At 45.4% G+C, this 51,811-nt stretch carries 53 protein-coding genes, 1 tRNA gene and 1 pseudogene (1 of these 55 cut by a window edge); 33 read left to right on the top strand and 22 right to left on the bottom strand.

Translation table 11 applies throughout. From position 1 onward, the window contains the following. Positions 1-82 (bottom strand): annotated as a pseudogene (locus QUB13_RS30460) (D-galactonate transporter); the annotation flags it as partial. A gap of 279 nt (positions 83-361) precedes the next feature. On the opposite strand from QUB13_RS30460, the gene QUB13_RS13710 reads away from it, so the two are divergent. The 13 genes from QUB13_RS13710 to QUB13_RS13650 all read left to right on the top strand — a co-directional run bounded on the left by QUB13_RS13710 (position 362) and on the right by QUB13_RS13650 (position 9,442). After that, a complete protein-coding gene (locus tag QUB13_RS13710; protein ID WP_333381593.1) occupies positions 362-1,426 on the top strand; it encodes a tetratricopeptide repeat protein in 1,065 nt (354 codons plus the stop codon). A gap of 183 nt (positions 1,427-1,609) precedes the next feature. After that, complete coding sequence (locus QUB13_RS13705; RefSeq protein WP_333381590.1) at positions 1,610-1,870, top strand: hypothetical protein; 261 nt, start codon at positions 1,610-1,612, stop codon at positions 1,868-1,870. Between the two features lie 556 nt (positions 1,871-2,426). Further along, positions 2,427-3,257, top strand: a complete 831-nt coding sequence (locus QUB13_RS13700) for a prepilin peptidase (protein ID WP_333381587.1) — start codon at positions 2,427-2,429, stop codon at positions 3,255-3,257. 61 nt (positions 3,258-3,318) lie between these two features. Next, a complete protein-coding gene (locus QUB13_RS13695) occupies positions 3,319-3,561 on the top strand; it encodes a hypothetical protein (RefSeq protein ID WP_194011668.1) in 243 nt (80 codons plus the stop codon). Between the two features lie 37 nt (positions 3,562-3,598). Beyond that, positions 3,599-4,552, top strand: coding sequence for an acetyl-CoA carboxylase, carboxyltransferase subunit beta (accD, locus tag QUB13_RS13690; RefSeq protein WP_333093455.1), 954 nt, complete (start codon positions 3,599-3,601; stop codon positions 4,550-4,552). Positions 4,553-5,035: 483 nt separating this feature from the next. Next, on the top strand, positions 5,036-5,227 hold the full coding sequence (locus tag QUB13_RS13685; protein ID WP_194011670.1) for a translation initiation factor IF-2: 192 nt from the start codon (positions 5,036-5,038) through the stop codon (positions 5,225-5,227). Positions 5,228-5,376: 149 nt separating this feature from the next. Next, a complete protein-coding gene (gene psbV / locus QUB13_RS13680; RefSeq protein WP_333381583.1) occupies positions 5,377-5,865 on the top strand; it encodes a photosystem II cytochrome c-550 in 489 nt (162 codons plus the stop codon). A 146-nt stretch (positions 5,866-6,011) separates the two neighbouring features. After that, the gene (gene psbV2, locus QUB13_RS13675; protein ID WP_333381581.1) at positions 6,012-6,512 is read left to right on the top strand and encodes a photosystem II cytochrome PsbV2; all 501 of its coding nucleotides are present in this window, start codon (positions 6,012-6,014) and stop codon (positions 6,510-6,512) included. A gap of 127 nt (positions 6,513-6,639) precedes the next feature. Beyond that, a complete protein-coding gene (petJ, locus tag QUB13_RS13670; RefSeq protein WP_333381578.1) occupies positions 6,640-6,978 on the top strand; it encodes a cytochrome c6 PetJ in 339 nt (112 codons plus the stop codon). A 263-nt stretch (positions 6,979-7,241) separates the two neighbouring features. After that, complete coding sequence (locus tag QUB13_RS13665; RefSeq protein WP_333381575.1) at positions 7,242-8,357, top strand: CHAD domain-containing protein; 1,116 nt, start codon at positions 7,242-7,244, stop codon at positions 8,355-8,357. A 283-nt stretch (positions 8,358-8,640) separates the two neighbouring features. Then, positions 8,641-8,814: a DUF433 domain-containing protein gene (locus tag QUB13_RS13660; protein WP_333381572.1), complete on the top strand. Its 174-nt coding sequence runs from the start codon at positions 8,641-8,643 to the stop codon at positions 8,812-8,814. 12 nt (positions 8,815-8,826) lie between these two features. Continuing rightward, on the top strand, positions 8,827-9,120 hold the full coding sequence (locus tag QUB13_RS13655; RefSeq protein ID WP_333381569.1) for a hypothetical protein: 294 nt from the start codon (positions 8,827-8,829) through the stop codon (positions 9,118-9,120). 163 nt (positions 9,121-9,283) lie between these two features. After that, positions 9,284-9,442, top strand: coding sequence for a type II toxin-antitoxin system HicB family antitoxin (locus tag QUB13_RS13650; RefSeq protein ID WP_333381566.1), 159 nt, complete (start codon positions 9,284-9,286; stop codon positions 9,440-9,442). A gap of 219 nt (positions 9,443-9,661) precedes the next feature. Here the strand turns inward: QUB13_RS13650 and QUB13_RS13645 are convergent, their stop codons facing one another. Continuing rightward, positions 9,662-10,600, bottom strand: coding sequence for a pentapeptide repeat-containing protein (locus QUB13_RS13645; protein ID WP_333381563.1), 939 nt, complete (start codon positions 10,598-10,600; stop codon positions 9,662-9,664). A gap of 191 nt (positions 10,601-10,791) precedes the next feature. Continuing rightward, positions 10,792-11,244, bottom strand: a complete 453-nt coding sequence (locus QUB13_RS13640) for a DUF4352 domain-containing protein (protein WP_333381559.1) — start codon at positions 11,242-11,244, stop codon at positions 10,792-10,794. A gap of 220 nt (positions 11,245-11,464) precedes the next feature. On the opposite strand from QUB13_RS13640, the gene QUB13_RS13635 reads away from it, so the two are divergent. After that, positions 11,465-12,904 (top strand): NB-ARC domain-containing protein, encoded by a 1,440-nt coding sequence (locus QUB13_RS13635; protein WP_333381556.1) that lies wholly within the window; start codon positions 11,465-11,467, stop codon positions 12,902-12,904. A gap of 93 nt (positions 12,905-12,997) precedes the next feature. Further along, a complete protein-coding gene (locus tag QUB13_RS13630) occupies positions 12,998-13,870 on the top strand; it encodes a Uma2 family endonuclease (protein ID WP_333381554.1) in 873 nt (290 codons plus the stop codon). A gap of 31 nt (positions 13,871-13,901) precedes the next feature. On the opposite strand, the gene QUB13_RS13625 is transcribed toward QUB13_RS13630, so the two are convergent. Then, entirely contained in the window at positions 13,902-14,399 is a 498-nt protein-coding gene (locus QUB13_RS13625; RefSeq protein ID WP_333381550.1) for a 2TM domain-containing protein, read from the bottom strand. A gap of 236 nt (positions 14,400-14,635) precedes the next feature. Further along, positions 14,636-16,231 carry an outer membrane protein assembly factor BamB family protein gene (locus QUB13_RS13620; protein ID WP_333381547.1) on the bottom strand — a complete coding sequence of 532 codons (1,596 nt, stop codon included), beginning with the start codon at positions 16,229-16,231 and terminating at the stop codon, positions 14,636-14,638. Positions 16,232-16,357: 126 nt separating this feature from the next. Between QUB13_RS13620 and QUB13_RS13615 the strand changes: the two genes are divergently transcribed. Beyond that, the gene (locus QUB13_RS13615) at positions 16,358-18,445 is read left to right on the top strand and encodes a thioredoxin domain-containing protein (protein ID WP_333381545.1); all 2,088 of its coding nucleotides are present in this window, start codon (positions 16,358-16,360) and stop codon (positions 18,443-18,445) included. A gap of 192 nt (positions 18,446-18,637) precedes the next feature. Here the strand turns inward: QUB13_RS13615 and QUB13_RS13610 are convergent, their stop codons facing one another. Next, positions 18,638-18,850, bottom strand: coding sequence for a helix-turn-helix domain-containing protein (locus QUB13_RS13610; RefSeq protein WP_236502947.1), 213 nt, complete (start codon positions 18,848-18,850; stop codon positions 18,638-18,640). A gap of 41 nt (positions 18,851-18,891) precedes the next feature. Between QUB13_RS13610 and QUB13_RS13605 the strand changes: the two genes are divergently transcribed. From QUB13_RS13605 to QUB13_RS13570, 8 genes are all read left to right on the top strand, one after another. Continuing rightward, positions 18,892-19,218 carry a hypothetical protein gene (locus tag QUB13_RS13605; RefSeq protein ID WP_333381542.1) on the top strand — a complete coding sequence of 109 codons (327 nt, stop codon included), beginning with the start codon at positions 18,892-18,894 and terminating at the stop codon, positions 19,216-19,218. 112 nt (positions 19,219-19,330) lie between these two features. Then, positions 19,331-19,651, top strand: coding sequence for a hypothetical protein (locus tag QUB13_RS13600; protein WP_332997097.1), 321 nt, complete (start codon positions 19,331-19,333; stop codon positions 19,649-19,651). Between the two features lie 29 nt (positions 19,652-19,680). Then, positions 19,681-20,022 (top strand): HNH endonuclease, encoded by a 342-nt coding sequence (locus tag QUB13_RS13595; RefSeq protein WP_333381539.1) that lies wholly within the window; start codon positions 19,681-19,683, stop codon positions 20,020-20,022. Between the two features lie 140 nt (positions 20,023-20,162). Next, positions 20,163-20,351 (top strand): DUF4926 domain-containing protein, encoded by a 189-nt coding sequence (locus tag QUB13_RS13590; RefSeq protein ID WP_333381535.1) that lies wholly within the window; start codon positions 20,163-20,165, stop codon positions 20,349-20,351. A 238-nt stretch (positions 20,352-20,589) separates the two neighbouring features. Then, on the top strand, positions 20,590-22,497 hold the full coding sequence (dxs, locus tag QUB13_RS13585; RefSeq protein ID WP_333381532.1) for a 1-deoxy-D-xylulose-5-phosphate synthase: 1,908 nt from the start codon (positions 20,590-20,592) through the stop codon (positions 22,495-22,497). Positions 22,498-22,561: 64 nt separating this feature from the next. Further along, complete coding sequence (locus tag QUB13_RS13580; RefSeq protein ID WP_333381529.1) at positions 22,562-22,879, top strand: hypothetical protein; 318 nt, start codon at positions 22,562-22,564, stop codon at positions 22,877-22,879. Positions 22,880-22,998: 119 nt separating this feature from the next. Beyond that, a complete protein-coding gene (locus QUB13_RS13575) occupies positions 22,999-23,244 on the top strand; it encodes a hypothetical protein (RefSeq protein ID WP_333381525.1) in 246 nt (81 codons plus the stop codon). A 7-nt stretch (positions 23,245-23,251) separates the two neighbouring features. Further along, a complete protein-coding gene (locus tag QUB13_RS13570) occupies positions 23,252-24,478 on the top strand; it encodes an NAD(P)/FAD-dependent oxidoreductase (protein WP_333381522.1) in 1,227 nt (408 codons plus the stop codon). 77 nt (positions 24,479-24,555) lie between these two features. Here the strand turns inward: QUB13_RS13570 and QUB13_RS13565 are convergent, their stop codons facing one another. The 7 genes from QUB13_RS13565 to QUB13_RS13535 all read right to left on the bottom strand — a co-directional run bounded on the left by QUB13_RS13565 (position 24,556) and on the right by QUB13_RS13535 (position 34,126). Next, complete coding sequence (locus QUB13_RS13565) at positions 24,556-26,976, bottom strand: sulfotransferase (RefSeq protein ID WP_333381519.1); 2,421 nt, start codon at positions 26,974-26,976, stop codon at positions 24,556-24,558. Positions 26,977-27,111: 135 nt separating this feature from the next. Continuing rightward, entirely contained in the window at positions 27,112-29,184 is a 2,073-nt protein-coding gene (locus tag QUB13_RS13560; RefSeq protein WP_333381517.1) for a Wzt carbohydrate-binding domain-containing protein, read from the bottom strand. Then, positions 29,185-29,976 (bottom strand): ABC transporter permease, encoded by a 792-nt coding sequence (locus QUB13_RS13555; protein WP_333381514.1) that lies wholly within the window; start codon positions 29,974-29,976, stop codon positions 29,185-29,187. Continuing rightward, complete coding sequence (locus QUB13_RS13550) at positions 29,973-30,125, bottom strand: hypothetical protein (RefSeq protein WP_333192084.1); 153 nt, start codon at positions 30,123-30,125, stop codon at positions 29,973-29,975. The genes QUB13_RS13555 and QUB13_RS13550 overlap by 4 nt, the downstream gene beginning before the upstream one ends. 103 nt (positions 30,126-30,228) lie before the next feature. Next, on the bottom strand, positions 30,229-31,578 hold the full coding sequence (locus tag QUB13_RS13545; protein ID WP_333381511.1) for a glycosyltransferase family 2 protein: 1,350 nt from the start codon (positions 31,576-31,578) through the stop codon (positions 30,229-30,231). Between the two features lie 96 nt (positions 31,579-31,674). After that, positions 31,675-32,868 (bottom strand): glycosyltransferase, encoded by a 1,194-nt coding sequence (locus QUB13_RS13540; protein WP_333381508.1) that lies wholly within the window; start codon positions 32,866-32,868, stop codon positions 31,675-31,677. Between the two features lie 421 nt (positions 32,869-33,289). After that, positions 33,290-34,126 (bottom strand): pentapeptide repeat-containing protein, encoded by an 837-nt coding sequence (locus QUB13_RS13535; RefSeq protein WP_333381505.1) that lies wholly within the window; start codon positions 34,124-34,126, stop codon positions 33,290-33,292. A 256-nt stretch (positions 34,127-34,382) separates the two neighbouring features. Here QUB13_RS13535 and QUB13_RS13530 point away from each other — a divergent pair, with 256 nt between their 5' ends. Further along, the gene (locus QUB13_RS13530; RefSeq protein ID WP_333381502.1) at positions 34,383-34,973 is read left to right on the top strand and encodes a phycobiliprotein lyase; all 591 of its coding nucleotides are present in this window, start codon (positions 34,383-34,385) and stop codon (positions 34,971-34,973) included. Positions 34,974-35,153: 180 nt separating this feature from the next. Here the strand turns inward: QUB13_RS13530 and QUB13_RS13525 are convergent, their stop codons facing one another. Next, entirely contained in the window at positions 35,154-35,459 is a 306-nt protein-coding gene (locus QUB13_RS13525) for a CpeR family transcriptional regulator (protein ID WP_333381500.1), read from the bottom strand. A gap of 24 nt (positions 35,460-35,483) precedes the next feature. Then, complete coding sequence (locus QUB13_RS13520) at positions 35,484-36,083, bottom strand: chromophore lyase CpcT/CpeT (RefSeq protein WP_333381497.1); 600 nt, start codon at positions 36,081-36,083, stop codon at positions 35,484-35,486. On the opposite strand from QUB13_RS13520, the gene QUB13_RS13515 reads away from it, so the two are divergent. Then, entirely contained in the window at positions 36,064-36,312 is a 249-nt protein-coding gene (locus tag QUB13_RS13515) for a hypothetical protein (RefSeq protein ID WP_333381494.1), read from the top strand. The two genes, QUB13_RS13520 and QUB13_RS13515, sit on opposite strands and share 20 nt — an antisense overlap. Before the next feature lie 250 nt (positions 36,313-36,562). Here the strand turns inward: QUB13_RS13515 and QUB13_RS13510 are convergent, their stop codons facing one another. From QUB13_RS13510 to QUB13_RS13495, 4 genes are all read right to left on the bottom strand, one after another. Further along, complete coding sequence (locus tag QUB13_RS13510; protein ID WP_333381492.1) at positions 36,563-37,096, bottom strand: phycobiliprotein lyase; 534 nt, start codon at positions 37,094-37,096, stop codon at positions 36,563-36,565. A 169-nt stretch (positions 37,097-37,265) separates the two neighbouring features. Further along, the gene (locus QUB13_RS13505) at positions 37,266-38,024 is read right to left on the bottom strand and encodes a phycobilisome rod-core linker polypeptide (protein WP_333381489.1); all 759 of its coding nucleotides are present in this window, start codon (positions 38,022-38,024) and stop codon (positions 37,266-37,268) included. A 304-nt stretch (positions 38,025-38,328) separates the two neighbouring features. Next, complete coding sequence (locus tag QUB13_RS13500; RefSeq protein WP_333381487.1) at positions 38,329-39,123, bottom strand: phycobilisome rod-core linker polypeptide; 795 nt, start codon at positions 39,121-39,123, stop codon at positions 38,329-38,331. 194 nt (positions 39,124-39,317) lie between these two features. Next, the gene (locus QUB13_RS13495; protein WP_333381484.1) at positions 39,318-40,187 is read right to left on the bottom strand and encodes a phycobilisome linker polypeptide; all 870 of its coding nucleotides are present in this window, start codon (positions 40,185-40,187) and stop codon (positions 39,318-39,320) included. 690 nt (positions 40,188-40,877) lie between these two features. On the opposite strand from QUB13_RS13495, the gene QUB13_RS13490 reads away from it, so the two are divergent. Then, positions 40,878-42,512: an MBL fold metallo-hydrolase gene (locus QUB13_RS13490; protein ID WP_333381482.1), complete on the top strand. Its 1,635-nt coding sequence runs from the start codon at positions 40,878-40,880 to the stop codon at positions 42,510-42,512. Between the two features lie 641 nt (positions 42,513-43,153). Here the strand turns inward: QUB13_RS13490 and QUB13_RS13485 are convergent. After that, positions 43,154-43,465 (bottom strand): DUF6679 family protein, encoded by a 312-nt coding sequence (locus tag QUB13_RS13485; RefSeq protein WP_106148100.1) that lies wholly within the window; start codon positions 43,463-43,465, stop codon positions 43,154-43,156. Between the two features lie 406 nt (positions 43,466-43,871). Continuing rightward, entirely contained in the window at positions 43,872-44,396 is a 525-nt protein-coding gene (locus tag QUB13_RS13480; protein WP_333381479.1) for a hypothetical protein, read from the bottom strand. 386 nt (positions 44,397-44,782) lie between these two features. Between QUB13_RS13480 and QUB13_RS13475 the strand changes: the two genes are divergently transcribed. From QUB13_RS13475 to QUB13_RS13450, 6 genes are all read left to right on the top strand, one after another. Next, on the top strand, positions 44,783-45,034 hold the full coding sequence (locus tag QUB13_RS13475) for a hypothetical protein (RefSeq protein WP_333381476.1): 252 nt from the start codon (positions 44,783-44,785) through the stop codon (positions 45,032-45,034). 684 nt (positions 45,035-45,718) lie between these two features. Beyond that, the gene (locus QUB13_RS13470) at positions 45,719-47,833 is read left to right on the top strand and encodes a CapA family protein (protein WP_333381473.1); all 2,115 of its coding nucleotides are present in this window, start codon (positions 45,719-45,721) and stop codon (positions 47,831-47,833) included. 66 nt (positions 47,834-47,899) lie between these two features. Then, positions 47,900-48,799 (top strand): aldose epimerase family protein, encoded by a 900-nt coding sequence (locus QUB13_RS13465; protein WP_333381470.1) that lies wholly within the window; start codon positions 47,900-47,902, stop codon positions 48,797-48,799. A 67-nt stretch (positions 48,800-48,866) separates the two neighbouring features. Then, a tRNA-Lys gene (locus tag QUB13_RS13460) sits at positions 48,867-48,938 on the top strand. Positions 48,939-49,124: 186 nt separating this feature from the next. Beyond that, the gene (fba, locus tag QUB13_RS13455; protein WP_333091137.1) at positions 49,125-50,204 is read left to right on the top strand and encodes a class II fructose-bisphosphate aldolase; all 1,080 of its coding nucleotides are present in this window, start codon (positions 49,125-49,127) and stop codon (positions 50,202-50,204) included. Positions 50,205-50,408: 204 nt separating this feature from the next. Beyond that, positions 50,409-51,056, top strand: coding sequence for a type I restriction endonuclease (locus QUB13_RS13450; protein ID WP_333381467.1), 648 nt, complete (start codon positions 50,409-50,411; stop codon positions 51,054-51,056). Between the two features lie 77 nt (positions 51,057-51,133). Here the strand turns inward: QUB13_RS13450 and QUB13_RS13445 are convergent, their stop codons facing one another. Further along, a protein-coding gene (locus tag QUB13_RS13445) for an NB-ARC domain-containing protein (RefSeq protein ID WP_333381464.1) crosses the window boundary here: on the bottom strand, positions 51,134-51,811 show its 3' end. 711 nt of this gene lie beyond the right edge of the window; the window shows 678 of its 1,389 coding nt (coding positions 712-1,389); its start codon lies off the right edge, out of view; the stop codon is at positions 51,134-51,136.

The raw sequence follows: 51,811 nt of genomic DNA, 5'->3' as shown, positions 1-51,811 counted from the left end.
AACCAATAACCAATAACCAATAACCAATAACCAATAACCAATAACCAATAACCAATAACCAATAACCAATAACTAATTGCAAAGCGGATCGAAAACTTGGCTGTCATCCGGGTTCTCACCAATATGCCGCTGATTGTGGCACTCTGGCAAGACAACAGCTAACCTATGGGATTTGAAATTTGGGGTTTTTGATTAAAAAATTGGGAATGACTTATTGTGTATGGGTTTGCAGCTTGCAAGCGAGTTGCATTATTTCGGGAAATTGGTATAGCCAGTGGCGCGACTGAGAAAAAAATTAGGACGAACACGCCAAAAAGCTCTATCTTAATAGTTATAACTTGGCTCTAGGAGGACTCGATCGGTGTACCGCCGCTCTTACAACTTCAGCTATGTCGCAGCTATAAGTATTGTTGTATCTCCCGCACTCAGCCTGCTGGCAATCTCAGACGCTGTGGCCTTTGCCCCTATTATAAATGCAAGGCTGGTTCAAAAAAGCGATCGCGCCCAGGCAACTGAACCCAACACGCAAGCAGACACACTCTTTGAAACAGGAGTAAAACAGCACCGCGAGGGTTTGTTTATCGAAGCAATCCAGACTTTTGAACAAGTTTTGGCAATTCGCAAGCAACAAAATGACAAACCCGAAATCGGCAGAATCCTCAACCGCCTGGGAGAAGTTTATGGCGAAATGGGTTCAAAGTCCAAAGCTTTGGAAGTTCTGCGACAAGCTTTAGTCATTCACCGAGAAATAGGCGATGCGCGCCGCCTCGCTCAAACCCTCAATCTCATCGGTTTCATCAACCGGATTTCCGACAAATTTCCCGAAGCGCTGAAACAGCACGAAGAAGCGTTGGAACTTGCCAAAACTGTCAACGACGAAGTTGAAATCGGAGAAGCACTCCATAACATTGCGGCCGTGTACGCAGAACAGGCAGAATATGCTAAGGCGATCGAATTTTACCAGCAAGCGCGGGTCATTCGCACCCAACAGAGCGATCGACGAGATTTAGGCCGTACCCTCAACAATATGGGCGGCGTTTACTACAACATCGGCGATTTTGACAGAGCGATGGAATTTTACCACCAAGCTTTAGCAATTCGCCGGGAAATCGGAGATAGGGCTGGCGTGGGCCGCCTCCTCAACAACATGGCACTTACCTGTCGCAAACAGGGTAAAGATACTCAAGCGCTGATCTATTTTCAGCAAGCGATACCGATGTTGGAAGCAATCGGTGACAAGACAAGTATCGGAAGGTTGCTCAACAATATGGGCGAGATTTATGAAAGTCTCGGTCAATCTGCTAAAGCTCTCGAATCCTACGAGCAAGCTTTGAAAATTGCCCGCGAAAAGAACGATAAATTTGGAGAAAGTGGGGCGATGGAGGGAATTAAGCGATTATCTTCCGGTCGGCTCGTACCGCAATAATGACCAAACAAGGTTTCAGGAACGCTAGAATTTTGATTAATATCTGGCTCTAAAGATAGAAACAATTTCTCGATGGTTTCGTCGGTTTGCTCGATCGCCCACAATCAATCTCAGCTATGGATATCCGCCCCGAAAAACCCGAGAATGCGGCAGCTAGACTAATACCATTATCATAAATTTCCAGTGACCAGATACCAGCCTAACTCCCAACCTAGGATAGAAATTTCCCAAAGTCACGGCTTGCTAGCTCCTGATTTGATCCGAGTAGCTCGATCGGCCTATGGTATGTATCTGAAAGTGCATTCCGAGCAGATGGAGCGTCCTGCGGGTGTAGTTGTTAGTCTAGGCAGCAATCGAGGTCAGCTAATTTTTGCTTCGCAGCCCGTTTTGTTGCCCGGTGAACGTTTTGTTACTTTTGACGAAATTGAATCTCAAATGTATTAGTTATTTTTTATTAGTTAGTTGTTATTAGTTGTTGGTTGTTGGTTGTTGTTAGTTGTTGGTTATTAGTTGTTGGTTATTAGTTGTTGGTTATTAGTTGTTGGTTGTTAGTTGTTGGTTATTAGTTGTTAGTTGTTAGTCATCGGTCATTAGTCATCAGTCATGCCAACTCGGATTTTGCTATTATTATAGCGGTTCTCACAAAAGTGAGGTATGCCCGGTTTGGCCGGTTTGGCCTATCCCGGATAGTACCTCCTATGAGAGCACAGAAAGGCTATACCTTTATCTTCTGACTCTTCTCTTCGCGCTCTTCGCGTCTTCGCGGTTCAATCATCAAGGGGGTAAACAATACGGATTTGGGATACTTGGGAAATTGGTCATCAGTAATTAGTAAGTAGTAAGCAGTCATCAGTTATTTGTTATTGTTAGTTGCTACTAATGCCAGATACCATAAAAAACAACCAACAACAAATAACAACTAACAACTAACAACTAACAAATAACAAATAACAACTAACAAATAACAAATAACAACTAACAAATAACAAATAACAACTTAATGGAAATAATCTTTAATGTCCTTGTCACCGCGATCGTCTTTGTTGTCGGCTCGGCGATCGGCAGCTTCTTGAATGTGGTAGTTTATCGGTTGCCTGCGGGTTTGTCGGTGATACACCCTCCCTCTCGCTGTCCCAAATGTTTAAATCAACTCAGAACTTACGAAAATATACCCGTGTTCGGTTGGGTGTGGCTGCGGGGACGCTGCAATCACTGTCGCAGTCGGATTTCTGCCCGCTATCCGCTGGTAGAAGCAGCTACGGGTTTGCTGTTTTTGCTCATTTTTTGGCGGTTTGGGATAACAGTAAAAACTCTGGGGTTTTGGGCTTTTTTTAGCTGGCTATTGGCTTTATCTTTGATTGACTGCGATACAATGACTTTGCCCAATTCTTTAACTCGATCGGGCTTGGTGCTCGGATTGGTTTTTCAAGTGGCGAAAGGTTGGTGGCCGACTTTTAGTCCGATCGACTCGGTACACTATCTGGTACTCGACGGTATTCTGGGAGCAGTTGTCGGGTTGTGGCTGTTTGATGCGATCGGACTTGCAGGTTCGATCAGCTTCGGGCAGACTGCTATGGGGATGGGAGATACCAAATTGGCAGCTTTGATGGGAGCTTGGCTGGGCTGGAAATACTTGCTGTTAGCGGGATTTATCGCCTGTTTCGCTGGAGCTTTTGTCGGCGGCGGGGCGATCGCCCTCCGATTGCTCGATCGGCGTCAACCCATGCCTTTCGGCCCGTTTCTGGCCCTCGGTGCAGCAATTACTGCCCTGTGGGGCGAAGCGATCTTATCTACTTACTTGCAGTTATTTTTCCCGAATTTTACTTTCTGATATGTCGGTACTCCGGCGCGATCGAACATAACATTGTCTCAATAATTGGTAAAATTGTTCCGTGTCTTGGATTACACTTACAACTACTAGCTTTCGCTGGGAAGCGGAATTAATGCAGCAGATCCTAGCTGCTCATCAAATCCCAGCTCGCATCGTTGACTTGGGCGTAGCATCTTATTTAGGAGCTGGAAGTGCTACAGCTTTGCAAGTTCTTCCAGAAGACCAGCGGACTGCATCGCTCCTCATCAGTCCCATTGAAGAGGAACCCGAATCTAACAGTCAACAGTCAACAGTCAACAATTAACAGTCAACAGTCAACAGTTAACAATTACCAAGTTTTAATGTCTCTATTTGATTGGTTTGCAAATCGAAGAAAATCTGTACCGAACTCTCAAGAACGGCCGGAACGGGAAATTGCCGACGGGCTTTGGAATAAGTGCGAGGCTTGCGACGCGCTAAGTTATACCAAAGACCTGCGAGCAAATCAAATGGTTTGCTTGGAATGCGGGCATCATATCAGAGTTTACAGCGACGATCGCATTGAACAGTTGATTGACCCCAATACCTGGATGCCCCTTGACGAAGGTCTCCACGCCACCGATCCCCTAAAATTTCGAGATCGCAAAAAATATAGCGATCGGCTGCGAGAATTTCAAGAAAAAACAGGCCACCTAGACGCGGTACAAACAGGCATTGGTCAACTCGAAAATTTGCCCGTCGCCCTCGGAGTCATGGAATTTCAGTTCATCGGCGGCAGCATGGGCTCAGTGGTCGGAGAAAAACTGACCCGCCTCATCGAACACGCCACGCGGGAACGTTTACCTGCGATCGTGGTCTGCTCCTCTGGCGGCGCAAGAATGCAGGAAGGAATGCTCAGCCTGATGCAAATGGCCAAGATTTCCGGGGCTCTGGAGCGCCACCGGGAAGCGAGACTGCTTTACATCCCAATTTTGACCCACCCGACCACAGGCGGTGTCACAGCCAGTTTTGCCATGTTGGGAGACATTATAATTGCAGAGCCAAAAGCTACTGTAGCCTTTACGGGCGGTCGGGTAATCGAGCAAACTCTGCGGGAAAAGCTGCCGGAAAATTATCAAACTTCCGAATATTCCTTCGCCCACGGTTTTGTAGACTTGATCGTACCCCGGACTCAATTAAAAAAAACTCTCGCTCAACTGATCGCTCTCCACCAGCCCCAGCCTTTCTTGGCAAAATCGGAATTTCCAGCCCTCGATGTCGGCGAGGGCCACCACGCTTTACCCGCACCTACTCACGCTCTCAAGCTTTCTCCCTAAGCTCAGCTGCAGCGCCAAATGACTTTTGTCGTCAAGAGATCGAAATTTTAGACTTTGGTTCAAGCCCCAGATTGCATCTGTGGAGTAAATCTCAAATCTCAAATCTCAAATCGACTGATTGTCTGTTGGTGAGCCCGCCCAAGACCAAAATCTCAGAGGAATTGCCAAAAAACCCTGGTTTCTTGGCAAAACATCAAGTTTGGTGGCGAGAAATTCAGCCAAATACCGGGTTTTGAGCCCCGCGCGCTCAAGTCCTATTGATAATAAACACCCGGCAATGGGATGATATTAGTTGGAAGTTGATGGGCTATGAAGTTTGAGTGAGCAAAAATGCTTAGTGGTAGTTAGTGGTTAGTGAGCTGGCGATCGAACAAAATCTCAGAACAAACTAACAGATTGGGAGCTAACACCACTTTGTTAAATTGTCCAGCTTTCTGTCAATAGCCGTCAACTCAATTTTGACCAGTCAGCGACCTAAAAATTATGGGTTTTGCAGACCTATCCATCGCAGAAATAGCAGAGGACTTCGACGTCCCTGTTGAAGACGTGCTGCGCTTGTGCGACGAGTTGGAAATTGCCTACAAGCATCCTCAAACCCGTTTGGCTTTGGAAGATGTTAAGGCAATTATGTCCGCTCTCGAAAAAAGGCGCGACTCAAAAGGGATTCCAGATTAGATAGCAAAATTCCTCTACCTCGACGTTGGGGTACGGCTGCACAAATTTTTGCCAATTGTCGCAGCAGGAAGGAATTTTCAAGATCAATCTGTTTGCCGCCTACGCTCTTTTAGCGTTCAATAATTTGTCGGATTTTTTTAAGGAGAACCATGCTTAAAAGATATTTCATTGCTCTGACCGCTGTATTCTTGACATTTCAGTTATTTGTCAGCAGCGCGATGGCTATCGAACTGAGTCCGGAACTTCGCACTGTGACTTTAAATGACAAGGGCGCTCCGGTGGTGCTGAACCTCAAACAAGTTCAGCAAGGCAAACGCCTGTTTAACTCAGCCTGCGCTCAATGTCACGCTGGGGGACAGACAAAAACTGACCAGAACATAAATTTGAGTCCCAAAACTCTGGCTTTGGCCAACCCACCCCGCAACAATATTGAGTCGCTGGTGGACTTTATGAAAAATCCCACCACTTATGATGGCTTTGAGGAGATTTCCGAGCTGCATCCGAGCATGAAGAGTGCGGATATTTTTGCTGAGATGAGAAATCTCTCAGAAGAGGATTTGTACGCGATTGCCGGTCACATTCTGTTGCAGCCCAAAATAATTGGCGAGCAGTGGGCTGGCGGTAAAGGCGCTCGTTAATTGATGTTAAATTTTAGATTTTGGATTTTGGATTGGGAGAGGGCTGAGATTTGGCAAGCATTGCTGACCGATCGTTTTTCGCTCTAAAATCCGAAATCTAAAATTTACTTGTTACTTATTGATATCGCAAAAGGTTGTAGTGCGTCATGCAGCGTCCTGGTGTTTTTGTCTGCTTTTTGTTGGGAATTTTAATTATTTTGCCGTTGGTGCTGCTGGCACCTCAACCAGCCTTGGCTGCTTCTGATGCTTACGTGACTCGTTATTTGAAAGTCACCGAACCTGTGGCATTGGAATTGGACGCACAGGGAAACACTCGGTTATTTTCGGCTGAGGATTTGTCCTCCGGTAAGCGGTTGTTTGAGCAAAGCTGCCTCAACTGTCATGTTGGGGGAACAACTTTGCCGGATCCGACTGTATCTTTGTCTTTGACTGCTCTGGAGGGGGCAACGCCTCCGCGCACCAGCATCAATAGTTTGGTGGCGTATCTGAGAGAACCCATGACTTATGACGGTAGTGAGGAAACTTTTTGGTGCCGCCAAGTGCCGGAAAGCTGGATGCAGCAGGATGAGATTGAAAATTTGGCTGCTTTTGTGCTCCGGGCTGCTCAGAAGGCTCCGGGCTGGGGCGTGGATAATCTGGAGAGTTGAACGGCTTTTTGTCAAAAAGTGTAAATTACTAGAAAAATCCCGATCGCGACTGCGTGTTTGTGCCTGAATAAACAGGTAAAATAACTAAAGAATCACCTTCAAAGGTGTCCATTAGAGGAGAACTGTGTTGAAAAGACTCTTATCGATCGCCCTGTTAGCGATCGCAATTTTTACCGTCGGCTTCGGCCGCCCTGCTTTGGCCGGCGATGCTGCTAACGGAGCTAAACTCTTTAGCGCCAACTGTTCTGCTTGTCACATCGGTGGCGGCAACGTGGTTATGGCAATGAAAACCTTGAAAAAGGATGCTCTGGAAAAGTACGGCATGAATTCCATCGAAGCTATCACCACTCAGGTAATTAAGGGCAAAAATGCTATGCCTGCTTTTGGCGGCCGCTTGAAGCCCGAACAAATCGATGATCTCGTAACCTACGTGCTCGAACAATCTGAAAAGAACTGGAAAGGCTAAACTGCCTCTTTGAATTCGGACAAGCTGGACTTGATTTAATTTAAAACTTGTCCTCCCGATCGCACCCTCTCTCACTTTTTGCCGAATAAATGTTGGTTGGCAGCGCTCTTAACTTGTTTGGGAAAGCGCGCCAGAAATCGGATATTTATTTGCCCAAGAGCGAGGGAGGGTAATTTTATTTTAGATTTTAGATTTGAGAATTGAAGACTTGCTAAATGCTGACTTTGTATAAATTGTCAAGCACTTTACATTAAGATTTATGTATGGAATCAGGTCATAAATTGGGTTGTGTGCTAGGATATAAACCCTTTACTAGCAAAGCATTGAAATCTAAATTAAAATCGATCGGGGATGTGGACTCTACACTTGTCATGAACGTAAAAACATCAGCAAAAGTTAAAACTCTCGGAGACGCAGCCTCTGGTGCGATCGAGAAATATTTTCGTAAAACAATAGCGCACGAGGCTGAAGTTATCAAAGACAAAGATGCAGAAGAACTTCACCAAATGCGGGTAGGATTGCGGCGTTTGCGATCGGCTGTAACGGGTTTTGCTCCGGTTTTAGATTGGCCAAAAGAAGCTTCAGAACGCAAAATTGGTAAAGTGGGGCGGATTCTGGGAACGCTCAGGGATTTGGATGTGATGCTCGAAAGTCTCCAAAACCGCTATTACCCGAATTTGCCGACTGAAGAACAGGAAGTTTTAGATGAGGCTTTGTCGAGTTTGCTAAAACAGCGGCGCCGGGCTTTGAAAAAGGTGAGGGCTGTTTTGGAACAAAAAAATTACCAGTCGCTGAAAAAGTCGATCGAAAATTGGTTGGAAAAACCGCAGTTTCGGGCGATCGAACATTTGCCAATTGCTGAGGTTTTGCCAGATTTACTCTTACCTCAAGTCAGCGAATTTTTTCTGCATCCGGCTTGGCTGCTGGGCACAAAATATGAGGATGGCCAAGTTAAAGTTTGTGATGGTTTGAATGAGTCGGCTGTGGAAGAGAAGTTAACAGCGGAGGGAACTATTCTGCACGATTTGCGGAAGCAAGCCAAGCGGGTTCGCTATTTGATGAATCTGTTTGGCGATTTTTACGGCCCGAGTTATGAAGGTTATGTAGAAGATGTCAAAGCTGTTCAGGAATGTTTGGGCGACATTCAAGATTGTGAAGTTTTAGGTGAGTTTTTGACAGATTTTGTGGATCGCGATTTGCAAAAAGAGTTGCCGCAACTGGCGGATTTATTGGCGAAAAAGCGCTACGAAGCTTGGCAAAAGTGGCAGGTTGTGCAGAATAAGTATTTGAGTTCGGAAGTTCGGCAAGGTTGGCGATCGACCTTAATTAATCCTGTGATTAAAGATGCTGCTAATGGGGATTCGTCGGAGCAAAATTAGGTTTTTTGGGTACAGATGTAGACGGCGGTTGAAACCGCGCCTACAAAAACGAAGATAAGACGGCGGTTGAAACCGCGTCTACACAAACAATGTCCGCCTCTGCGGACTAAGAGAGAATAACGTAATATTTCATTGCCCGTTCTTCAACCCGCGCACCATCCGGGTTTTGTCTGTATAGACGCGAATTCAATTCGCCCGGTCTTCTAAAGAAAGGTCGATCGCGCTTGCTCAGAAAGTGCTATCCTAGATCGGAGCACAATCAGAAATTGGCGAGGAAAAAATCTTGTCAACCATCACCGATATTGGCACTCTCATTAGCCATCATCCTGACATACATGGTAGCGGTGCAATCATTGCTGGAACAAGTGTTACAGTCCGTCGCATTGCTATTTGGTACAAGCAAGGTTTGACCGCAGAAGAAATTGCCTCTCGCATCGGGCATTTAACTCTAACTTAAGTCTATGCAGCTTTGACTTATTACCATGCTAACCGAGATGAAATTGATGCTGAGATTGTGGCGGAAGTAGCGGAAGGATCTCGAATAGAAGCATTGTACCAGTCTCAAACACAAATACAATCTAAATATCAAGTTTTAGAAATGCCTTCAGTTGCTCAATATCCCAGCCGTCGGGAGTTTATGAAATTGCCCATTGAAGAGAGACGGCGCATTTTAGCAGAACAGGCTGAGGTGATGTTAATTCATTACCAGGATGATAGAGAATGGCAAGAATTACAAAGAAGTTTCGACTACTACTATGGATGACATTGCAATAGCGATCGCATCGGTAATTGAGTATCGGTAGTTAATCAAAGGGCGATTCCCTACCCAATAGCTTCGCCGCGCGTGCTTGACTGAAAAAAGGGATCTCGCCCGATGTGCTAAAATCAGGATGAGAGTAAGAACTAAGTAGGTATTGCAAAAAAATATGCCTCGTATCTTTACAGCAATCGTTTATTGGGAAGAAGATGTTTATGTGGCAGAATGTCCTGAAGTGGGAACTGCTAGCCAGGGTGAAACAATTGAAGAAGCGATCGCCAATCTGAAAGAAGCAACAGAAGTCTATTTAGAGGAATTATATTTTTAGAATTGTCAATTTTTAGGCGATCGCACTTTAGGAAAGGAAGGGCGATCGCACTTTTCGATAAATGTTTACAGGAAATCACCTTTTAATCAAAGAACTCAAAAATGACTTCAAAAACTAGCCAGATTATTTCAAGCCAACTCAAATCGTTTCTCATCTTCCCTCAATGTTTTATAAACAATGTAGAAAATGCGACAATCCCTAACTTTTCTCCTCAGATTTTTAAGGATGCACTGTGCCATCTGGCATAGTTGCGCCCGTCAGATTTACATTTTTAAAATCTTTCATGTTGCCTAAGTTAGAGCTTGTGAGATTTGCCTTCTTAAAACTAGCACCATCAACCATTTCATTTGTCAAACCTCGCCAGATAACCAGTGATAAGTCAGCATCATCTAAAATTGCTTTTGTCAACTTTAATCCACTTCCTAGCTGAGCATCCTTCAAGTTAACACCAGTTAAATCAGCTTCCGAAAAATCGGAACTCTCAATATTTGAACCACTTAAATCTGCACCTTTTAAATTAGCGCGGATTAGGCTAGGCCCCTGATAAAATCTAGCTTTGCTTAAGTTAGCCTTACTCAAATTAACGCCATCAAAATTAGTAGGGCCTATTTGAGCCGTACTTAGGTTAGCACCGCTGAGGTTAGCTCCTGTTAAAATTGTATTTCCATCGAGCGTGGCACCCGCTAAATTAGCACCCGTCAGGTTAGCATTTTTCAGGTCAGCACCGCTAAGGGAAACTCCTTTAAGATCGGCACCTTGAAGGTCACAAGCTGGACATACACCTGTTTGCTTTAAACGCTCAACAGCTTGACTTACAGATAAAGAAGATGGCGTAGCTGTTGGAGATGGAAATGCCGTCGCATTCGGAGATGGCGTAGCTGTTGGAGATGGAGATGCCGTCGCATTCGGAGATGGAGTTTCTGGTACTAAAACCGAAGCCGTTGGCGATGGCGTTGGTGTTTCCGCAGCCAAAGGTGTTGAAGAGGGAGTTTCTGATAGTGCAACTGAAGGAGTTGGAGAGGCTGAAGTCGTAACTTCTGATTTGTTCATCACTGCTAAACCTGCAATAACTAGAATTACTACAATAGCCCCCAACCCCAACACGATTGCTAACGGAAAATTACCCTTTTTCGGGTTGCCGTCATTTTGATTGTTCATAATAAAAAATACTCGCTGAGTAAATATTTTTAACCTGAAAAGCAAAGTTTGAAAACTTACGCACTCAGGCAATAAAGGAACAGTTAATTGAGGGTTTGATGCTTCTTGCTGAAATCTGAGAAAGGTTCAAACCCTGATAAAAATATTTGGATGCGTCAGCCCTAAGTTGAACCAATCAAGAAAGCTCACTATCAGTCAAGCTTGACTCTTAGGCGTGGCGAATTTCCCAAAAGTCTGATAGCTTGGTATTCAAAAGTGTAATTGCTGCTATCTTCTTCATTCGGGATTTGAAAAGTAATCCATCCCCGAACGCGCTCTCCTTTTGGCAGATCATTCATAGAATTTAGTGCAGGTTGTACCCCAAAGAAAGTTGGAGTATAAACATAGCCACTGTCACTTTTTAGTTTGGCATAAAGTAGATTCGCACTTACACCCTGATCGGACTCGCTAGCAAGCGTTACATCAACAGCTACGTATGGTTCTCCACTGTCATTCTGACCAGTTTTCACCTCGTTAACTGTTAAGTTGTATCCCTGCTGGATCACGGGTTTGCCAATAGTACCAACTGAGGCAGCTTGGGCTGGAAACTGTCCTAAGCTGAAACTTAGCATAAAGCACAAAAGTAAAATAAACAGCTTTTGCATTTTTTCTCCGGTTAATTTTTGTGTTTTATTTATTGCTTGGATGCCCGTTATTGAATATTTTTACGTTAATTTATCTATAGTGTCAAGTAAAAAATGTCATAGTTTGTCAGGAGTTAATAAAATCATCTAGCCGTTAAAAGTCACATTTTGCCCTTTTTAGTCATAAAATGTCATAAGAAGTCTGATACAATAGATAAAATCTCCTACACTTGCCTAATTAATGGATGTTCAAGAACTTTTAAGGTTTGCCAATGGCTTGGTATTCACTAAGACGGGCAAACACCTAGACGATATGCAAGAGGCAGTAGTGCGTGGAACTTGGCAAGGTAAAAGATACTCCGAAATTTCCAAAGAGGTTCATTGTACTGAACGCCATGTCAGAAATGTTGCCTCAAAGTTATGGCAAATTCTTTCAAAAATCTTAGAGGAAGATATTAATAAATCCAATTTTAGCTCTGCGATGGAAAGGTATCAAATTTCTAAAATTTCAAATTTTGGTGATTTTAATTTTGTACAAAACAAAGGTAACATCAACGTTTGCACAGAAACCTTATACCATCCCAAAAATTCAAAAAACTCACCCCCAACACAAACCTCAAATGAAGACGACACGCAACAGAAACCGCGACTTGACTTAAGAGATGCACCAGATATCAGCTCATTTTACGATCGCACATCCGAACTCACCACCCTACAACAGTGGATAGTACACGATCGCACCCGCCTAGTCGCAATATTAGGAATCAGCGGAATTGGCAAAACCAATCTCGCACTTCACCTCCTCCCACAAATCCAGCATCAATTTGAATATGTAATTTGGCGAAGTCTCGGCACATCCCCAACCCTCAATAATACCCTAAAAAGCCTACTTAAATTTTTATCTAATCAATCCCCACCCTTAGCAAGGGGGGGCGAAGGGGGGGTTTTGCCAACAAGCACCGATGAACTGCTATCGCTGCTAATCGACAAATTGCGATCGCACCGCTGCCTCATCATCCTAGACGACGTACAAACAATTCTCAGCAGCGGACAAATAGCAGGCAATTATCGACCAGAATATGAAAATTACAGCACCCTATTCAAATGTATTGGTCAAACTTGCCACAACAGTTGCTTAATCGTCAATAGTTGGGAAGCGCCTAGAGAAATTGTCGCATTAAACAGAGAAAACGCCCGCGTTCGCACCTTACGACTCAACGGTTTAGGTGCAGCAGCAGGCGAAATACTCCGAGAAAAAGGTTTACTCGAACCGGAGAAATGCGAAACCCTGATTAACAATTACCGAGGCAATCCCTTGTGGTTGAAAATAGTTGCACCCATGATTCAAGAATTATTTGGCGGGCGAGTTGCCGAATTCTTGAAATATGATACGCTATTCTTGGGAGACGAATTGAAAGCAAGATTGCAGCAACAGTGCGATCGCCTATCAGACTTAGAAAAACAGGTAATGTGCTGCATCGCGAATGAAATCGAGCCTGTTTCTATTTCTCAAATTATAGAGAAGGTGCAATTATCGCCAGACGATTTATGCAATGCGCTGCTATCTTTGGGAAATCGAGCATTGATTGAAAAACAAGAACAGGATAATCAGGCGCTGTTCAGTTTATCGCCAGTGCTGAGACAATTTGTGAAAACTGAATATTGTCGCGAGGGAAGATGAGATGCAATTTGTAACACTAAAATAGTGACGATTTAGCACTCAAACTGCTAGAATTTTTGATAAATAATCTAAATTTAATTAACTGTTACGACTATGACTGTTTCTAAAACAAAAGCCTCGACCATAGCAAATCGACTGCCAGACCACACTCAACTGCCAGAATCCGAGGGAGATACAAACTATACACCAATAATCGATCGCCCTCCCGACCACACTCAACTGCCAGACGAAGACGGTACATTTGTGAAAAACTTTCAGGAGCATCCTCAAAGCATTCTGTTGACTGATGCCATCACCCCGCGATTGCAGCAGCGCCATCGGGACAATCAATATTGCATAGGTCAAGATTGCGGCATTTATTGGCGTTTGACAGACCCGACAGACAAAGGAGCTGAAGCACCCGATTGGTTTTATGTTCCCAACGTGTCGCCCTTAGTTGACGGTCAAATTCGGCGTTCTTACGTGATGTGGTACGAAGTTATCGCACCTTTAATTGTCATCGAATTTGTTTCGGGGAATGGCTCCGAAGAACGAGATGCAACTCCTAAGACTGGCAAGTATTGGGTTTACGAACAAGCAATTCGCGTGCCGTTCTACGCTATTTATGAAGTGAGTCGAGCCAGCGTAGAAGTGTATCAGTTGCTAACAGGTAACTATCAGTTATTGCCAGCCAACGATCGCGGACACTATCCGATTGAGCCTTTGGGTGTAGAATTAGGAATTTGGCAAGGACAGTATCAAAATGCGGAATTGCCTTGGTTGCGTTTTTGGGACGAAAAAGGCAATTTGTTGCTGACGGGTGGAGAACGAGCCGAACAAGAGGGACAGCGTGCCGATCGCGAACAACAGCGTGCCGAACAAGAGCAACAGGAGAAAGAATTGGCTCAACAACAAGCTGAGCAAGAACGACAGCGGGGCGATCGACTGGCGGCTCAGTTAAGAGCTTTGGGTATCGATCCTGAGTAGATAAAACGGCGGTTGAAACCGCCCAATCTTCTTATGACTGCAACCACTTCATAAACTTATTCGTTGCAGTACCAATAGACTCTCCCACCTGTTTCTTCAAACGCCACCGCTGAAACGCTTGTTCGTAATCTTCCCCTTCAGTTTGATAAACATTCCAAGCATTCAGCGACAATCCTAAGCCCCACGTTAGTAAAATGAAAAGCGACCAAGAAAGCTCGTGCGATCCTGCTAGATTAAACAAAACTAGAAAACTATTGATAATGCCGTACTTTGTCACATTTTTCTGCAATTTGCGACGACGGTAAGTGTTAAAAACCAGTTTTTCTTGAACTTCTCCTCTGGTGGCTAACCATTGCTGTTCCGCAGCCACGATATCCTGTTCGGAAATGCCCAATTCCGCTGCAATCTCGAACAACTGGACTCGGGAAAGTTCGCCTTCGTCTTGTCGGCGGGCGATCGCAAGCTGTAAAATACCTTGAGCATCCTCCGAACCGTAAATTTGATTAATTTGACTGTCATTAGTCGCCATATAACAAGTTTCCTATAATTCCTGATATCCTTTCTATGATAGAGATAACCGCAGTTAAACGGCAGGTGGGGACATTGGCGGATTTCAACACCCGGACATTTGAGTTGACGCATTGGGCTAAGGGCATTGGACTAAGGGCATTGCTAATTGGTAGTAATGCCAACAACCAACAACCAACAACCAATAACCAATAACCAATAACCAACAACCAACAACCAATAACCAATAACTATTGACTAACCTAAAGTATACATCCACCCGTCTCTCGCGCAAATCCTGACAATTCCGTCCCAAACTACAGGTGTCGCCTCAAAGGATAAACCAGGTTTAAATCTCCCCGATTCTTTTACTTTCAAACGGTAAAACTCGCCTTTAGCATTTTTCAAAGCATTTTTATCTCCAGACTTCGCTCGTTCCCACTTCAATTCAAACAAATAAACACCGTTGTATCCAGCACTAATTAGTTTATTGCCATCGGTAAAAATCGGAGTTGAAATTGAAGAGCCAATCTCTTTTTTAAAGACTATTATCGGAGTATCATAAGACTGATTTCGCCAAGGCACAGCATTCTTTTTACCTGTAATCATATCTTGGGAACCGATGTACAAATTGCCGTCGATCGCATTTGTGGCAAACAGCGCTGGAAACCCCCCAGGATTGTACTCGTCGTTCAACGCCACCGAACCAATTATCCCACCTTCCCAACTAGAAAGTCGGCGGTTTCCGGTAGGCAAAAACCATTCGACACTGGCATTCGGTTCCTTGTTAGGATTGAGTTTGAGGACTCCGCCGTTGCCCTGAATGTATTGTTTTTCAATCGCACAAAACAGTTTACCAGATTTAGAAATTACAGCACTTCCATCCAAATCTGAACCAGTATAAAAATCCCACACAATCTTTTTTGTTTCAATGCTAATACCGTAAATATGACCGGAACCAGCGGCTATAAATATTCTATTTTTTAGCCTAGATGGTGATGATTCTGCTACCAAGTTGCCGCCGTGCTTGCCGATATCTGCCGCTGCATAAAGTTGTACTTCTGACAATATCTTTGGCTGTTTAATTCCTTGTTTGAGCTTGGCATTGCTTGTGGAACTATCGAGAAAATAGCCGATCGCATTTTCGCCCGCATTGAACAACACGCCATCACCCAAATACAAAGGACTGCTATCATTATCCTGACTGTAGCTTGGCGTTTTCCTGATGTCCAGCTTCCACAGTTCCTTGCCGGTTCTAAAAGATATCGCCCGAAAACTCGGCACAACATTTTTGCCACCTCCGCCGCTGCGACTGCCTTGCAAAATTACTATTCTATTCTCGGCGTTGGCTGTTGTGTCGATATAAATTGTTGAACTTCCTTTAATTATATCATCAAATTTATAGCGCCAAACTTCTTTATTGGTCGCCATGTCTATTTTGTGCAGATAGTGGTCGAACGAACCTATAATTAAATAAGTTTTGTCTCGGTCTCTGGTAATTGTTGGCTGTCCAGTCCAACCCGCGCCGCTCCAAATTTGCGATCGCCTTCCCAGAAAAGTCCGTCCGCTTCCTAGCTCAAATTTGTCGATTAACTTCAAGCTTTTCGGAATGCCTCTACCGTAGAAACGGCGCTGGTCGTTACCTAAAAAAGTCGGCACAAATAATTCTACTTCGGGAATTACTTTTTTGCTCGAAATTTGGTTAATATTAGTTTTTAATGCAGGTTTTGTTGATGCTTCGGCTGGCTGCGATGGTTCGGATTGACGCTGTTTTGAAATGACAGGAGGAACTGCGGCACTTAACAAAAATTGTCCGAGGCGGATATTGAAGAGTCTTCGGGATAATAAATTCATTTTATATTGAGATAAGCAGTGATAATATTAAAACATGATTGTCGCCACAACTTAATTAAAACAGATCGCGCTAAACTGCTAAATAACTGACAAGCTTACTCAGTACGAGTTAAAGTATATTTGATTATGGTGAACCGTCTTGCTCAATCCCAAAGCCTTTACCTGCGGAAACACAGCGAAAATCCGATCGACTGGTGGCCCTGGTGCGACGAAGCCTTAGAAACGGCCCGGAGCGAAAATAAACCGATTTTCCTGTCAATTGGCTATTCTAGCTGCCACTGGTGCACGGTGATGGAAGGGGAAGCATTTTCCGATCGCGCGATCGCCCAATACATGAACTCGCAGTTTATACCGATCAAAGTCGATCGCGAAGAACGCCCGGACATCGACAGCATATATATGCAAACCTTGCAAATGATGACCGGTCAAGGTGGTTGGCCGCTCAACGTTTTTCTCACTCCCGACGAGCGAATTCCCTTCTACGGAGGCACTTATTTCCCCGTAGAAGCCCGCTACGGGAGACCAGCATTTTTAGAAGTTTTGCAAGCAATTCGTCGCTTTTACGACACAGAAAAAGGCAAAGTAGAAGCCTTCAAAGCAGAGATTTTAGACAACCTCCAACAGTCGGCGCTGCTGTCAGCAGGAAGCGCAGAACTAAATCGCGAAATATTCCAAAAAGGCTGGGAACTCAACACCGGAATTATTGCCGGCAGCAACCCAGGGCCCAGTTTTCCAATGATGCCTTATGCTGAGCTAGCACTGCGGGGAACGCGCTTTAATTTTGATTCAAAATACGACAGCAAACAAGTCTGCACTCAGCGCGGATTAGACTTAGCATTGGGCGGCATTTACGACCACGTAGCCGGCGGATTTCACCGCTACACGGTTGATGCAACTTGGACTGTGCCGCACTTTGAAAAAATGCTCTACGACAACGGTCAAATTGTTGAGTATTTAGCAAATTTGTGGAGCGCGGGAATCCAAGAACCGGCTTTTGAAAGTGCTATCGCCCGGACAGTAGAATGGTTGAAGCGAGAAATGACCGCAACCACAGGCTATTTTTACGCCGCACAGGATGCCGATAGTTTTAACACTTCAGAGGAAGTTGAACCGGAAGAAGGAGCATTTTATGTTTGGACTTACGCCGAACTAGAACAACTGTTAACTGCTGAGGAATTAGCGGAAATTCAAGCACAGTTTACTGTGACTCGTGGCGGCAATTTTGAAGGCAAAAATGTATTGCAGCGCTACCAGCCGGGAAAACTCAGCGCCACGGTAGAAATAGCTTTAGCTAAACTTTTTGCTGTTCGCTACGGCGGCAATCCCGATACTGTGAAAACCTTTCCCCCAGCCCGCAACAATCAAGAAGCTAAGAATGAAAGTTGGCCTGGTAGAATTCCGGCAGTTACTGACACGAAAATGATTGCTGCTTGGAATAGTTTAATGATTTCGGGTTTGGCGCGGGCGGCGGCTGTTTTTGGGAATTTGGAATATCTGGAATTGGCGGTGAATGCTGCTAATTTTATTTTAGACAATCAGTGGCAAAATGGGCGGTTTCAGCGGCTGAATTATGACGGACAATCGGCGGTGGCTGCACAGTCGGAAGATTATGCTTTGTTTGTGAAAGCTTTGTTGGATTTGCATCAAGCGAGTTTGAATTTAGGCAATGGGGAAGCGGCAAAACAGTTGCCTAATTCTCAGTTTTGGTTGGAGAAAGCTGTGCAGGTGCAAGAAGAGTTTGATGAGTTTTTGTGGAGCGTGGAATTGGGAGGGTATTACAATGCTGCTAAGGATGTGAGCGGAGATTTGTTGGTGCGAGAACGCAGCTATATAGACAATGCAACTCCGGCGGCGAATGGAATTGCGATCGCCTCTTTGGTTCGCTTGGCCTTGCTGGGCCCGAATTTAGAATATCTCGATCGCGCCGAACAAGCTTTGCAAGCTTTTAGCAGTATTGTCCGAGATGCCCCCCAAGCTTGTCCGAGTCTGCTTTCGGCGATCGACTGGTATCAGCATTCTACCCTGATTCGCACTTCGCCCGACCTAATTCCTGGGTTGATTTCGCAGTATTATCCGACTGCTGTTTGTCAGATTGAGGCGGATTTGCCTGAAGGTGCGATCGGGTTAGTTTGCGAGTGTTTGACTTGCAAAGAACCGGCAAAAACTCAAGAGATGCTGTTGGCAGAAATTCGGAAAAGTCAAACGCGGGTTTAGAGGGACTCGGCGGTTGAAACTGCGTCTACACAAACGAAGTCCGCCTCCGCGGACTAAAGAAATAGGATTTATTTAACCGCAGAGGGCGCAGAGAACGCAGAGGAAGAGTGGAGGGAGATGAATGGTTCGGATGCTGACGAATTTGATATAGGGTCTCGAATCTTTAGTCTCACGTAGCCCATTTGTGCGCCCTCAATCTTCCAAAATCTCGACCAAATCTTCCATTGTTACGTCGAAGGCGCGGGCAATTTTGTAGACAGCAGACAAATCGACTGTGTTCAAAGTATCGCGCTGAACGTAGCTTCTGACAGTGTTGTAATTGACTCCGGATCGATCGGCAACTTGCTTTAGCGTCCAACCCTTTTGTTCAGCTAGTTCTCGAATCCGCAGTCTAACGTATCCCATGTTTTAACTTGACATTGATGCGTATGCAACATATAATATCTATGTACATTAAAAATGATCGCCCACCTAGCCTCGAAAACTTGAGGGCGATCGCTTTTATAGCCAACCCCGCAAACGCGGGGAAACATTACCCTATGATACCAACATCAAGGCCAAAATTAAACATTCATCCCTGGTGCATCGTGCGGCAACTGCCGAATATGCAGCGATTGGTTGTGGCGCGCTTCCACCGCCGGGGCGATGCTGACGGCTATATCCAGATTTTACGGCGGCTGTTACCCGCGACTGAACACGCGATCGTCTTTGATACGACTGGGGCCGAGAAATTGCCAGAAGTGCGATCGGCCCCGTTAGAACGACTGCTGTAATATTTGATGGGGGCGATCGTATTTGATGATAAGTGCGATCGTCCCTTCTGCAAATTCACTTAGCAACTTATAAGCTACAATATTCCAAGAGTATCTACGAGCTTTAATTCCTATGAATACTCAATTAATGGTGAAACCTTCCTCCTTAATGCTCCAAGGCCTTAAAATGGTAGAGTTTGGGAATATTTACTTATTCAGATTTACCGACGATCTTCAATCTCGCATGGAAGAACTGCTAGAGAGAAAAAAAGTAGATTTACTAACTGCCGATGAAATTCCAGAATTAGCTGGCATCATCGAACTATCTCGAATTTTTACATTGATTAATGCCCAACTTTCCACCCAAGCTAAATGGTGTCCGATCGCACTCGACAACTTATACGACAACGAGCTAAATATCTCTGCGAATACTGCCACTCTCCAGAATACCTAAGCCCAGATCGCTTTACCATAGATCATCTCATGCCCAAATCTCTCGGCGGATCTGAGGACAGTGAAAATTTAGCATTAGCTTGTCGTCGCTGCAACGAACGCCACTACAATTTTACCAAAGGAATTGACCAGGAAACTCAGCAAGAATTTTTCTTGTTTAATCCTCGTCAGCAGCAGTGGTCAGAGCATTTTATCTGGACAGCAGATGGTCTAAATATTGTCAGTAAAACTCCAGTAGGTCGAGCAACTTCCAATCGCCTCGATCTTAACGATCAACGTTATGATGAAGAGGATTCGATTCGGCGATCGCGCAGTTTTTGGGTAGAAGGCGGTTGGCATCCACCGGCTGAAGATCCTCGTCAATTAGAATGAGCAAAATCCCTCAATTAAACTTGACTTCTGCTATGTTATATTTCATAAAAGAGGTATCCAAAAATAAATTTTAGAATTAAACTGCTTGATGTTATTGCATTACTAGAAGACTTACCACAACAGGGCTTATATCGGGTCAAGTGGGAACAGTAATTGATGAATATGATGCAGAATTTGTTGAGGTTGAGTTTAGCAATTTGCAAGGTTGTACCTACGCGCTAGAAGCCCTTAACAAATCGCAATTAATTATTTTGCATCACAGTCCGCTTGCAGAAACCCAATGGCTAAAAAGTCAGCCATCAGTACAAAAACCCGTTTTAAATCGCTAAGGATTTCACTGCAGCTAACAATTAGCCGTCAGCAGCTAAAAACATAAGCTTTTTTGATATTGACTGAACCGAATTTATTAACTATAATTACCAGGCCAAAAATAACAAAAATCTTACGCCTAACAATTTTCTCAAATAACAGGTAAACTATTCTAACGTTTGCCCGTACCGAACGCTGCAGGCAAAACCTATATCTGTTAAGCATTCGTCCTAATTCTTAGGAGCAGGATTTTAAAATATGCATCTCAGCGAACTGACTCATCCAAACCAATTACACGGCCTGTCGATTCATCAACTCGAACAAATTGCCCGACAAATTCGAGAAAAGCATTTAGAAACAGTAGCTGCAAGTGGCGGACACCTAGGCCCTGGATTGGGTGTAGTCGAACTCACCTTAGCACTGTACCAAACCCTAGACCTCGATCGCGACAAAGTTACCTGGGATGTCGGCCACCAAGCTTATCCGCACAAATTGATCACCGGCCGCTACAACCAATTCCACACCCTGCGCCAAAAAGACGGCGTTGCAGGCTATCTCAAGCGCTGCGAGAGCAAATTTGACCACTTCGGCGCCGGTCACGCCTCCACGAGCATTTCCGCAGCCCTGGGAATGGCAATGGCGCGCGACCTCAAAGGCGAAAACTTTAAAACTGTAGCAGTCATCGGTGACGGTGCGCTGACGGGCGGCATGGCACTCGAAGCGATCAACCACGCGGGCCATATGCCGAAAACCAATTTGTTAGTTGTGCTCAACGACAATGAGATGTCAATCTCCCCCAACGTCGGCGCAATTACCCGCTATTTAAACAAAATGCGCTTGTCGCCACCGGTGCAGTTTCTCAAAGATAACTTAGAGGAACAATTCAAACAAATTCCCTTTGTTGGCGAAACTTTTACTCCAGAAATGGAACGCATCAAAGAAGGGATGAAACGCTTGGCTGTCTCGAAAGTTGGAGCTGTAATTGAAGAATTGGGCTTTACTTACATGGGCCCGGTAGATGGACACAATTTGCAAGAGTTAATTACCACTTTCAAACAAGCTCATACTATCCAAGGCCCTGTGTTAGTTCACGTTGTGACGGTGAAGGGCAAAGGATATGCGATCGCCGAAAAAGACCAAGTAGGATATCACGCCCAAAATCCCTTTAACTTAGCCACCGGTAAAGGCATTCCATCCACCAAACCCAAACCTCCAGCCTACGCGAAAGTCTTTGCCCACGCCCTAGTCAAGCTAGCAGAAGATAATCCGAAAATTGTCGGCATTACTGCTGCAATGGCAACCGGAACTTGCCTGGACAAACTTCAGGAAAAGCTGCCGAAACAGTACATTGATGTTGGCATTGCCGAACAGCACGCGGTGACTTTATCGGCTGGTTTAGCCTGCGAAGGAATGCGCCCGGTTGTCGCAATTTACTCTACCTTTTTGCAGCGGGCCTACGACCAAATAATTCACGATGTCTGCATCCAAAACTTGCCTGTTTTCTTCTGTTTGGATCGCGCCGGAATTGTCGGCGCTGACGGCCCAACTCACCAAGGAATGTACGATATTTCTTACTTGCGCTGTTTGCCAAACATGACAATTATGGCTCCCAAAGACGAGGCAGAATTGCAGCGGATGGTAGTCACGGGAATCAACCACACCAGCGGCCCGATCGCGATGCGTTACCCGCGCGGCAACGGTTACGGCGTACCTCTGATGGAAGAGGGTTGGGAAGAATTGGCGATCGGCAAAGCCGAAATTCTCCGCAACGGCGACGACTTGCTAATATTAGGTTACGGTTCGATGGTTTATCCGGCAATGCAAACCGCCGAGATTTTGAGCGAACACGGCATCGAAGCAACAGTCATCAACGCGCGTTTTGTCAAGCCTTTGGACACTGAATTAATCTTGCCTTTAGCACAGCGAATCGGCAAAGTTGTCACAATGGAAGAAGGTTGTTTGATGGGCGGTTTCGGTTCAGCAGTAGCCGAAGCTTTGCTAGATAATAATGTTCTTGTTCCAGTGATGCGCTTGGGTGTACCTGATACATTGGTAGACCACGCAACACCGGATCAGTCGATGGCAACATTGGGGTTAAATCCGTCGCAAATGTGCGATCGCATCTTAGCACAATTCAGCCGCAAACAATCACCCGTTAGCGTCTAATTAGCTAGAATTGTAGGGTGCAGCGCACCTTACAATTCTATACTGCACAAAAGGAGAATCAACAATGACTAATCTCAACCCAAGTCGCAGAGTTCCCCGCAGAAGATTGCACCCAAAACGCACGCTTTCTCCAGAAGAGATAGCTCAATGGTACGCTGAAAGAGCCGCATTTCGGCAGCGGTGTCAACCTATATTCGATCGCCTAAAACCAGAATTGATTAAAACCCACTACAACTGGTACATGGCAGTTGAACCAGACAGCGGGGAATATTTTATCGAAAAAGATTCGTTAGCTGCTGGAAAAATATGTCGCCAAAAACATCCTAATGCGATCCCGCACGTCTTTAGAATCAATGAAACAGGAGTTTGTGGCACGATATGATGGAAGGAATATTTGGCGATCGGGACGAGCTATTTTTTGAAATTGCATTGATTGCTGATAACGGCTTATAATTACCTGTTGATGCTCTGCTTGATACAGGTTTTTCGGGATGGTTAGCAATGGAAATTCAGGATTTAGAGGGGCTTGATTGGACTTATGTAGAAAAAGAAACAATGCGAACAGCTAAGGGAGAATTTGATTTCGATATTTATGCAGGAAAAATTACAATTGATGAGCAAGATTTTGACATTCCCGTTCATGTAGGCGCGGGAGTACCGGAAATTTTAATCTGTCGCCAATGGCTAAAAAATCGGCGGTTAGTAGTTGATATGTCTGCGGGTATTTTGACATTGGAAGCGATTTAAAAGCAAAATGAACTTAAAAAATTTTGATATAGTAATAGTAGGAGCAGGCCCAGCAGGCGGTCACTGCGCGAGAATATTAGCAAAATCCGGCCGCAAAGTCTTGCTTGCCGAACAAAACGACAATTTTAATAAAAACGACTTTTCCAGCGCCGCCACGCCTTTAGAAACCCTCTCTCAATTCGATTTACCCGAATCAGTAATCGGCAGTTTTTGGCACAAACTGACTATTGAAACTAGCAAAGTCAGTCAAACTTGGGAGTCTCCCGAAAAGTTGGGAGTTGTTCTCAATTTTGCTAAATTTAGAGCTTTTTTAGCCGAGGAAGTTGAGCGATTTGGCGGTGAAGTTTGGCTTGGTTGTCGCTACACCGGACATTCGCAAGCTAACGGTGAAACAATCGTAGAATTTAAACAGCTATCTGACGGTCAATCTGTCAAAGTTAGCACTAAAGTTTTGGTTGATGCTACGGGTTTTGCTAGGGCGATTATGTACGAAAAAGAAAACGATAAGCCAGAGTTTTTATCGGGAACCGGCATCGAATATTTAATTGAAGTAGAACCGGAAATTTATCATAAATATGCCAATGATTTAATCTTCTTTTTGGGCGATAAATGGATGCCGAAGGGTTATTCTTGGATATTTCCAATGGAACAAAACAGGCTAAAAGTTGGTGCGGGCCGCATTTTTTTAGATCCGAAAACTGTGAAAAATTTGGAACCTTTGAAAAAATATATCGATTTGCTGATTGATGAATATCTGAAGTCTAAAAATTATACAATTATTGACAAACACGGTTCCACTCTGAAGTACAGTCAGGGTTTGCAGGATATTTATTACAAGGATAATATAATTGCGATCGGCGATACTGTCTCCACTGTAAATTTTTTGGGCGGCGAGGGTATCAGACACGGGATGGATGGTGCCGAAATTGCGGGGAAATACATTGAAAAATATTTGGACGGGAAAATATCGGATTTTGGAGATTATGAAACCCAAATGCACCGCAAGTTTGATAAAAAATGGCATATTTCCGAAAGGTTGGCGGTGAGAAAGTATATCGATGATGTTAATGATGAGCTTACAGACAAGGTAATTTCTTACTTAAAGTACATGAAAACTGATGATGTGATGGATATTTTATTTTATTATAAGTTTGAGAAGATTTATAGAGGATTTGGCGGTTATTTGGGGCGGAAATTTCAGGGTTTGCTGCAGCGGCTGAGAAAAAGTTTCTAGTAATGATCTAAATCGTCATCAAGTTGGTTTGTAGTGAGGACTTTAGTCCTGATTTTTGCGAACTGAAGTCCTCACTACTAACCTAATTTTAAGGGATTTTCCTTTGTGATTTGAATGCGGGGTAGCGACATTAAAGAATCGTCTAAGCTGCTAAACTTTGACCTATACGATACACCAAAAGTATACCCAGTCGCCCCGATTAAATGTTCTACAATTTTATCGACATCTCCGTAAGGATAAGCAAAACATTTAACAGATTTTCCTAATCCCCGTTCCAAAATAGCACGGGATTTTGCCCCCTCACGCACAATTTCTGTGGGCGACAAGGTAGTTAGAGGTTGATAGGTAGCAGACATCGAACCGAATTCAATTCCTGCATCCCGCAGTTGTCTAATTTCTGGCCATCCCATTAACTTTACTTCTTCACCTTCGGCTTTTTCCCAACTATTTGTCTTTCCAATCGACTCGGCTACTAAAAAAACAGTTGCTGTAAAATCATAGCGTTTTAGCAAAGGCCAAGCATATTGGAAAAAGTCGAGATAGCCTCCGTCAAATGTCATCAATACGGCTTTACCCGGTAAAGGAGTTTTATCCCGTTTCGCATTTTGCCAATTTTCCCAACTCGCACTGTAATAACCTTTTTCTTGTAAATCCTGTAGTTGCTGTTCAAAAAAGTCGGGAGTAACTGCATTTAAACCATCGGGAGAAATGCGGCGGTAGGCGAGAATCGGCAGTTTTTCTGTGACGCTGTTATTGTTAAAATTTTGAGGTGGTGCTGGGTTAGCAACTTCTCGATAAGGCGATTTTTTCCCGATGATTTCTGGTGCATAAAATACTTGTTTTTGTAGCTCGTTTTCTTGGGGAATTTCCATTGTTGTTTCCCCAGCGATTGCTGCGGCTGATGCGATTTCTCGCAGCGCTGCGGCTGGGAGTGCGGCGCGGCGGTTGACACTTGTGCCGATCGCACCCGATCGCCTGCCGAACATCACCGCATTTTCGGGGTAAATACCCCCAGCACCCGCTGCATTTAAACTGTCGGGCTGATTCGACCTTTGTTGAGCAGCAGAGGCTAAGCGCGATCGCAGCGATTGCTTGCCGTCGAGCGGTTTTCCCAGCAAAGCTTCTCGCACGGTGGCGACGCACAACTCAAAACCGCTATTTCGAGTAATTGTCGATCGCAATTTTTGAGCAGAAACGAAATTATTTTCCACCGCAACAGTGACTCTACCGATAGCAACACCGCCGACTTTCACCAGCACATCAATTTCAGAAAGCTCAACTTTTATATTAGGCAATTCCTCGCTAACTTCTACAGCAATTAAATCTTTTTCGAGCGTAATTGTTGGGACTTCTTCGGCTATTTCTGATTGATAAAAATTATCTAATTGCCAATTTGGGCGTTCCCAAAAATCTTGCAAAAATAGCGTCCAATCATGTTTGGCGCGCAACGGTTTCAGCAAAAATTCCCACAACTTATTACCTTTTTCGTAGCGATACCGTTGAAAAAAGCGATCGAGAATTTGCCAAGCAAACTGGGCTGCGATCGCATCCGCCAACACCGCACCCGCCACAATCCCGTCGCAGACTGGCAATTCCACAACACCGAGTTTAATGCCTTCTAGTTCGATCGTACAGTGCAGGCGATCGCATATTTGCGGAAGAGCGCCAATATCCGAAATTGGTTCGCTCACTTCTACCGTAACTTTCCAGGCAATTTCACCCTTGACTCGCTTAATCTTATCTAAAATATCTTTAATTTCATTACTCGTAAAAATTTTATGATATTTGTGAATATTACTACTTTTAACCTCTCTCTCAATTCCTTGGTGCCAAGGTAAACTCAAACTGAGACTAGCTGCTTTTTCTTGATAAAACTCCAGCATTTTTGCGTCATATTCAACCCCCATAAAATGACAAAGCTCTTCTAATTTCTTGACTTTATTATCGACAATTTCCTCATACTTGACTAATATATGATTAGAATTTTTAGCATATTTGTGACTAATTAACGTCGCCTCCTTCCAGCGATGAATACAGTGGTTTAAATCCCAACCAGGCCCCCACAAATCATGAGAATTCCTAGTAACCTCATGCAGAGAAGCTATTGTATCCATACCATTTCGCAAAATATGTATAAATTTCGCATCCGGTAAAAATCGCTCTATGTCATCAATAAAATATATATGTTCCGGCGTTTTTTCCAACCAAATGCTTTTGTTTTGTTCCGCAGCCAAACCATCCAAAACTCCCACAAACCAACTAACTTTAGTTCCCAAACTTTGACTGTCATCAAAACCTTGCAAAAGTTCAGGGCGATTAATCTCATCTTTAAAAAAAGTTTCCACCCTACCTGGAAACTTTCCCGCAAACTTCTTGTAAAGTAAATATTGAAAAAACTTAGATTCGGGAAAAGAAATAACTTCAGGATGAGCAGCTAATAAACTTTGAAGCATTGTTGTGCCGCTTCTCGGAGAGCCTATTAAAAATATCCGTTTCATTTTTATAGCTAATAAAGGGTTTGTGAATTAGATTTTTTTTACGAACCGCAGAGAGCGCAGAGGGCACTGAGGAAGAGAAGAAAGAGGTATGATTGATGTTCCTCTCTGGGATCTCTGCGGTTAAAAACTTTTTTCCTAACTCCAAGTAAAATCTTCTTTTAACAAATCCGAAAGTTCCTGATTGTAAGGCTTGAAATAATTGGTTAATTCTTGTTCAATTTCCGCAGGCATTTGGCTGTAATCCTCGACATGATTAATTTGATCTTCTTTAATTGCAATGGCACTAATATCCAAAAAATTCGATACTTCCGAAAAGACTTTGCCTGTATGCGCGTAAAAATCTTCGCTCTTGATAATTAGCAATTGTTCTCTCGGAAAATAGTCGAGCCAATTTTTGATTTGTTCTACATAAATTCCCCGCGACAAATAGGAATAATGCTGGTGATTGAAACTGTAATAATTTTCATCTGCTTTGATTTTTTCAATCTCACCTTTGAGTCGATCGCCCTCAGAGGCGATCGCCTTTTCAAAATCCAACTTTTCGCAGCCGTTCGCCACTTCTAAATGATAGTGCATCCACGCTCGTTTTACCGGGTTTCGCAGCATTACAATCAGCTTAACATCCGGGAAACACTTGTAAACTCGCTCCGCTACCAAGGGATGATAAATATAGTAAGCAGTCATCTCCCAAAGGAGCACTTTTTCACTCGCTACACTCCGCGTCAACTGCTTGCTGTACCACTCAACACCACGCTCGAAATTTAATTCAAAAAAGTGAATGTCCCGCGAACCTTCTTTGATAATTTGCAAGTGATTTGCGAGATAGCTGTATAGAGATTCCGTGCCGCAGTTTTGAGCACCAATCATTAAAAAATCAGGTTTTTGCTTGTTTTCCAACTGAGTCAAAATCTTGGCGTAGCCGGGATTATTCTTATCCAAATCGTAAGTTGCAGCGGCTGGTTCGGCTAAATCTAGAAGCGGCATTTGTCCCTCAAATTCCCAGCGGTACGGCGGACAAAGAACCGTTTTTTGGTTGACAGTCGATCGCACGTACAGCGGATAAACCTGCCAATGATAATCGTAGGCGTAAGCCAAAGTTTCCTCATAAACCCCAGCATTCACGTAATACTGACCGTTTCCTAAATCCAGCCTGTCTATTTGCAGCCGGATTTTGCCTTTCCCTTTCACAAGCGGCAGCAGTCTGCCCATTTGATTAGTATTAGTCTCAAAACAACTTTGACCATCATCCCTGCTGATTGTCACGGCAAAAATAGCAGCAGAAATTTCCTGGGACACCGAATAATGGATTTCAATGCTAATAGCATCACCGCTATCTATTTCTGCATTCGGAAATACTTTAACATCGGTAATTTCTACTTCCAAAGAACCGAAGCGATTCTGATTGCCTCGCAGTGGCGAGCCGCTACTTGTAGCTTCAGCACCGCGCAGGGGAGTGTGATTTTCTGTGGACGATCGCATTTCTGACAAATACTGACCGACTACTACTTCCGGTTCCCCATAGGCCACGATTTCACCTGATTTCAGCCACAAAGCCCGATCGCACATTTTCTGAATTTGCGACGCAGTGTGAGAAATCAAAACAATCGCACATCCTTGATTTTTAAACTCAGTTATCTTATTCAAACATTTGGTTTGAAAAGCCACATCACCAACCGACAAATGTTCATCAACTAACAGCACTTCTGGATCGGTATGCACCGCCACGGAAAAAGCCAGCCGCATTTTCATCCCCGTACTGTAAGTCCGCATCGGGCTGTCAATAAACTTTTTTAACTCTGCAAATTCCACAATATCGTCAAACCTGCGCGCCACTTCCCGGCTAGTCAAACCGGCCACCACAGCACCCACCAACACGTTTTCTCTGCCCGTTAGATCCGTGTGAAAACCCGCACCCAAATCTAACAAGCCGCCAATTCTGCCGTTAACTTTAATAGTTCCTTCCTCAGCCTTACCAATCCCGCCGATAAGTTGCAGCAGCGTTGATTTTCCCGCCCCATTCTTGCCAAGAATTCCCAGCATTTCCCCAGGAGAAACAGTAAAATTTATATTCCGCAGCGCCCAAAAACTCGCCTCCGGCTTTAGCTTCCACCAACCGGACAAAGCTGCCTCCATAATCGTATAAGGTTTCGCGGCAGAGTAGCGGTTAAAACGCTTACCCAAACCCTTGACAATAATTGCTTCTCGCATTTATAATTCCTCCACAAAATGATCGCTTTGTCGTCTAAAAATTCCCAGTCCAATGGGCAAAAGAGCCGCCACAGCCAAGCTCAAAACTAACAGAGCCTGCCAATCCGGCTGCATACCTTTGAGCAGTATGGCGCGGTAAGCTTCAATCAGCGGCACCATTGGATTTAAGTAATAAAAAATCTTAAATTTTTCCGGTACACTGTTGATGTCGTAGAAAATCGGAGTTAGGTAAAATATCATCTGCAAAACTACTCCCAAAGTGTGCTGAGTGTCGCGAAAAGTGACATTTAAAGCTGCAAGGGGATAAGCAAAACTAACTGTCAACAAAAACTGAATAATCATCGGCAGCGGCAACAAAAGCAGCACTAAATTGAGATGAACACCATCAATTAGCAGAAAGATAATTAACACCGGCAAAGCTAACACAAAGTGAATTAGCCCAGTCATCGTCGTGACTATCGGCAAAATTGCCGTGGGGAAATTTGGCTGCCTGATTAGTGCCTCATTACTGGTAATTAATCCCGTTGATTTAAATAATGCCGTTTGAGACCAACTCCAAATTAACAAGCCGCTGAAAACAAAGGAAGAATATTTGGGAATATTAAGCGCTACGACAGAGCGAAACAAAAAGGAAAATACAGCCAACTGTAACAGCGGACTGATTAAAGTCCAAGCAATGCCCAAGGTCGATCGCTTGTAAAGTAATTTCATATCGCGATCGACCAATACCCGTAGCAAATCAAAGAAATGAGTGATTTGGCGAATGTAAGCTACCTTTCCCGCATTTATCACAGCACACCCCCAGCAACTATCTGAGGTTCTCGCCCGGATAAATTCCAGGGCTGAATCTTAACTAAATTCTGGGTCTGCACCAGGTTCAACTTATCAGGAATTGGTTCTAAAAAATTAGCTTTATTCAATTCTATTGCCATAATTACCATTGTCAATTTCTATTTTTTTACTCTAAATTACTATTGCCGAGCAATTAAAGGCTTACTTGATTACACCTCTATATTCTATTGTTTTTAGAATCTAACTATGTCATTATAATGCAGAATTTTCCAGCTTTTTTTTGTCCAATACTGTAAACAACTGTAGATGTTGAAGTAGGATGTTGTCAACTAAACTAGGCTCAGAATGAGCAGCACTTTTGGGCATACCGTTAACCGCGATCGCCCGAGCCAGAGGTTCGGCAAAGTCAAGCGCCAGAATCGATCGCAAGTGAGCGCCCCGCAGTGGCTCTACACCGAATTTGGGAGTGACGTGACCGATCGACAGTTCACCGTAACGCAGATAAATGCCATCGGGTTTTTTCTCATCAATAATTCGTTCTGCTGCTTCCCAACCTTCCTGCAAATCGATTTCAATTTCATGTCTGCCCAAATCGCCGCTAGCCGTTCCTTCTTGCATAAAACTAGAAAGGGCCGATCGGGTTTTTAACTGATCCATCACTCCCCGCAAGTACGAGTAAGCCAGTAGTTTAGTCCGCAACCACCGCCAAGTTCCCCGCATCCCCATGTATTGAAGCCAGTCAAGGGATTTTCTCAGTCCGACAGCCAGCAAATCTAAGGCGGCAGGCCAGAAAAATACGATCGCGACCAAAATTTTATTTACCAGCGAATCAGGAGTTTCGTAGTCTTTTATGTGCAGCGTCGGTTTCATTTCCGGGTGCCGCTGACCGATCAAAACATCCGATCGCCCTTCCGCGCGAGCTCGCCCAAAAGAGCGATCGAGGTTGTTAGTTTCGTGTTCGTAGTGATACCCGACTGCATCCGGTGCCACCGCAAAAGGTACATTTGCTTTGAGCAAGCGCAAGGCAAACTCGTAATCTTCATAGGCAGTACCCGGGCCGAAGGCAGAATCGAAGCCTCCGGTGCCAGCAAACAGTTTTGTATCAATAGAAAGGTTGCCACAGAGCAAATCTTGATAAGTGTAGCGGTGAGTCGGCTTGCTCATCTGGTAAAACTTTTCCTCCCACCAAGTCCGCACTTCTACATCAAAAAAATTAGTCCTGGATTGCAACTTTGGCGGATAAGGGCCGATCGCGGCACAGCCCGGACGTTCTCGATGAACGCGCCCGTGGTTTTCGACTAAACACGGCGTTGCTTCGATGTCATCGTCCAGAAACAACAGCAGTTGTCCAGTAGCCTCCGCTGCTCCAATATTGCGAGACATACCCACACTCCGGCAGTTTGCCTCAATTGTGTGCATTTTAAAAGGAGCTTTGTAGTCTTGTAACATTGTTAAAGTATCGTCAATGCAGCTATCTACGACGACCCTGACTTCGATGAGATCCATCGGATAAGTCTGTGATTGCAGAGCATCCAAAGCCCGCCGCAGCGAAGAACTTCGGTTGTGAGTTATAAGAATGATGCTAAATGTTAGATTTTCCATATTTACATTAGGAATTGGGCAGAGCGAAGCGGAGAGATCGGGAAGGGAAAAGTGGGCCTTTTTAACACATAACAACTAACAAATAACCAATCACAACTAACTAATAATTTCTTCCTTAATTTTTTGCAACCACTTGCGAGAGGCAAAATAAGCCATCGGGCCACTAATGCAGCCCCGTAATTGAGCCAAAAGCAAATCACTAGGAACAGAATCCGGTTGCTTTCGCAAAGAAGAAATTAGTTCAGGAATTTGTTTGTACCACAACCATGACAAGCCTAACAGAACCACGCTGAATTCCCTATTCACCACAATCATCCCCGTCCAGAAAGCATAGACTCCGACTCCGTAGCCTTCAAGCGTATTCCGTAGTTCTTCCCAGGTACGCCGGTGGCGGTGCCAACTCAAGGCCCTGGGCTCGTAGACGATGCAGTAGCCCGATCGCAAAATGCGGGTAAAAAATTCGCAGTCTTCCCCGCTAGCCGTGGGCGTTCCCGCCCCCAGAACTTCGTCAAACAAGCCAATAAAGTCGATCGAGCTTTTCCGCAAAGCCATGCTCGCCGAAACACCCACAAGATTGACAACCAGAGGATTGCACTGCGCCCCGTCAAAAATTCGGCGTTCAAAGCCCCGCCCGTGGGGGCTGTAGCGCTCGAACCATTCTTGCGCTTCGGTTTCGAGCTCCAAGGGCATGATTAGCCCCGTAACGCACATCACTCGCGGATCGCTAAAATTCCCCAAGAGCGATCGCAGCCAGTTCGGATCGGGCACTGCATCGTCATCTGTAAACGCTACGAATTCGTGTTTAGCTTCGCGTAAAGCTCGGTTGCGGGCAGCGCTGGAGCCCGGTACTTCCTCGCGTACATAGCGGACTTTTGGGTAATTTTTGACCAATTCCTCAGTAGCGTCCGTGGCGGGACAATTGTCAATTACCAAGTATTCCTGACCGTCGTCTGGGAGCAGCATGAACGCTTCCAGACAGCGCCGCAAATCTTCCGGGCGATCGCGCGTGCAAACCGCTACAGTGGCGATCGGCAATGCCTCCATCGGCCCCCGCTCATCCCATTCGAGAACGTCGTAGAGCCAATTTTTCCAAAGGTTATCCCCCGCAGCATCCATCAGTGTTTCCCGCAATTGAGAGCCCTCAATGCGACCTCCGACTACCGAAAGTTGAGCGCTCGCGATCGGCTTTCCGTGCAGTCTAATTAAAACCAAGGCTTTGCTGTAACGCTCCTCAACCGCAATTTCTGGCGGGAGTTTGGAGATTTCTAGGTCGAGAATAGCTGTTGCCATTTTAGATTTTAGATTTTAGATTTTAGATTGCCAAAAAATCATAGAGTCTCAGTATTTTACCGGATGTATTTTAGCCAAAATTGTTGTAGGGGATAGCAACTTATCAACGCCATACTTGCCGATCGCCGATGCGCGAATCAAACATAAAGCCTCATATTTATTATTGCTGTTATTTATTTTTACTTTCGATTACCGGTTGATGTCAAGTTTTTTGTCTAAATAATTTTTGTCGCCGACAGCGATTGCTCGTCGAACACGATCTCAATGGCGAGTGTCATTGGGGGCCAGGGCTACCAAATTTTGCGATTAATGCCAAATCAAAAAAACCCGATTTTTTATTAAGAAAACCGAGTTTTGGCGATCGATCCTGATTTCAGCGTTAATTGCGATCGGCTACTATTCTCAAAAAAATATCAAACAATCAAACACCCTCGCAATTCAAACTTTCGCGAGTAGTAGTTCTAGTCAAAGAATTCCAACTATCCAACTCCGCCGAACTCCGGTGACAAAGCATCGCCCTCACCCCCTCATCTAGTCCCCGAACTCCAGTAAAATCCGCACCTTCAATGCTAGTAACATGATCGAAACTAGCATTAGTCAAATCAGCAGCTCGAAAATCAACACCCTGCAATTCCGCGCCATTGAACCGCGCATCCCGCAAGCAAGCACCAGTCAAAAAAGCCCTACGCAAATTAGCGCCGCTCAAACCCACACCTTGCAGGTTAGCACCAGTCAAATCAGCCCCGCTCAAATAAGCGCCTAACAAATTAGCACCCCTCAAATCCACAAACCGCAAATTAGCCGTATTCAAAAAAGCCCCAGTCAAAATAGCTCCAGGCCCCACAGCGCCGCAATTTTTGAATCTAAAACCAGACGGCCAAATTGTCTGCGAATCGTAGATAGCAACTTGCAATTTCGAGCCGCTCAAATCAGCCTCGCTCAGATTAGCATTCTGCAAAGAAGCCCTGCACAAACAACTGTTTTGCAAAGCAGCCGACTGCAAAATCGCCCCCTGCAAATTAGCACCGCGCAAATCCGCCTCAACCAGATTAGCACCGCTCAAATCTGCACCGCACAGGTTAACACCAATCAAACTAGCACCCGTGAGGTTAGCACCTGTGAGGTTAGCACCGCTCAAATCGCGATCGTACAAATCAACCCCGCTCAAATCAACACCCGCCAAACTCTGCCCCGACTTCACAGCAGCCAGTAAACTCTCCGAATCAAAATTTGTGCGATCGATCGTTAAATTAACCATTTCTTTAAAAAAAACACCTCAATCCAACTGATTATACCTTGACCATAACCCCTCCCGACATCCCTCACGCCATTTTCAATTTTTGATTTTTAATTTTCAATTGCGAATCATTTACTGAATGTCGGTTGGAAGCACAAGCCAGCAGTTATCTTCTTTTTGGCTGCTGGAATTACTAAACTTTACAATCAAACATTCTCAAATTGAGTAAAATCGAGAAAACCGCATTGCCAAAAAATCAGCAGAGGTCACAAATACCATGAAAATCAAACCGCCGATGACAATGATGGACTTCTTTCGCAAAAGCGAAGGAACCTGGTTTTCGCAGCGCTCAGTTCATCACTTCGACGCAGTAGCAGACGAGTCAGGCGAATCAAATCTCATCATTCAAATCATGGAAAAAGACCACCCCAAAATTCAAGAAATTTGCGAAAAGCAAGCAGTAAATCCAGCACTAGCCGTCGGTGGAGCTATATTCATGTGGCAGACAACCCTCGATGCACAAGACAAAGAACCAAACCCAAATTACGCAGCAATTCTAGTAGATATTCCCGATCGCCACAATCCCCAATCAGGAAAATTTCTCCGCAACCAAGGCTATGTAGAAGGAATACCAGTCATCGGGAGATACAATTTTGCAACCGATGGAGTATTGACAATCGACACCGAATATGAAAAAAACCAAGGTCAAGAACGCTGCTGGTTTATCACCGACGATTTTCGCGTGCGCGTCAGCACAGTACGCATGATGAACGGCATCAATCTTATGACTTACAGCTCAGAACGCCGCTGCGTCGCACCCGCAGATTTGCAGCAAATCATTCAACAGCAACAACTCATCACTCATTAGTCATCAGCCCTATCATGTCCGACTGAATAATTCTTAAATATTCAAAGATTTGTAGTATTTGTAGAGTGCGTCGCCATTAAAAATCCGTACATCCAATTAACAATCTCAGGGCGACGCACCTTACATCATATTTGAGAAAACAAGCCCAAGAATTATCCAATTTCAACCGCAGATTTTTATTTAACAGCGTTCATCAAACCTAGTATAAAAACTACCGTATTTAATCCAGTATTGCTTGAGTTCGTTCTGAGGAACGTGCAAACTCGCCTTAGCTTGATATAGAATAACTTTTCGGTGATTGCCAATCCAAACTTTATTAATCGGGTGAACGCAAATAAAAGTTCCGCCCAAACTCTCAATGCACTCCCCAAAATTTTCAATAGTAGGATATTCTAGAGTTTCAAATATAAAAAAATTTCCCGAACAAATCAAATGCCGGCTCCGAATCCAGCACTCCATTTTTTTTCTAGCTAAGGGCGGCAGCATAATATTTTAAACATTCAAATTTCCTCATATTACCAAGGTGACTGCAGGCACTTCACTGGCAAAACTTTCGACTTTATCAAACAGCAAAGGCCCTTCAGTCGAACCCCAAACTTGCTCGCCACTATTAACATCCATTCCTCGGTCTAAACTTGTCCAAGTATGCTCTGTTAATTCCACATCACTCACTAAATAAGTCTCGCATCCCTTGCGATTGATCAAACACTTCTGCCCGGGTTCTACGCTTCCTCGAAATATTTCGCCATCTCTCTTAAATACCATTGAACAGTTATAGCGGCGTTCAATACTATCCGGCGTAATCGTCATCAAAATATCTAATTCTCGTCCTGCACCTGCATAAAGCATACCATCTTTTAGGCCGTAATTTTCTATATAAATTTGATCTTCTTGTTCGACAAGTCGGTGAATTCCTTGACGGTAAGGATTCCACACATCGTAGTCATAAACTTGTTCGGAATAAAAACCAATGCCGCCAAAAAACTCAAAGGGTAAAGGCCGAAACAAAACCCGAATGTGAGCGTAGTTTTGCGGATTTGCAATTGATTGCTTTTGGTTGCTGAAATGCCCGGCCATCAAGTTAGCTAGGGTGATAAGTTCACTTGTCATTGGGAATTGGGAATTGGGAATTGGGAATTGGGAATTGGGCGGAGCGAAGCGGAGGGATTGGGAATTGGGAATTGGGCGGAGCGAAGCGGAGGGATTGGGAATTGGGAATTGGGAATTGGGAATTGGGCGGAGCGAAGCGGAGGGATTGGGAATTGGGAATTGGGAATTGGGAATTGGGAATTGGGAATTGGGAATTGGGAATTGGGAATTGGGAATTGGGAATTGGTAATTGTCAGCATTTTTTTATTAGCCGTTTCTCATCCAATGACTGATGACTGATGACTAGCCTTCGGCTTCGCTCTTCGGCTAAAATGACTAATGACTAATGACTGATGACTGATGACCACTGACTAATTACTAACAACTAACAACTAACAACTAACAACTAAGAGGGCGGGCACGGGGACAACTAACAACTAACAACTAACAACTAACAACTAACAACTAACAACTAACAACTAACGACTAATGACTAATGACTAATTAGCGGACAAACAGCGGATTTCTGATGAAAAAGAAGCGGTGGTAACGCCTGCGCCGTCGCTTGTTTTGATTAGGGAGACGCGGAAGCGCAAATTGGGAGTACCGAACCAGATGCGCTCTTCTGCAGCGGCGCGATCGTACTCTGTAATTAAAATAAAAGTTCCGTCCTCTGTCAACTGGTAGCGGCCAACAGCAGGCACTGTCTCAGCATACCCGCGATCGCGCAGCAGTTTCCCCTCGGACGGATTTTCGGGATTTGGCACGGGTACGAGCACGCAACTGCCTTCTAGTACCTCTTTTTCGTCCCAATCCGACTCGCCCTCCCAACTCATCCGAAAAGGATGAGCAGCGTCAGCAGGATCGATATTGTACGATCGACAAAGCTCAACTACTTCTGCATCGTCGGCATTCAGCGCTACAATGTCAATTCTAGAACGAACTTCCTCAAAGTGACTGAATGCTAAATGGTGAGCGCTGCGTTGCGATCGCCATTTGCCAATTGAACGATCGATAAATTCACTTAACTGCATCTGCTAATTGGTAATTTGTAATTTTAAATCAGTTATCGGTAATTTGTAATTTGTTATCGGTTATCGGTAATTAGTTATTAGTTATTAGTTATTGATGACAACCAATAACCAATAACCAACAACCAATAACCAATAACTACTGACCAATGACTGCCGACCAACGATCCCTCTAACCAACCTCAGTAATGCTGAGGATTTTTCCCCCACTCTTATTGATATACTGAATGTTCTGAGACAATTGGCTGTAACCCACTTCATAAGTTACATTGCTCACCTTTCTCCGAGAGCCACTACCCTTGACAGCCGAGATCCGAAAACGCTTACCAGTATTGCTGTAAGCACCAAAACCGCTAGCAGGAGCTTTGATTTTTGTGCCGAGATTAGCAGCTACATCGGTAATCAATTTTGCCTGATTGCTAGCATCGCTGGTAGCATCGCCGCGGTACAAAGCAAACATCCGATTGAAACCAACATTTTTGTTGCCAACTTGGGTGCGAGTGCTGCGGGCATTGGGAACAGTATTTTCCCCAAAACTTGAATTGTACTCGTTGCTATCGAGATAAGAGTCAATTTCAGCATCGTATCCTTGCTCGTTATAAGTGATAACGTGCTGGGAAATTTCCGATTGATCGGCAGGGGCGCGGCCCAACAAATGCTTAGAATTGAGTTCGATAAACCGATAGGGGGAACTCGACTCAAAAAAGAGCGATCGATACAAATCCGATTTTGCTACCAAGTTCACAAAACCCTTAACGGTGATATCGCCATTTCGCAACAGCGATTCAGCACTGGTTAGCCGATCGCACTCCATCAAGTGTGCGTTACCCAAGACTTGTTTGTAAACAGCCCGAATCACTGTTTGCAAATCATCTTCTGTAGCATTTGCTCGCAGTTCCACAGGTGTCGATTCCACAGCCCATAAAGACATTTGATTTTCTCCTAATTTTCAATTGCTTTGGTAGTTGTATGTAATTAGTTCCACCGTTCGCAATGCCAGTCCTCCAATCGTGAAAACTTGCATTCCGAACGATCGAACCGTTTTGATTTCGAGGGATTGACCGGCAACGATATAACTGGTAATTGGTAACTCGCAAATTATCAAAATTTGCGAGCTTCGACGGTGCGTCATTCCTCTTTTTTTATTGGTAATTTTTCAAGTTTGAATTCATGATTCATTCTTTTGCTTTACCCGTCGCAATTACCCTTCGCAATTACCAATTATCCATTACCAATTATCCAATTTCAGTGATGCTGACAATTCGGCCGCTCGTGCGATTAATCCGCTGAATTTGCGGCGTCATCCTGTTACCGGGAACAATATATTCCACAGTGCTGGTGCGGCGGGGTTGGTTGTACTTAGCGCCTTGCACGACAATCTTAAACATCTTTTCAGTCGCGTCGGCATAACCGCTACGGCCTCCAGACATCGGCGGTACAATCTTGTTGGTGCTGTTAGTGGCCACAGCATAGGTTAGCTGAGAATCCTTATTTGTGTCCGTTTCGGCAGGGCCGCGGAACAGAGCAAAAATCCGGTTGTAGCCTACTTGTTTTTGACCGACTTGGCTGACAGCAGCGCGGTAGAAAGGTACGGTATTTTCGCCAAAGTTTTCTTGATATTCTTGGCTGTCAAGATAAGAATCAATTTCTGCGTCGTAACCGTGTTCGTTGTACCGGCGAACGTGCTCGGAAATCTCGGCTTGATCTTGAGGTGCTCGACCTAACAAATGTTTGAAATTGAGTTCGACAAATCGGTAAGGAGAAGCTGTTTCAAAAAATCGGGCGCGATACATTTCAGATTTGGCGATCGCCCGCACGAAGTCGCGCACGGAAGTGCTACCATCGCACAACTGAGATTCTGCGCTCGTCAAACGCTCGCTTTCCATCACGTAAGCGTTGCCCAAAACCTGCCGGTAGGCTGCTCGAATCACGACTTGCAACTCTTCCAAACCGCTCGCAGGCCACAGCTCAACTGGTGCCCCAGAAAAAGCTTCTATTCCGAATTTTACTGCTGGTGCTGTACTGACCATTTGTACTTTTCCCCCTTCCTATTAACTTGATAAAAAACTTTGAAAATCTGCTTTTCTACTCTGTTAAATTCTGCGAGTAGATTGCTTCCCAAATAACTGCAAAGCGCGCACTGCGTACCTACCCCAGTCAGCGTTGCATCCGCAATTAACGTAGCGTTCGCAATACGCGCCTTACTCAAACATTTTGCTGTTTCCTAGCTCACCGGTGTGATGCTAGCAATCACGCCACCCATTTGGTGAATCCGCTGGTACTCTTGCGATAATTTATCAAAAGGAACCAGATAGACTTGGTTGCTGCGACGGAATTTCGAGACGCGGTTGACCACATTCGATCGATAAGCCGTAACTTCGATCCGGTATACCTTGCCTTCTTCGCCAGCCCCGGCTCCGTGACGAGTCCGAGCGCCAACCGGCGAGTCTTGGAACGCCCAGCCGTCGGAACCGCCCGAAGGAGCGATTACAGCTAGGGGCGTTTCTTGAATTACGTGCTTGTACAATTTGGTGCTGTTACCAGCCAAACTGCCCTTCAGGTCGCTGCTGGAAGCACCGCGCAGCAGTTGGAACATATAGGTAAAACCAACCATGTTCTTGCCCGTCAGGGTTTTGTACCCGCGGTAATACGGTACTATGTCTTCCCCGTAAGCATTTTGGTATTCGTCGCTGTCGATGTAGGCATCGATATCAGCTTCAAAGCCGCTTGCATCGAGGATATTGCTGTGATGCTTCGTTTCTTGGTAGCCCTCTGGCGCTCTACCTAACAGGTGCTTGAAAGTAAGCTCCGTATAGCGGTAGCGCGGACAAACGTCAAAAAAGCGCGATCGATAAAGCTCGGATTTTGCAACTTGGCGCACGAACTCGCGGACGCTGATTTCACCGCGTTTGAGCTGCGATTCGGGAACGGAAAGCCGTTCGCTCTCCATTACATAAGCATTGCCCAAAACTTGTCGGTACACTGCTTGAATTACGGTTGCCGCTTCCTCATCCGAGCGTCCGGGCCACAACTGAACAGGGTCTGTGTCTTCAAATAGGGCGACGCCCAATTGAGATGCAGGTCCAAAAGCCATTTAAACTCTCTCCTGGATAGCCACAAGGTTTGCTTAGAAAAATGTATCAAACTTTTACAAAAAAACCGATCGCCCTCATAAACTCCCTCTCTGCTTTGACAGCAGCAGTTTGCTAGCACGAGTCTGGTTCTCTAAGTTTTTCTTCTTGGACTATACACCGCCCTCAAAACCCGAGAGATGAAGATTTGTAAAGTTTTGTCAACATCTTGGGGCTGCTGAATTAAAATCTTCTCATAAAAAAGACTAGCTTTTAGCAGGCGCAAATTGTGAAAAAAGGTTTAAAACTCAGAATACGAGATCGAGTTCGCTGCTATTACGAGGTGCAATAAAATGTAACTTTTGATGCCGGAACCAGTAGCATTAAGTTTGTCGAAGGGTCAAGGCCCAAGGGTCGCTGCCTTCGGAAAATCGCTTTCTTGGCGCTGCATCAACTCTTAAAGTTCTATTACTTTCCTTGCACGGGAGCCGGAGCCTTCGATCTCAGATTAAACTCTAGGATCTTCGCCGACAACGCAGGATCGACCGTTTTGTTTGTCGAGAGCCGTGGCGGCAACAAAGTCTTTTAGTTTGTCAAAGCCGGTCGATCGCGCGTCGGTAACTGAACTCGATCGAAATGAATGCAGTCGCAGCCCATATTTTAGATCTCGCGATACTGCAAATTGCGCGCAAAACAGGGGACTAAACCCAGTGATGGATCTCGATTGTTTACCTTACGGCGCAGGCCACGCACAGGAAGGCGTCTGTTTGCTAGTCCGCATGGGGCCGCACCGCATTTTACTTGACTGCGGTGTAGAGGATGTCTCGCCCCTGTCAGCGAAACTAGATCGATCGCTCCCAGCCGATTTTGTGGTGTGCACCCACGCCCACTCCGACCACGCCAGAGGTTTGCTAGCACTTCACAAGTCTTTCCCGCACTTGCCAATTTACGCCAGCGAAGTCACAGCGCGACTGCTACCGCTCAACTGGCCGGAACAATCTCAGCAGCCGGAGTCCAGGTTCTGTCAGGGACTGCCCTGGCAGTCGTCGATCGAACTGCGGCCTGGGCTGACCGTGCAGTTGTTCCCGTCGGGCCATTTGCCCGGAGCGGCCACTGTACTGCTGACCTATACAGCCCCCCACCGCACCTACACCCTCGTTTACACGGGCGACTTTTTCCTGTCCAATTCTCGTTTGGTGGAAGGTTTGCCGCTGGGAGAACTCCGAGGCATGAAGCCGGACGTGTTAATTTTGGAAGGCAGTTACGGCACGGCGCGCCACCCTCACCGCCGACAACTGGAAAATCAATTAGCCGATCGCATCCACCGGGCGATCGGCGACGGGTACTCGGTACTCCTGCCCTCACCGGCGATCGGTTTGGGTCAAGAACTGCTGATGCTGCTCCGCAGCCACCACTATTTCACAGGCCGCGACTTGGATATTTGGGTAGACGGCACCGTCGCCGACGGCTGCGACGCTTATCTGGAACTGCTGCCCCAATTTCCCACGGCTGTCCAAAATTTTGCTCTGCACCAACCTTTATTTTGGGACGACAGGGTGAAACCCCGCGTCCGCCGACTGTCGGCCGAAGGGCGCGCCGGATTGGGTTCTACACCTTGTATTGTGATTACTGACCGCATTGCTGATTTGAATTTGTATGTTGCCGATCGGAAAAATCCTTGGATTTTGCTCGCACCTCAAAAACCCGGATATCCGCTCCGGGACTGGCTGCCTAACTGGGCAGAATCAGGAGTCAGAAGCCTCGAAACTTATTTGCTAGCCGAACACTGCGACGGCCCGGGGACTACCCAACTCATCCACAACTTGCGTCCCCAGCACGTAATTTTTGTGCATGGTTCCCCCGCCTATTTGGCTGATTTGGCTAACTTAGACGAGCTCCGCAACCGCTATCAGTTGCACACTCCGGCGACGGGTACGATCGTTGAATTGCCGATCGGGGAAATGTTTTTGCAGCCCGCGATCCCCGAAACTAACTATGAAGGAGAACTCAGCGAATTAGGCACAGAGGTAGCAATTAGCTTGCCGAGTCCGATCACAGCCGATCCTCGGTGGGCAAACTTTGCCGATACCGGTTTAGTAGAAGCCCGCTGGCAAGGCGAAGAACTTGTACTGCGTGGCATTTCCCAGCGGGAACTGCTTTTTCAAGGCAGCCCCGTTGCCACCAACCTCGAATGCTGCGGCAATTGCCAGCACTACCGCGGCCAGCGCTGTTGGAACCAGTCCAGTCCTTTGTTTGGCTTTAAAGTTACTCCCGACGGTTACTGTCCGGTGTTTGAATCGATATCGGAGTCAGAACTTTTCCTAGATGCGGAAACAGAAGGTGATTAAGCTGTAGGGCACCTTGAAGCCACCCCGCACCAAGAAAACAAAGGAGAGCTTCTGTGTTTTGCATTAATCAAGATACTTGAGTTGCAAGCTCTAGCTAAGCTGTTGTGCATCCCAATTGTCTGTGGTGATTGAGGGGGAGAGTGGGAGAGTGGGAGAGTGGGAGAGTGGGAGAGGGGGAGAGTGGGAGAGGGGGAGAGTGGGAGAGGGGGAGAGTGGGAGAGGGGGAGAGTGGGAGAGGGGGAGAAGATTTTTGATCGATCGATCGTCGAAATATACAATCGAAATATACAATCGAAATATACAACAGCTTAAGACAGGCTAGCGCAGTGTCCGTGGGAGCATCTGTGTTTTGTATTGATAGTGCTGTCTCCGATCGCGAGTACAATACGAGAGCGGGGACAGCACTATCATCAAAAAATGCTTTTTACAAAGCCCCAGATGCTCCCCTGTCCGTCCCACAAAAATCTTTTTTTTCTTGTGATACCTTGATCCCCGCAGCGTCCCCAAAATTTTATCAAAAAAACTGAGGCAAGAAATATTCTGCTTAAACCCAATTTTTTGGTAATTCTTCCAGAAAAAAGGGAGAAAAATCGTTTGATTTTCCCCCAAATCTTATTTTTGATTCAAGCGCGAGCTCAAAACTAATCTAAATTCGAGTCGGGGTAATGATTGCGAATTTGTTCCGCTTCGGGACAATCGTCAGAAACTAGGGGTTCGCAGTTAGTTCTCGACACCGAAGCCAACTTCTGGGATACAGCTCCAATACTTTCTAGACGCACCATTTCTTCCCAGGAGCTAATTTCGTCTTCTTCGTCGGTTTCGTAGCGCAGCGTGACTAGATCCCCTTCAATATCTAGGATACGAGCGCGCTCTATCCAACGTTGCTGATCTCGAAGAAAAATAGAAACCTCACGACCATCACAACAGAGTTGATAGATTTTGCGCTGTAGCATTTGTCAGTTCTCCTGCGCAGTGTATTTGCTTAAAAAGATTGCCTGTTTACATTGACATAATCCCCAACCTCAAGGCATAGGGATTCTGGATTTCAAATAGCTTTCAGCAAGCACAGCTTGCCTGACATTGCCTATTCCGATAGTTGATGCCCCAACCTATTTGAGATTTTTGGGATTTATAGAGTTGAGACCGGATTGTGACATCTGGCTAATCAACAATACGTAACTTATCATGAAAGCCGTCCTATAAGGACTGGACTCCTATGCCAATTGTTCCGTAACGTACTTTGGGTTTGACATCGGAAGGCAGCCATATTGACGAGCCAGTTTCACGTTTTTTTGAAACTTCAACACCGATGGGTGTTACTAAATTTGATTTTACCACTAAATCTATCTAGTACGCCATTTATCCGATCGCAGATTTTGCAGCCACCGACATCTCTCGCCAGACGCATTTGCCACAATACATCCCAGAATCAGGATTTGAGGGAGCGATCGAACCCTCAGAGACACCAAGCAAGCGAGAATAAACACAGTTCGTAAGTAATTGGACAGAATTAATTACACACTGATTTTTTGCTGATTCTTTACTAGACAAGGCTTGTAGCCCAGAGTTTTGTGTAATTAATTGTGTCTTACTACTTATTGCGGATGACCGTCCGCTCAGTTCTGCAATACCTGCATTCCGCACGCGCGATCGAATCTTACTGCGGTCAATCGAGCCGACATGATAAAACTCTTCGTGACTCGATCTCCCTGTCGCGGTGCTTGAGGCAGCGCACAAATGCTCTGCGATGATTGCACAGACCGCTTTTACATAGTATAATTCTGCGATCGAGCTGTTGATATCCCACCCGATCATAAGGATTTTCGGGCGATCGGGCAATCCAATCACCAACGGAAAATCAACAGTTTCAGACCGCGACTTCAAAACAGTTCGGACTGTGGGAAGAAATTGCGATCGAACAAGTGACCGCGACTTTAAGACGCTGTAGAGTAAAGTTAAGCAAAATAGGAAAGCCCCTTAGCGATTAGAGGCGAACCGATCGAGAACCGGCATACCAAAGGGCGATACCAGGGGCTCGACAAAGCTCCAAAGTACACCTCCGGGACTTGCACGCTCAACTACCAGCGTGACTGCGACTTTAAAACCGAGCGTCAAGTCAGTATTCACACGCTAGATGGTCGAATTGTCCTCCCGACGGCTACAACCAGCACATCTATCTGATTGCTCAGTGCAAGGATATCGGTGCTGCGAAGATTGTCTGTCGGAAATTCTCGAAGACTGATTAATTGATGGTAAGTCTACAGCTTAAAATGCCTGCTCTCGATCCACTAAATATCACTAGAATTTATGGTGTGGACGCGGGTTTGAGATATCTTTGCCTCGAAACAGATTTGCCAAACAAGTCTAGTTTCTCTTCGGTCAAGGTGGCACTGCACAAAGCTAAATCCGATCGACAGGCCAAACAGTTTTTTCAGCGTAAAGATAACCGTTCGGCTTCGCGAATCCTCATCGTCTCGTCGGGACAGAAAAGACGATTTATTGCTGATGCAAACACCAGATAGCGATTACTATTGCTAATTTTAATGGTTTAATTAAACTCAAGTATATGACCAAGACACCGGATAGATTTAGATCGCATTTAGCAAAATTACGAGCACCAAAAAGCGAAAGTTTAATCAAGAAGTAGCTAAATAGTTGTTGCTATAATTGCACAGTTATGTCTGCTGCAAGGCTGCGTTTATTGGCTAAATAGCTAAATCTAGGTGCATTATATAGCGGTGATCGAGCATTGTGAGGATAGCCCTATGCCCTATGCCCTATGCCCTATGCCCTATGCCCTATGCCCTATGCCCTATCCCGCGTACCTCATATGAGATCACAGAAAGGCTATACCTCGCTTTAGTTGCTCGGATTCTGGGCAGACCTCTGAGACCGAGCGACCGCAGAAAAAGCTAATTTTTCGCTGTGAATGTCGGGGGTTTGAACTTGATGCCGATCGCGCCGGAAGCAGAAATATTGCAATATATATAAAGCTGCTTGTCCGGGAAGATTTCGAGGGGTACGAGGATATTCTCAGCACTCCCCTAATGTGTCCGACACTGAAGCCAAAGCAGCAATCCTTTCGAGGTTTTTGAAGTTGCGGTGGAATTCAGATGCTGCGCCCCCACCATGCAGCGGTACTCGGCCGGCGGTGGCTGTTAGTTGACAACAAATTAAAGTGATCGATGTGTTAAGGAGGATAATTTATGGTATATGCAGAAAATTGGTCGCAGCCGTCTATGTTGGAACTAGCGCGATCGGGTAACTTTCAAGCCCTGAATTACTGGATTGACAGCTTGCTCAGACCCGAAGGGATTTATGCTCGCGTCGAACAAGCTCAAGCCGGCTGCGTCCAAATCTTAGTAGAATTCCAGCGGGAATTTGCGCCGGATACTACATTACTGGGGAGCACTCTCCGGGAAAGCTTAGTCAAATTTATTTGTCACCAAGTCTGGAGACTCAATTCCCCAGCAGTAGAAGGGGTGCGAATTCACGCGCGGTTGGCGGGAGAACCAGAGATTCTCTGGAAACAGTCAGTGCGAATTGTGACTCCGGCAAATCGGCGGCAGCGGCGCGATCGTTCCCTATTCGTCATAGATTGGGTTAAATTTAAAACGTATCGTTCTCTGCTGCTAGTGGGATCGGCACTTGCTTCATTTATTTTAGGGTGCTGGGTGAGCTACCACGAGGCTCTGGCCGTGCGGTTAGTATCTCCAGTCTCGCCGTACCAGCAAGCTGGGCTAATTTCGGGGCCGCCTCCCAAACGTCCAGATTCGGTGCAAGCGGCTTTGGAAGTAGTACCAGTAGTGCAACAAAAGCAGGTTGCTAATCCCTACGATCCCACCGTAACGCTGATGTTCGGGGGAAATGTGAATCTATCGGATGCGATCGGAGCATCTGCCGGTAACAATTATGATTGGGCTTTTGCCAATATGGACGAGTACCGGCAAGCAGATGTGTCGATGGTTAATCTAGAAAATCCCCTGACTACCTCTACCTTGACCAACAATAAAAAACAATTAAATTTTAAAGCCGATCCAGAATTGGTGAAAATATTAACAGCGGGAGGAGTGGATCTTGTCAATCTGGCAAACAGCCACGCTATGGATTACGAGGAACCGGGGCTGGTGGAGACTATAAATACTCTAAATAATGCTGGAATTGGGCATCTGGGAGCCGGTAAAAATATTAAAGAAGCTAGGCGTCCAGATATTATTGAGGTGAAGGGTCAGCGGATCGCTTACCTCAGTTATTATGATACCGACCTTAACTCTGCCGACCAAGGGAAAGCTGGTACTAATCCCCGCCGCAACAATCGCGTGGCAGAGGATATTCGAGCTCTCAGGGGTCAGGTAGACTGGATTATTGTTAATTACCACTGGGGAGTTGAGTTGGCAGATTATCCGGGAGATTGGCAAATTGATTTGGCTCGGTTTACGATCGACCAAGGAGCAGATTTGGTAGTGGGACACCACCCCCACGTCCTCCAAGGTGCAGAAGTTTACAAAGGCCGCCCAATTGTTTACTCGCTTGGTGATTTTATATTCGGCACGAATGCTCGCAGCGATTACGATACTGCAGTCCTGAAAGTATCGCTCAAAGACAGGAATATGAAGGTAGAATTTCTGCCTGTGGAGGTGAAAAAGTTTCAGCCGAAGGTGGTGAATGGGGCGGCGGGCGATCGGATTCTCAAACACGTCGAACAAATTTCTAGTATTTTCGATCGCCCAATGCGATCTTCTGTAGTTCTAGATGCCACAATTAACTCAGGAATCACACCAAAAACTCCAAACTATCCATTGTCCCCAGCCAAGAGCGGTATCGACGGGCCAGGGCTGAATTCGCCCAAAACAGCAGGTGAAAGCAATCTGCCAGACCCAGCACAATCCAAACCTACTCCGATTTTGCCAGCTTTGCCTGCAGCGCCCAAACAGCCGGACAACTCCTCATTATTTCAGAACGGCGCTGGGCCTGCAATTGAGTCAAGCCCGCCTCAAAATCAAGATTTGCCGCCGCGCATCTACCGCACTCAACCTCAAAATCCCAACCGGGAAGCAGATCCGTTTACCAAAGAGCCATTCATCAAAGAACCGTTTATTGCGCCCCTATCTGGGAGTCAAGGAGGGGCGATGAGTCCCCAAAGCTATCTTCCCCCGCCTCGGGCTCTATCTTTCAAAGTCGAGGTCAAAGAGCAGCAGACACGCAGGAACATTCCAGACACCAGCAGAGATCGGTCTAAGCAGCCGATCGCGCTGCCTCCTATAATAACTGCGAGCATGGGGACGGCCTATGAAGGTCGGATCTATGATGCACAGGGGTAAAAAAGGGGCGGTAATGGGCAAAAATCAACTAGCAGCGACCAATTACGACCGATTTACTAAGAACCAATGATCGACGACCTACTACCGATGACAAATGTGTTTGCGATCGCGCTGAAGCAAAAGCAGTATAAAACCTATATCCTCTCCGACGAAACCGCTAACTCTACTCTAGAAGTTGTGCCGGAACGGGGCGGTATTGCCACTAGCTGGCTGGTTGAAGGCAAAGAAATGTTGTACTTGGACGCGGAACGGTTCGCCAATCCCGATCGAACTGTACGCGGCGGGATTCCCATCTTGTTTCCCATCTGCGGCAATCTCGCCGACAAGACCTACACCTACAAAGGAGTCTCGCGCCAGCTCGAACGACACGGCTTTGCTCGCGATTTGCCTTGGACGGCGACGGAACAAGTCACGGAGGGTTGCGCGGCTCTTACCCTAGTGCTTAAAAGCGACGAGAAGACTCAAGCTGTTTATCCGTTTGATTTCCAGCTAGCTTTTACTTATCAAATTAAAGGCAATTCTTTGGAAATTGTGCAGGAATACACCAATCTTGGTGTCGAGCCCATGCCCTTTTCTAGCGGCTTGCACCCTTACTTTTTCGCTCCCGACAAGACAAATCTGCGCTTTCAGATTCCGGGGATGCAGTACAGAGATCGGAATACCCACTCTAAGGGTTATTTCACGGGGGTTTTTGACCCGACACTGGATGAAATAGATATTTCCTTTGATGAACTCACGGGTCTTGCTGCTATTGTTACTGACGCGGCGCGGGGCTTGCGGCTCACCCTCAGTTACAATTCCAGCTATGGGAAGTTGATCTTCTGGATGATCGAGGGCAAGGATTTTTACTGTCTGGAACCTTGGACTGCTCCTGGAAATGCTCTAAACACTGGCGAACACTTGATTTATTTGCAGCCGGGAGCGACTTGTGAGACGATCGTGCGGATGACTGCAAATTTTTTCTAAAAAACACTTGCTATTTTAAATGATGGGTGCTACTGTTAGAAATTGTCTGCGGTAACAACGTTTACACGGGTCGCTAGCTCAGCGGTAGAGCATTCGGCTTTTAACCGATTGGTCTCGGGTTCAAATCCCGGGCGACCCATTAAAAATCTAGAATTTTGAGTTTCGAGTTGAATGCTCGGAGCTCGAAATTTTGTTTTTTGAGCTTTTAAGTAGAAATTTGGAAAGATAATGCGCGATCGGCTACAAATTGTCTTAAGATTATCGTAAGAATTGAGCTTGTCTAAAATTCACGGCCCAGAAACACAAATAACTAGGAGGAATATCTATGGCGCTTGTACCTATGCGACTGCTGCTCGACCACGCGGCTGAAAACGGTTACGGCCTACCGGCTTACAACGTCAACAACATGGAGCAAATCCAAGCCATCATGCGCGCTGCTGACGAAACCAACAGCCCTGTGATCTTGCAAGCTTCTCGCGGCGCTCGCTCCTACGCTGGGGAAAATTTCCTGCGCCATTTGATTTTGGCGGCAGTTGAAACCTATCCTCACATTCCCATTACAATGCACCAAGACCACGGCAATGCCCCCGGCACTTGCTATTCTGCCATGCGCCAAGGTTTCACCAGCGTGATGATGGACGGTTCTCTGGAAGCGGATGCTAAAACTCCCGCCAGCTACGAGTACAACGTTGAAGTTACTCGCGAAGTTGTGAAAGTGGCTCATTCGATCGGCGTTAGCGTTGAAGGCGAACTGGGTTGCTTGGGTTCTCTGGAAACAGGAATGGGCGAAGCAGAAGACGGCCACGGCTTTGAAGGTGCGCTTTCCCACGATCAATTGCTGACAGATCCCGAAGAAGCTGTTAATTTCGTTGAGCAAACCGGCGTTGATGCTCTCGCAGTGGCGATCGGCACTTCTCACGGCGCTTACAAGTTCACCCGCAAGCCGACTGGCGAAATTTTGGCAATCAGCCGCATTGAAGAAATTCACCGCCGCTTGCCAAATACTCACTTGGTAATGCACGGTTCTTCTTCTGTACCCCAAGAATTGCTGGAAATCATCAACAGCAACGGCGGCAAAATCCGCGAAACCTACGGCGTACCTGTGGAAGAAATCCAAAAGGGTATCAAGTGCGGTGTTCGCAAGATCAACATCGATACTGACAACCGTTTGGCGATTACTGCTGCGGTGCGCGAAGCTTTGTTTGCTAAGCCCGAAGAATTCGATCCGCGCCACTTCTTGAAGCCGTCGATCAAGTATATGCAGAAGGTTTGTAGCGATCGTTACAACTCTTTTGGTTGCGCCGGTCAAGGTACAAAGATCAAGCAAGTTTCTTTGGACGATTTCGCAGCTAAGTATGCTAAGGGCGAATTGAGTTCTTCTACTAAGAAGACTGTCGCTGTTTAAGAATTTTAGGTTTGAGATTTGAGATTTATCTGAAGTCTAAAGTTTGAATAGCCGGGTAGCTGCGAAGTTGCCCGGTTTTTGTTTGTGGACAGAAACCGATAAGAGTTGTTATTGACAACTGCGATCGCTATAGCAGTTTCCCTAATTTTGCTTACAATGAAACTAATTTTCGTGTGAAAAACCGTTTGAATCAAAGGTGAAGGAATGGCAAAGGTTATTGCAGTTACAGAAGCTATTAAAAGCCTTGCTGAGGCTGAATCAAGGTTGAATTTGAGCAGAACTGAGGATGAGGCTTTTTTTACTGAGTGGCTAGCCCAATTGCCAAATCCCAGCGATTCTGAACAGACTGCTTTGGATACGCTACGACGCAGATTGCTATATCATAGAGCAGATGGAGAGTTGTTAGAAGGGTCAGTGACTTTGCTGGTGGCATCACCTTTGTTAGAACTGGCGGGTTTCTACGATCCACCTTTCAGGATGAAGGCTGAAGCTGCCATCGAAATTGCGATCGATGATGGGGAAGAAACGCTGCGCGGACGCATTGATATTTTGATTTTGCAGAATCAGCTTTGGGTAATGGTTTTGGAGTGTAAGAAGACTACGATTTCGGTGCGATCGGCATTACCCCAAGCATTAGCATACATGATGGCAAATCCCGATCTGGATAAACCGAGATTTGGGATGTTGACGAATGGCGATGATGTGTTGTTTGTGAAACTTATGGCTCAACCTACGCCCGAATACGGGTTATCGCGGGCATTTTCGATCTATACTGTGCGTAGTGAATTGCGATCGGCATTTCAAGTCTTGAAGCATTTAGGGCAAAGCATTACTAGATCGGACGGCGGTTGAAACCGCGTCTACACAAACGATGTCCGGATGGTGCGCGGACTAAGAAATAAAGGGGTATTTAAGATAAGACGGCGGTTTCAACCACCGAGTCTTATGGTGGCATATTGCCTCAATACAGGTGAAATAGTGTAAAATTTTGCTTGTTGTTCTATCAAGCAGCGACGCGATAAAGATTGCAGCGCATTTACCAAATCTGAGGCGGGAATTTGGCTATTTTCTAGCAATTGGGTGAGGTTAATTGCATCGCTTGCTTTGGCTAATAAGGAGATTACTTGTTTTTCTAGTTCGGATAGGCGGCTAAATTGCTGCTGTAAAACATCTTTCAAATCTTCGGGCAACAATATGGTATCATTTGGTAATAACTGATTGACGCAGCCTCCCAATTCTTGAATCAGAGTCGCCACGCTTTTTAACCATAGGGGATTGCCTTGGTAGCGATGAATGAGTGTTTCAATGTTATCGCTTTCTGCTAACCCATAATCTATCAGAATTTTCCGTCCGGCTGCGATGTCTAAACCTTTGAGTTGTAAGGTGCGAATGGAAGTATTTTGGTTTTTAACTTGAGTCACTTCTCTGGGTTGTTCCCAACCAATTAACATCAAGCAGCTTTGATGGGATAATTTTTCTATTTGTTTGAATAAAGTGCGATATTCTTCGCATTCAGGTTTATATTTTCCTGCCAATTCGCCGCTACAAAAAAGGTTGTGAACGTCATCTAATATTATTAAACAGCGATGGTTTTGTAAATACTTAAT

Source organism: Microcoleus sp. B4-D4 (genome assembly GCF_036705185.1).
Taxonomy (GTDB): domain Bacteria; phylum Cyanobacteriota; class Cyanobacteriia; order Cyanobacteriales; family Microcoleaceae; genus Microcoleus.
Note: the sequence above shows the minus strand (reverse complement) of the source record. Positions and strands in the feature narration are given on the sequence as shown.

Bases quoted from the DNA above. Each gene is read 5' to 3' on its own strand.
- QUB13_RS13470 (WP_333381473.1), top strand. From the start codon at position 45,719: ATGGTATATGCAGAAAATTGGTCGCAGCCGTCTATGTTGGAACTAGCG.
- QUB13_RS13450 (WP_333381467.1), top strand. From the start codon at position 50,409: ATGGCAAAGGTTATTGCAGTTACAGAAGCTATTAAAAGCCTTGCTGAG.
- QUB13_RS13665 (WP_333381575.1), top strand. From the start codon at position 7,242: ATGGAATCAGGTCATAAATTGGGTTGTGTGCTAGGATATAAACCCTTT.
- QUB13_RS13530 (WP_333381502.1), top strand. From the start codon at position 34,383: ATGAAAATCAAACCGCCGATGACAATGATGGACTTCTTTCGCAAAAGC.
- QUB13_RS13625 (WP_333381550.1), bottom strand. From the start codon at position 14,399: ATGGCGACTAATGACAGTCAAATTAATCAAATTTACGGTTCGGAGGAT.
- QUB13_RS13490 (WP_333381482.1), top strand. From the start codon at position 40,878: ATGGATCTCGATTGTTTACCTTACGGCGCAGGCCACGCACAGGAAGGC.
- QUB13_RS13605 (WP_333381542.1), top strand. From the start codon at position 18,892: ATGTACATTAAAAATGATCGCCCACCTAGCCTCGAAAACTTGAGGGCG.
- QUB13_RS13630 (WP_333381554.1), top strand. From the start codon at position 12,998: ATGACTGTTTCTAAAACAAAAGCCTCGACCATAGCAAATCGACTGCCA.
- fba (WP_333091137.1), top strand. From the start codon at position 49,125: ATGGCGCTTGTACCTATGCGACTGCTGCTCGACCACGCGGCTGAAAAC.
- QUB13_RS13575 (WP_333381525.1), top strand. From the start codon at position 22,999: ATGGAAATTCAGGATTTAGAGGGGCTTGATTGGACTTATGTAGAAAAA.
- psbV (WP_333381583.1), top strand. From the start codon at position 5,377: ATGCTTAAAAGATATTTCATTGCTCTGACCGCTGTATTCTTGACATTT.
- QUB13_RS13500 (WP_333381487.1), bottom strand. From the start codon at position 39,123: ATGGTCAGTACAGCACCAGCAGTAAAATTCGGAATAGAAGCTTTTTCT.
- accD (WP_333093455.1), top strand. From the start codon at position 3,599: ATGTCTCTATTTGATTGGTTTGCAAATCGAAGAAAATCTGTACCGAAC.
- QUB13_RS13580 (WP_333381529.1), top strand. From the start codon at position 22,562: ATGACTAATCTCAACCCAAGTCGCAGAGTTCCCCGCAGAAGATTGCAC.
- QUB13_RS13595 (WP_333381539.1), top strand. From the start codon at position 19,681: ATGCCCAAATCTCTCGGCGGATCTGAGGACAGTGAAAATTTAGCATTA.
- QUB13_RS13610 (WP_236502947.1), bottom strand. From the start codon at position 18,850: ATGGGATACGTTAGACTGCGGATTCGAGAACTAGCTGAACAAAAGGGT.
- QUB13_RS13615 (WP_333381545.1), top strand. From the start codon at position 16,358: ATGGTGAACCGTCTTGCTCAATCCCAAAGCCTTTACCTGCGGAAACAC.
- QUB13_RS13570 (WP_333381522.1), top strand. From the start codon at position 23,252: ATGAACTTAAAAAATTTTGATATAGTAATAGTAGGAGCAGGCCCAGCA.
- QUB13_RS13650 (WP_333381566.1), top strand. From the start codon at position 9,284: ATGCCTCGTATCTTTACAGCAATCGTTTATTGGGAAGAAGATGTTTAT.
- QUB13_RS13645 (WP_333381563.1), bottom strand. From the start codon at position 10,600: ATGAACAATCAAAATGACGGCAACCCGAAAAAGGGTAATTTTCCGTTA.
- QUB13_RS13485 (WP_106148100.1), bottom strand. From the start codon at position 43,465: ATGCTACAGCGCAAAATCTATCAACTCTGTTGTGATGGTCGTGAGGTT.
- psbV2 (WP_333381581.1), top strand. From the start codon at position 6,012: ATGCAGCGTCCTGGTGTTTTTGTCTGCTTTTTGTTGGGAATTTTAATT.
- QUB13_RS13525 (WP_333381500.1), bottom strand. From the start codon at position 35,459: ATGCTGCCGCCCTTAGCTAGAAAAAAAATGGAGTGCTGGATTCGGAGC.
- QUB13_RS13510 (WP_333381492.1), bottom strand. From the start codon at position 37,096: ATGCAGTTAAGTGAATTTATCGATCGTTCAATTGGCAAATGGCGATCG.
- QUB13_RS13640 (WP_333381559.1), bottom strand. From the start codon at position 11,244: ATGCAAAAGCTGTTTATTTTACTTTTGTGCTTTATGCTAAGTTTCAGC.
- QUB13_RS13635 (WP_333381556.1), top strand. From the start codon at position 11,465: ATGGATGTTCAAGAACTTTTAAGGTTTGCCAATGGCTTGGTATTCACT.
- QUB13_RS13535 (WP_333381505.1), bottom strand. From the start codon at position 34,126: ATGGTTAATTTAACGATCGATCGCACAAATTTTGATTCGGAGAGTTTA.
- QUB13_RS13560 (WP_333381517.1), bottom strand. From the start codon at position 29,184: ATGCGAGAAGCAATTATTGTCAAGGGTTTGGGTAAGCGTTTTAACCGC.
- QUB13_RS13505 (WP_333381489.1), bottom strand. From the start codon at position 38,024: ATGTCTTTATGGGCTGTGGAATCGACACCTGTGGAACTGCGAGCAAAT.
- QUB13_RS13520 (WP_333381497.1), bottom strand. From the start codon at position 36,083: ATGACAAGTGAACTTATCACCCTAGCTAACTTGATGGCCGGGCATTTC.
- QUB13_RS13565 (WP_333381519.1), bottom strand. From the start codon at position 26,976: ATGAAACGGATATTTTTAATAGGCTCTCCGAGAAGCGGCACAACAATG.
- QUB13_RS13540 (WP_333381508.1), bottom strand. From the start codon at position 32,868: ATGGCAACAGCTATTCTCGACCTAGAAATCTCCAAACTCCCGCCAGAA.
- QUB13_RS13600 (WP_332997097.1), top strand. From the start codon at position 19,331: ATGAATACTCAATTAATGGTGAAACCTTCCTCCTTAATGCTCCAAGGC.
- QUB13_RS13700 (WP_333381587.1), top strand. From the start codon at position 2,427: ATGGAAATAATCTTTAATGTCCTTGTCACCGCGATCGTCTTTGTTGTC.
- QUB13_RS13620 (WP_333381547.1), bottom strand. From the start codon at position 16,231: ATGAATTTATTATCCCGAAGACTCTTCAATATCCGCCTCGGACAATTT.
- QUB13_RS13685 (WP_194011670.1), top strand. From the start codon at position 5,036: ATGGGTTTTGCAGACCTATCCATCGCAGAAATAGCAGAGGACTTCGAC.
- dxs (WP_333381532.1), top strand. From the start codon at position 20,590: ATGCATCTCAGCGAACTGACTCATCCAAACCAATTACACGGCCTGTCG.
- QUB13_RS13465 (WP_333381470.1), top strand. From the start codon at position 47,900: ATGATCGACGACCTACTACCGATGACAAATGTGTTTGCGATCGCGCTG.
- QUB13_RS13550 (WP_333192084.1), bottom strand. From the start codon at position 30,125: ATGGTAATTATGGCAATAGAATTGAATAAAGCTAATTTTTTAGAACCA.
- QUB13_RS13545 (WP_333381511.1), bottom strand. From the start codon at position 31,578: ATGGAAAATCTAACATTTAGCATCATTCTTATAACTCACAACCGAAGT.
- QUB13_RS13495 (WP_333381484.1), bottom strand. From the start codon at position 40,187: ATGGCTTTTGGACCTGCATCTCAATTGGGCGTCGCCCTATTTGAAGAC.
- QUB13_RS13475 (WP_333381476.1), top strand. From the start codon at position 44,783: ATGCCTGCTCTCGATCCACTAAATATCACTAGAATTTATGGTGTGGAC.